This window comes from Bradyrhizobium sp. LA6.8 (genome assembly GCF_040547935.1).
GTDB lineage: Bacteria > Pseudomonadota > Alphaproteobacteria > Rhizobiales > Xanthobacteraceae > Bradyrhizobium > Bradyrhizobium barranii.
Window position 1 is genome coordinate 1,241,119 of record NZ_JBEPQQ010000002.1, and the last position, 57,671, is coordinate 1,298,789.

The 57,671-nt window shown below is 60.4% G+C and carries 45 protein-coding genes and 4 pseudogenes (2 of these 49 only partly in view); 36 read left to right on the forward strand and 13 right to left on the reverse strand.

Annotation, left to right across the window (positions count from 1 at the left end; genetic code table 11):
- Together ABIA90_RS12965 and ABIA90_RS12970 are read right to left on the reverse strand one after the other, a co-directional pair.
- Positions 1-968: the start of an NACHT domain-containing protein gene (locus tag ABIA90_RS12965; RefSeq protein ID WP_354120134.1), read on the reverse strand. Its footprint begins 4,264 nt before the window's first position; only the first 968 of its 5,232 coding nucleotides appear in the window; its start codon is at positions 966-968; the stop codon falls past the left edge of the window.
- A gap of 260 nt (positions 969-1,228) precedes the next feature.
- Complete coding sequence (locus ABIA90_RS12970) at positions 1,229-1,507, reverse strand: helix-turn-helix domain-containing protein (protein ID WP_354120135.1); 279 nt, start codon at positions 1,505-1,507, stop codon at positions 1,229-1,231.
- A gap of 265 nt (positions 1,508-1,772) precedes the next feature.
- Here ABIA90_RS12970 and ABIA90_RS12975 point away from each other — a divergent pair, with 265 nt between their 5' ends.
- The 7 genes from ABIA90_RS12975 to ABIA90_RS13005 all read left to right on the forward strand — a co-directional run bounded on the left by ABIA90_RS12975 (position 1,773) and on the right by ABIA90_RS13005 (position 6,615).
- A complete protein-coding gene (locus ABIA90_RS12975) occupies positions 1,773-2,261 on the forward strand; it encodes a hypothetical protein (protein ID WP_354120136.1) in 489 nt (162 codons plus the stop codon).
- Positions 2,262-2,378: 117 nt separating this feature from the next.
- A complete protein-coding gene (locus ABIA90_RS12980) occupies positions 2,379-2,693 on the forward strand; it encodes a hypothetical protein (RefSeq protein ID WP_354120137.1) in 315 nt (104 codons plus the stop codon).
- 3 nt (positions 2,694-2,696) lie between these two features.
- Positions 2,697-3,269 carry a hypothetical protein gene (locus ABIA90_RS12985; protein WP_354120138.1) on the forward strand — a complete coding sequence of 191 codons (573 nt, stop codon included), beginning with the start codon at positions 2,697-2,699 and terminating at the stop codon, positions 3,267-3,269.
- 182 nt (positions 3,270-3,451) lie between these two features.
- Positions 3,452-3,964 (forward strand): hypothetical protein, encoded by a 513-nt coding sequence (locus tag ABIA90_RS12990; RefSeq protein ID WP_354120139.1) that lies wholly within the window; start codon positions 3,452-3,454, stop codon positions 3,962-3,964.
- A complete protein-coding gene (locus ABIA90_RS12995; protein ID WP_354120140.1) occupies positions 3,961-4,761 on the forward strand; it encodes a metallophosphoesterase in 801 nt (266 codons plus the stop codon). Before ABIA90_RS12990 ends, ABIA90_RS12995 begins: the two co-directional genes overlap by 4 nt.
- Positions 4,762-4,813: 52 nt before the next feature.
- Positions 4,814-5,173, forward strand: coding sequence for a DUF6634 family protein (locus ABIA90_RS13000; RefSeq protein WP_354120141.1), 360 nt, complete (start codon positions 4,814-4,816; stop codon positions 5,171-5,173).
- 164 nt (positions 5,174-5,337) lie between these two features.
- Entirely contained in the window at positions 5,338-6,615 is a 1,278-nt protein-coding gene (locus ABIA90_RS13005) for a DUF2130 domain-containing protein (RefSeq protein WP_354120142.1), read from the forward strand.
- A gap of 231 nt (positions 6,616-6,846) precedes the next feature.
- On the opposite strand, the gene ABIA90_RS13010 is transcribed toward ABIA90_RS13005, so the two are convergent.
- From ABIA90_RS13010 to ABIA90_RS13020, 3 genes are read right to left on the reverse strand one after another with little or no spacing between them, the layout of a single operon-like run.
- Positions 6,847-7,821: an HlyD family secretion protein gene (locus ABIA90_RS13010; RefSeq protein WP_354120143.1), complete on the reverse strand. Its 975-nt coding sequence runs from the start codon at positions 7,819-7,821 to the stop codon at positions 6,847-6,849.
- Positions 7,808-10,138 carry an ABC transporter permease gene (locus tag ABIA90_RS13015; RefSeq protein ID WP_354120144.1) on the reverse strand — a complete coding sequence of 777 codons (2,331 nt, stop codon included), beginning with the start codon at positions 10,136-10,138 and terminating at the stop codon, positions 7,808-7,810. The genes ABIA90_RS13010 and ABIA90_RS13015 overlap by 14 nt, the downstream gene beginning before the upstream one ends.
- The gene (locus ABIA90_RS13020) at positions 10,135-11,196 is read right to left on the reverse strand and encodes an HlyD family secretion protein (RefSeq protein WP_354120145.1); all 1,062 of its coding nucleotides are present in this window, start codon (positions 11,194-11,196) and stop codon (positions 10,135-10,137) included. The genes ABIA90_RS13015 and ABIA90_RS13020 overlap by 4 nt, the downstream gene beginning before the upstream one ends.
- Positions 11,197-11,604: 408 nt before the next feature.
- Here ABIA90_RS13020 and ABIA90_RS13025 point away from each other — a divergent pair, with 408 nt between their 5' ends.
- The 7 genes from ABIA90_RS13025 to ABIA90_RS13055 all read left to right on the forward strand — a co-directional run bounded on the left by ABIA90_RS13025 (position 11,605) and on the right by ABIA90_RS13055 (position 18,310).
- The gene (locus ABIA90_RS13025) at positions 11,605-12,423 is read left to right on the forward strand and encodes a 3-hydroxyacyl-CoA dehydrogenase (protein ID WP_354120146.1); all 819 of its coding nucleotides are present in this window, start codon (positions 11,605-11,607) and stop codon (positions 12,421-12,423) included.
- Between the two features lie 22 nt (positions 12,424-12,445).
- Entirely contained in the window at positions 12,446-13,396 is a 951-nt protein-coding gene (locus tag ABIA90_RS13030; protein WP_354120147.1) for a 3-hydroxyacyl-CoA dehydrogenase NAD-binding domain-containing protein, read from the forward strand.
- 85 nt (positions 13,397-13,481) lie between these two features.
- The gene (locus tag ABIA90_RS13035; protein WP_354120148.1) at positions 13,482-14,702 is read left to right on the forward strand and encodes an acyl-CoA dehydrogenase family protein; all 1,221 of its coding nucleotides are present in this window, start codon (positions 13,482-13,484) and stop codon (positions 14,700-14,702) included.
- 160 nt (positions 14,703-14,862) lie between these two features.
- On the forward strand, positions 14,863-15,609 hold the full coding sequence (locus ABIA90_RS13040) for an enoyl-CoA hydratase-related protein (protein ID WP_354120149.1): 747 nt from the start codon (positions 14,863-14,865) through the stop codon (positions 15,607-15,609).
- A 39-nt stretch (positions 15,610-15,648) separates the two neighbouring features.
- On the forward strand, positions 15,649-16,875 hold the full coding sequence (locus ABIA90_RS13045; protein WP_354120150.1) for a CaiB/BaiF CoA transferase family protein: 1,227 nt from the start codon (positions 15,649-15,651) through the stop codon (positions 16,873-16,875).
- A gap of 83 nt (positions 16,876-16,958) precedes the next feature.
- Positions 16,959-17,744 carry an enoyl-CoA hydratase gene (locus tag ABIA90_RS13050; protein WP_354120151.1) on the forward strand — a complete coding sequence of 262 codons (786 nt, stop codon included), beginning with the start codon at positions 16,959-16,961 and terminating at the stop codon, positions 17,742-17,744.
- Positions 17,745-17,758: 14 nt separating this feature from the next.
- Positions 17,759-18,310 carry an NADPH-dependent FMN reductase gene (locus tag ABIA90_RS13055; RefSeq protein WP_354120152.1) on the forward strand — a complete coding sequence of 184 codons (552 nt, stop codon included), beginning with the start codon at positions 17,759-17,761 and terminating at the stop codon, positions 18,308-18,310.
- A 66-nt stretch (positions 18,311-18,376) separates the two neighbouring features.
- Here ABIA90_RS13055 and ABIA90_RS13060 read toward each other — a convergent pair whose 3' ends face one another.
- The 3 genes from ABIA90_RS13060 to ABIA90_RS13070 all read right to left on the reverse strand — a co-directional run bounded on the left by ABIA90_RS13060 (position 18,377) and on the right by ABIA90_RS13070 (position 21,826).
- The gene (locus ABIA90_RS13060; protein WP_354120153.1) at positions 18,377-18,826 is read right to left on the reverse strand and encodes a hypothetical protein; all 450 of its coding nucleotides are present in this window, start codon (positions 18,824-18,826) and stop codon (positions 18,377-18,379) included.
- Positions 18,827-18,882: 56 nt separating this feature from the next.
- Positions 18,883-20,214, reverse strand: coding sequence for an NAD(P)/FAD-dependent oxidoreductase (locus ABIA90_RS13065; protein WP_354122451.1), 1,332 nt, complete (start codon positions 20,212-20,214; stop codon positions 18,883-18,885).
- Positions 20,215-20,320: 106 nt separating this feature from the next.
- Positions 20,321-21,826: a threonine/serine exporter family protein gene (locus ABIA90_RS13070; protein ID WP_354120154.1), complete on the reverse strand. Its 1,506-nt coding sequence runs from the start codon at positions 21,824-21,826 to the stop codon at positions 20,321-20,323.
- Positions 21,827-22,281: 455 nt separating this feature from the next.
- Between ABIA90_RS13070 and ABIA90_RS13075 the strand changes: the two genes are divergently transcribed.
- Genes ABIA90_RS13075 through cyoD form a run of 5 tightly spaced genes read left to right on the forward strand, consistent with a single transcriptional unit; the run spans position 22,282 to position 27,214 of the window.
- Complete coding sequence (locus ABIA90_RS13075; RefSeq protein WP_354120155.1) at positions 22,282-23,325, forward strand: heme o synthase; 1,044 nt, start codon at positions 22,282-22,284, stop codon at positions 23,323-23,325.
- 1 nt (position 23,326) lies between these two features.
- Positions 23,327-24,208 (forward strand): ubiquinol oxidase subunit II, encoded by an 882-nt coding sequence (cyoA, locus tag ABIA90_RS13080; protein WP_354120156.1) that lies wholly within the window; start codon positions 23,327-23,329, stop codon positions 24,206-24,208.
- Positions 24,205-26,193: a cytochrome o ubiquinol oxidase subunit I gene (cyoB, locus tag ABIA90_RS13085; protein WP_354120157.1), complete on the forward strand. Its 1,989-nt coding sequence runs from the start codon at positions 24,205-24,207 to the stop codon at positions 26,191-26,193. The genes cyoA and cyoB overlap by 4 nt, the downstream gene beginning before the upstream one ends.
- Positions 26,190-26,822 (forward strand): cytochrome (ubi)quinol oxidase subunit III, encoded by a 633-nt coding sequence (locus tag ABIA90_RS13090; RefSeq protein WP_354120158.1) that lies wholly within the window; start codon positions 26,190-26,192, stop codon positions 26,820-26,822. Before cyoB ends, ABIA90_RS13090 begins: the two co-directional genes overlap by 4 nt.
- Positions 26,819-27,214 (forward strand): cytochrome o ubiquinol oxidase subunit IV, encoded by a 396-nt coding sequence (cyoD, locus tag ABIA90_RS13095; RefSeq protein WP_502916656.1) that lies wholly within the window; start codon positions 26,819-26,821, stop codon positions 27,212-27,214. The genes ABIA90_RS13090 and cyoD overlap by 4 nt, the downstream gene beginning before the upstream one ends.
- A 145-nt stretch (positions 27,215-27,359) precedes the next feature.
- Here the strand turns inward: cyoD and ABIA90_RS13100 are convergent, their stop codons facing one another.
- Positions 27,360-27,617 carry a hypothetical protein gene (locus ABIA90_RS13100; protein ID WP_354120159.1) on the reverse strand — a complete coding sequence of 86 codons (258 nt, stop codon included), beginning with the start codon at positions 27,615-27,617 and terminating at the stop codon, positions 27,360-27,362.
- A gap of 650 nt (positions 27,618-28,267) precedes the next feature.
- On the opposite strand from ABIA90_RS13100, the gene ABIA90_RS13105 reads away from it, so the two are divergent.
- From ABIA90_RS13105 to ABIA90_RS13125, 5 genes are all read left to right on the forward strand, one after another.
- Positions 28,268-29,068, forward strand: a complete 801-nt coding sequence (locus ABIA90_RS13105; protein WP_354120160.1) for an acetoacetate decarboxylase family protein — start codon at positions 28,268-28,270, stop codon at positions 29,066-29,068.
- Positions 29,069-29,198: 130 nt separating this feature from the next.
- A complete protein-coding gene (locus ABIA90_RS13110) occupies positions 29,199-30,008 on the forward strand; it encodes an acetoacetate decarboxylase family protein (protein ID WP_354120161.1) in 810 nt (269 codons plus the stop codon).
- A 340-nt stretch (positions 30,009-30,348) separates the two neighbouring features.
- Positions 30,349-30,906, forward strand: a complete 558-nt coding sequence (locus ABIA90_RS13115; protein WP_354120162.1) for a helix-turn-helix domain-containing protein — start codon at positions 30,349-30,351, stop codon at positions 30,904-30,906.
- A 25-nt stretch (positions 30,907-30,931) separates the two neighbouring features.
- The gene (locus ABIA90_RS13120) at positions 30,932-33,781 is read left to right on the forward strand and encodes an ATP-binding protein (protein ID WP_354120163.1); all 2,850 of its coding nucleotides are present in this window, start codon (positions 30,932-30,934) and stop codon (positions 33,779-33,781) included.
- A 113-nt stretch (positions 33,782-33,894) separates the two neighbouring features.
- Positions 33,895-36,780 (forward strand): ATP-binding protein, encoded by a 2,886-nt coding sequence (locus tag ABIA90_RS13125; RefSeq protein ID WP_354120164.1) that lies wholly within the window; start codon positions 33,895-33,897, stop codon positions 36,778-36,780.
- Positions 36,781-36,792: 12 nt separating this feature from the next.
- Here the strand turns inward: ABIA90_RS13125 and ABIA90_RS13130 are convergent, their stop codons facing one another.
- The gene (locus tag ABIA90_RS13130; RefSeq protein ID WP_354120165.1) at positions 36,793-39,543 is read right to left on the reverse strand and encodes a winged helix-turn-helix domain-containing protein; all 2,751 of its coding nucleotides are present in this window, start codon (positions 39,541-39,543) and stop codon (positions 36,793-36,795) included.
- 229 nt (positions 39,544-39,772) lie between these two features.
- On the opposite strand from ABIA90_RS13130, the gene ABIA90_RS13135 reads away from it, so the two are divergent.
- Entirely contained in the window at positions 39,773-41,290 is a 1,518-nt protein-coding gene (locus ABIA90_RS13135) for an ATP-binding protein (RefSeq protein ID WP_354120166.1), read from the forward strand.
- An 883-nt stretch (positions 41,291-42,173) separates the two neighbouring features.
- Here the strand turns inward: ABIA90_RS13135 and ABIA90_RS13140 are convergent.
- Complete coding sequence (locus ABIA90_RS13140) at positions 42,174-42,755, reverse strand: PepSY domain-containing protein (RefSeq protein WP_354120167.1); 582 nt, start codon at positions 42,753-42,755, stop codon at positions 42,174-42,176.
- 1,534 nt (positions 42,756-44,289) lie between these two features.
- Here ABIA90_RS13140 and ABIA90_RS45575 point away from each other — a divergent pair.
- The 3 pseudogenes from ABIA90_RS45575 to ABIA90_RS45585 form a co-directional block, all read left to right on the forward strand.
- Positions 44,290-44,709: pseudogene (locus ABIA90_RS45575) on the forward strand (GAF domain-containing protein); the annotation flags it as partial.
- Positions 44,710-44,790: 81 nt separating this feature from the next.
- Positions 44,791-45,921: pseudogene (locus tag ABIA90_RS45580) on the forward strand (PAS domain S-box protein); the annotation flags it as partial.
- A gap of 60 nt (positions 45,922-45,981) precedes the next feature.
- Positions 45,982-47,256, forward strand: a pseudogene (locus tag ABIA90_RS45585) (sensor histidine kinase); the annotation flags it as partial.
- On the opposite strand, the gene ABIA90_RS13150 reads toward ABIA90_RS45585, so the two are convergent.
- Complete coding sequence (locus tag ABIA90_RS13150) at positions 47,159-47,551, reverse strand: response regulator transcription factor (RefSeq protein WP_354120169.1); 393 nt, start codon at positions 47,549-47,551, stop codon at positions 47,159-47,161. The pseudogene ABIA90_RS45585 and the gene ABIA90_RS13150 sit on opposite strands and share 98 nt — an antisense overlap.
- 356 nt (positions 47,552-47,907) lie before the next feature.
- Here ABIA90_RS13150 and ABIA90_RS13155 point away from each other — a divergent pair, with 356 nt between their 5' ends.
- From ABIA90_RS13155 to ABIA90_RS13190, 8 genes and pseudogenes are all read left to right on the forward strand, one after another.
- Positions 47,908-48,543 carry a response regulator transcription factor gene (locus tag ABIA90_RS13155; protein WP_354120170.1) on the forward strand — a complete coding sequence of 212 codons (636 nt, stop codon included), beginning with the start codon at positions 47,908-47,910 and terminating at the stop codon, positions 48,541-48,543.
- A gap of 315 nt (positions 48,544-48,858) precedes the next feature.
- On the forward strand, positions 48,859-50,427 hold the full coding sequence (locus ABIA90_RS13160; protein ID WP_354122452.1) for an ATP-binding protein: 1,569 nt from the start codon (positions 48,859-48,861) through the stop codon (positions 50,425-50,427).
- A 1,470-nt stretch (positions 50,428-51,897) separates the two neighbouring features.
- Positions 51,898-53,052, forward strand: coding sequence for an OpgC domain-containing protein (locus ABIA90_RS13165; protein ID WP_354120172.1), 1,155 nt, complete (start codon positions 51,898-51,900; stop codon positions 53,050-53,052).
- A 255-nt stretch (positions 53,053-53,307) separates the two neighbouring features.
- Complete coding sequence (locus tag ABIA90_RS13170) at positions 53,308-53,604, forward strand: hypothetical protein (protein WP_354120173.1); 297 nt, start codon at positions 53,308-53,310, stop codon at positions 53,602-53,604.
- 246 nt (positions 53,605-53,850) lie between these two features.
- Positions 53,851-54,087, forward strand: a complete 237-nt coding sequence (locus ABIA90_RS13175; RefSeq protein ID WP_502916660.1) for an adenylate/guanylate cyclase domain-containing protein — start codon at positions 53,851-53,853, stop codon at positions 54,085-54,087.
- A gap of 927 nt (positions 54,088-55,014) precedes the next feature.
- Positions 55,015-55,221, forward strand: coding sequence for a hypothetical protein (locus tag ABIA90_RS13180; protein ID WP_354120174.1), 207 nt, complete (start codon positions 55,015-55,017; stop codon positions 55,219-55,221).
- 90 nt (positions 55,222-55,311) lie between these two features.
- Complete coding sequence (locus tag ABIA90_RS13185; RefSeq protein ID WP_354120175.1) at positions 55,312-55,503, forward strand: hypothetical protein; 192 nt, start codon at positions 55,312-55,314, stop codon at positions 55,501-55,503.
- A pseudogene (locus tag ABIA90_RS13190) lies at positions 55,500-55,707 on the forward strand (hypothetical protein). Before ABIA90_RS13185 ends, ABIA90_RS13190 begins: the two are co-directional and overlap by 4 nt.
- 194 nt (positions 55,708-55,901) lie before the next feature.
- Here ABIA90_RS13190 and ABIA90_RS13195 read toward each other — a convergent pair.
- Positions 55,902-57,671, reverse strand: the 3' end of a protein-coding gene (locus ABIA90_RS13195; protein WP_354120176.1) for an AAA family ATPase. The gene runs 4,119 nt beyond the window's last position; the window shows 1,770 of its 5,889 coding nt (coding positions 4,120-5,889); the start codon falls outside the window, past its right edge; the stop codon is at positions 55,902-55,904.

A 57,671-nucleotide genomic window follows, 5' to 3' on the forward strand; every position in this document is an offset into this window, starting at 1 on the left:
ATCACGGGATGCTGGTGGAGGACGTTGTACGCTTCATCGATCAGCCGGTTTCGCGCAAGGCGCACACCACCAACGGTTTCGTCGATTTCATCGAGCGCCTGCTCAGCGGCTTCCGTCAGGCGCTCATAGACAGGACGCACATAGGGATGCGCCGTAAAGCGAATTCCATGCCGCTGCTCGAGCGTCGTGACGATCGTAGGCCGATCCATTGCGCCGGCCGCGCGAGCGTTTGCGCCAACAAGATCGATGAGAACCGGCCAGAGGTCGTTGGCGCGGTCAGCCTGGTCGGGGGCGAGTATCCAACGCAAATGTTCGCGCGCCCGATGGTCGTAGTCCGAGCCGATTGACTCAAAATCAAAGACCAGAATCTGGAAGCGACGAAGCAGCCGCCAGACCGTCTCCTGGTCCGTCGGCGCGCCGGCCAGTGCGAGGTCGGCGCGAAAGACGTCGACGAAGCTGCGCATCGCGTCTGATGCGAAAGTCGGGCGGTTGATATGGGCGGCAAAGGTCGCGCCATCCGGTAATTGGCGGGCCCAGTGCAAGGCTTCCTGGCAGGCTTGCTCGATGCGCGTTGTCGTTCGCGCGATCGCGGCGGCCAGCTCGTATCGGCTGGTCGCGAAGTCAGGCTTCTGCGCCGCTTCCCAGATTTGTCCGACGACGTCGCGAAATTCGGTGTCGGAGGCGGTGAAGGTCAGGCTGCGTTTGACCTGGATCTCCAGCGTGGCCGGGGAGCCGTCGCGATTGACAGCCTTGACCACCACATCGTCGAGCGGGTGCTCCGCGACCCGTTGCTGAAAGGCGACGCTGCGGACGATTGCCCCGGGAAGGCCCCGCGGCTCGCCGCCCGACAGCAGCGGCAGAACGTAGAATGCACCAACCTTGGCCTCGAACTGAGGCCCAGCCCCGCCCGTCGCCGCCGGGGCTGCGATTTTGGCTGGTTGGTACGTCTCCTTAGACGAGAGGGACATTGCCAGATTTTAGAGTCAAAGCGGGAACACAACAACGGATGCCGCTAGTTTTCCTATGATATCCCAAGGGTGGTATGACGTTGGGAATTCGTCGCGCCTATGTTGCGCAAAAGCGACGAGCGACCGAATGAGAGCTCTGTACGAGCTACGTGTGTGACTTCCATACCTTCGATGGCGGGCCTTCGCGCCGATTGAGCGATTTCGCCGAAAGATTCCCGTGAGACTGAATGGCAGCACCACGTGAGGGGTGCCACAAGAACTCACTCCTCGGACGGTCCACGTATCCCCGCCGGACGCCCATTCTCGAAAATGAAATCGATCCCCCGAGCCCGCAGCGCGCGCTCGATGTCAGCCAGCGTGCGCGGCGTGACGCTCTGACCGGACTCGATCGTCGCGATCGTGCGCACGGCCACGTGCGAGTCCCGCGAAAGATCCTCCCTCGATAGGTTCAGCCACGCGCGAGCCGCGCGAATTTGCGAACCGTTAACCATTGATGGAGGAGCGGGCGTAGAAAGGGCTTGCAATTTTGCAGCTTTCATGCAATATTGCCTGAAACAAGCAAATCGAGTTGAGCATTGATGCCTGCCCCTGACGCGAAAAGCAACTCCTTTGAGGCCCAGCGCGGACTCAGTCGGCGCGCCGAGGTGGCGACCCCAGGTCTCACCCAGATCGGGATCGCACCTCGTCGCTGGACATCCCCGGACACGGGGTAAGTCGCCGCCACCCAGCGCGACCTAACGACACCACCCCAGATCAACCCGCCCCTACAGAGGACAGTCTTCCCGGAAGACTGAACGATCACCCATGCCTGCTCCGATCCACCTTTCTCCCGACGCCCATCCCGCCCGTGCCGACCGTCTCTGGCGCCGCAAGGACGCCGACGATTTCACCGATGCCGATCGCGAGGCGATCCACCACTTCCTCTCGCAGGCCGTCGTCGATGATCCGAGGTGGATCGCTGCGAGCACCGGCGACACCGCGGAAGCTACGGCGCTGGTCGTCGCAGCGTGGCCCGTCCAGCGCCTCAACGCGGAGCTCGATGCGCTGATGACCGCGTTGCTGAACTGCGCGCTGTCGAACGGCAACAATACCAAGGCTGCCGCGGTCATCCTGTTTCACACGCTCGCCCAGCTCGGCGTTCGCGGTCTGCGGTCGTGCAAGTCGCCGGCCGCTTCCTGGAACAGCAAGCTGCGCCGCGACGAGTACGAACAGGCGATCCGCCGCCCCGAGCCGGTGCGTAACATCCTCAAGCCGGCTGCTCCCCAGGAGGATGAGGCGGCGACGGCTGCCTGAACCCGAGTAAGCGCAATCCGGGTGGCTGCATGTCGCCCGAGATCGCAACTCGACGAGAGGGACGCGCGACCGGTGGACGCCGGTCGCGCCGAACCAAGCCCAAAGACCGGAGAATGGATGGAATACGCGGCCTACATCACGAGCCATCGCTGGCGAACCAACAGCGCACGTTTGCGCGAGCTCACGTTCGCGCAAGGCAAGTGCCGTCTCTGCGCGGAGCAGGGACCGCTTGAGGCGCATCATCGCGACTACGACAACCTCGGCGCCGAGCGCGACGGCGATCTGGTCGCGCTGTGCGGCAATTGCCATCGCGAGGTCACGTCCATCCTGCGCCGCCGCCGTTATCGCCGACGGACCCCGCTCCGCGCGGACGTGCCGCGCCTTCGCGATGTGCGCAGTTCCCTCGTCGATCCAACCCGCAAGGACATCTAGATCATGAAGGCAGAATCTATCCGCCTCCGGCTGGTGGGCACTAAGCGTCTCATCATGCATTCCGGGCGTTTGGCCGATCCGCTGGACCCCATCACCAAAGAATTGGCGCGCCTTACCTCCAAGAGGTCGAAAACCGAGGCCGATCACGAGGAGATCGCCCGCGTCGAATGGAACGGCGGTCTCTGGCTCGACGGCGGCCAGCCCTGCATTCCCTTGGACGCGCTCATGGCGACGTTCGTGCAGGCGGCGAAATCGCGCCGTCGCACGATGCAGGCTGAAGCTGGACTCGTCGTCGACCACAACGCAGCGCTCCGCTACGACGGAGCGCACGACATGGACGAGCTCTGGCGGGACAAGCGCTTTAAGTTGCGCCTCGGCGTGAACGTGCATGGTGCCCGCACGATGCGGACGCGCCCGGTCTTCAACGACTGGAGCGTGGAGTTCACCGCGCGCTACTTGCCGACCTTGATAGACCGCGACGAAGTCTACGACACCTACCTGCTCGCCGGGTTTACGCGCGGGCTTGGCGATTGGCGACCGCAGAACGGCACTTTCGAGGTGGAGATCATCGATTAGCAGGGATCCCACAGGCGGGGCGTGGCCCGGCGAGGCATCGCGTGGCCCGGCGTGGTGAGGCGAGGCGGAGAGCCCCTTTCGGGGGCTCTCCCGACCGTCCCAAGTCACAGAGTGACCTAGGGGGCGCAATCAAGGATTCAAATTTGAGCAAGGCGTGACGAATAGGTGAGGCAACAGTAACCATGAGAACCAAGCACAATCAGGCCGTCTTGCTCGCAAACAGGCCTTGGCCGTTCACCTCCCAGGACACGCTGCCGCTCTCATGGTGGCGGACCTTGCCGTCGGACAAGCTTCGGGACGCCGAGAAGCTGCTGTTGCACGCGACGCTGGAACGCATTGAGGTGCTGCGTGGTGGAGCCGAACTCCGAGCAGCTTTGCGGGGTGATGCTGCCGCGGCTATCGCGGTGACGTTCCTGGTGACACCAATCCAGGATTTCACGCTCGAGGTCGACATTGTAATGACGGCATTGCTTCGTTGCGCTGCCGACGGCGACTGCGCGGCCGCGCTGGTCTTGGCCAACGTTCTCGGCCGCACTGAGCTTGGTCACGCCCACGCGACCGAGCTTTCCGCCTCTTGGTTCGTCCAACATGTCAATCGCTCGCCGCACCGGCGTGCGTTCAGCACCGAGGAAGCTGCGCTGCTGGCCGCGTTGAGGGAACGCTACGCTGAGAATGGAGACGAAGGCCGCGCATGAAAGCTCAGATCTTTTCTGATCTCCACATCGACGTTCTGCCGATCAAGAAGATTACCGTCGCGGATGATGTCGACCTGGTCATCGTCGCGGGGGACACGTGTGAGGGGGCGCTCAAGGCGTTCGAACATTTGCGCCGGATCGTGCCCATGCACATCACTATCGTCATGGTGCTCGGCAACCACGAATACTACCGCCGCTTCGTCCACGACGAATTGGCGGCCGCTCGCGCGCATGCGCCCACATTTAACATCCACCTCCTGGAAAACGATACTCGAGTGCTGGGAGGCAGGTCGCGGGAATTGGGAGGCGGCGGCTCTGTCCGTATCGTTGGTGCAACGCTCTGGACCGATTACCGGGCCTTCGGCGAGGCGAGCCTGGGCCTGGTGATGAATGCGTGCGTCGACGGAATGAATGATCATCGGCGCATCGGTTGGCAGAAGCGACCCTGGCAGAGATTCAGGCCACGAGAAGCCGCGGCGATGCATCATCAGTCGAAGTCGTACATCGAGAGCGTCCTGGCAACCGCCTTCGACGGACCGACGCTGGTCGTCACGCATCACGCTGTCCACTGGTCGTCCATCGATCCAAAATTCCGCCGTGATCACATCACTGGAGCATTCGTGTCTGATCTGTCCGCACTGATCGAGACCTATCGGCCAACAATTTGGGTGCATGGTCACGTCCACAATTCGTCCGACTACCGTGTCGGTGCCACGCGGATCATTTGTAATCCCCACGGCTACGGGCCGGAGAACCCCAGATTCGACGGCGAGCTGACGTTGGACATCAGCGGGTGACGTCGGCCTTTCCACCGTATCGGCCAGCCCTGCATAGATTCGAGTTTCAATCATGTTGACGCACTTCTTTCGCTTTCTCGATCCCGCCCTTATCTCTCCGGACCTGGCGCTTCGCCTGCGTCGGCTTGCGGATGACTGTGAGCAGCTCAAAGTCCACTGTTCCGTCTCGTCGTGGCAGTTGCAGAACGCGCCGCTGCTTGAGAACTGGACTCCGACGTTAACGCCCGAAGGACTGCACCTTGTCGGACGGGTCTCCGGTCATCCCGTCCATGGCGATCGGACGATCATGACGACTCAACTTTGGTGGGCGGATCCGCAGGAAAGGTGGGTGAGAAGCCTCTCGCGCTTCTACCGGCTCGGTCGTCCAGTCAACCGAGACGACCTTCGCCGCTTGCACCCTGCGGTGCACTGATCATGGCTGAAAATCGGAAGGCAGACACATGACGAAACCGACAATACCGAGCGCTCTGGACGTTACCGCGCCGGCCGCAGCCGCCAGAGACTGCACGCGCTGTTGTCCCAACTAAGGGCGCTTCCCGCACCAGCCACGCAGCCGAACACCCAAGGACCGATGCCATGACCGAACCCAAAATCGTCTGTACCAATTGCGGAACCGAGATCAAGCTGACCGAATCGCTCGCGGCGCCGCTCGTCGCCGAAGTACAGCGTCAGTTCGAGCAAAAGCTTGTGGTGAAGGAGGCAGAGTTCGACTGCCGCGAGGCGCAGATCAGGCAAGCACAGGACGAGATCGCCAAGGCGAGGGAGGACGTCGACGCTCAAGTTGCCGCACGCCTTCGGACTGAGCAGGCCAGAATCACCGAAATGGAGGCCAGCCGAGCGCGCCAAGTCGTCGCAGAAGAACTGGATGACCGGGAACGGGAGCTTGGCGAGCTGCGGCAAATGCTCACGATCAACGCGGACAAGCTCGCGGTGGCGCAGATGGCGCATGCTGAGACCCTACGCAAGCAGCGCGAACTCGATGACGCCAAGCGCGAACTCGAACTGACGGTGGAGAGAAGAGTTCAGCAGGAGCTTGCCTCCGTGCACGAGAGGGCCAAGATCGAGGCCGAAGACGACCTCAAGGCCAAGGTCTCCGAGAAAGAGGCGCAGATCGCCGGCATGCAGCGCCGGATCGAAGATCTTCGTCGGAAGGCGGAGCAGGGCTCGCAGCAGCTCCAAGGAGAGGCGCAAGAGATCGAACTCGAATCGTTGCTCCGCGCTCGCTTTCCCGGAGACCTCATCGAGCCTGTGCCAAAGGGCGTGTTCGGCGGCGACATCCTGCATAGTGTGATCGGTTCCGCCGGTCAGGCCTGCGGCAGCATCCTTTGGGAGTCGAAGCGGACAAAGAGCTGGAGTGATGGCTGGCTCGCGAAGTTGCGCGACGACCAGCGGGCCGCCCAGGCGGATGTAGCTATCATCGTTTCGTCGGCCTTGCCCAAAGGGCTCGACACGTTCGATCTCGTCGACAACGTCTGGGTCGTTAAACCGCGCTTTGCGACGCCCGTTGCCGCAGCTTTAAGGCAAGCGCTCGTCGAGATCGATGGTGCGCGTTTGCGTCAGGAGGGACAACATACGAAGACAGAGCTCGTCTATGCCTACTTGACGGGGCCGCGCTTTCGGCATCGCGTCGAGGCCATCGTCGAGCGGTTCTCGGAGATGCAGGCCGATCTCGACCGTGAGCGCAAGGCGATGACGAGACTGTGGGCCAGGCGCGAGGAGCAACTCAGGGCCGTGTTGGAGGCCACGGTTGGCCTCTATGGCGATCTCGAGGGAATAGCCGGCCGTGCGATGCAGGAGATTGAGGGTTTGGATATCTTAGCGATTGCGCCGCTGCCTGAGCCCTCTGGCACGTGAGACGGAGGGCGGTCGCGGCTTGCGCGCCGGTGACGCGTAGCGGGGTCCTAGCTCAAAGCGACGGCACCGCAAGCATGCATGGTGATACCAAGTGTTGCCGTGAAGCGCTCCAGAACCACCTTGCGTGAAGGACGGACGCAACGATCGATCGCTTCAGACGAAGCAAAGCTTGGGCGAAACGAGCAGCGCTATGACGCATCCGCAATTCAAACGGAATTGGACGCTTCGGTGCTACTTCTCAATCCACACACTCATGCCCGGCTCAAAGTCCGTCGACTCTCCCTTGGGATCGAGGCGCAAGCGCAGCGTATTGCGGTCATGATCGCCAATCACCCGCTCGGCCTGCCAGGTGGCAAACACGCCGAGCGGCCGCAGCTCGGTGATGACCGCCTTGGTCGCGCCATTAGCGCCGTTCCGCATCACGTTCGCTGTTTCTCCCATCGCGAGACGATCGAGATGATCCTCGCGCACGTTGAACGAGAGCCATTGCTTGCCGGCCGCCTCGACCATCAGGATCGGCTGGCCGGCGCGAACATTCTCGCCGACCTCGGCGGCGATGACGCTGACCACGCCGTCGGCCGGGGCGCGCAGCACCATCTTGTCGAGACGGCGCTCGAGCACGGCGACGGCGGCGGCCGCGGCCTGCACCTGTGTATCGGCGATGGCGCGCTCCTCCTTGGTCGGCCCCGCCACCGCCGCATCGTAATTGGCCTGGGCCTCGGCAACGTCGGCCTGCGCGGCGGCTACGTCATTCACGGCCTGGTCGAGGTTCTGCTGCGATTCAAAATTCTGCCGTGCGAGCGTGCTGGTCCGGGTGAGCTGAGCCTGCACGTAGTCGAGGCGGGCGCCGGCCTTGGCGATGGCGGCTTTCAGCGAATCGACCTGTTCGCGGCGCACGCCGGCATAGACGTTGTTGCGGCTTGCGACGGCGGACGCGAGCGCGGCACGCGCCTGGTCCGCCTGCGCCGTCAACTCCACCGCCGAGAGCCGCGCCACGACGTCGCCGGCCTTCACAGAGGCACCCTTCTCGACCGCGATCGAGACCAGCTGGCCGTTGACCTCCGGCTCGACCCTGATCTCGGTCGCGCGCACGACGCCGACGATGGCTGCCGGCGGTGCCGAGTGGCGCATGACATAGAGCAGCGCGCCCGCCGCGATCAGCGCGAGCGGAATCGCGACGAAGGCGGCAGGTCTAAGGTTGGGCATGTCCCTGTCTCCTCCTGACGGCAAATGCCGAGATCACCGCGAGCGCGAAGTAGCCGAGCGCCAGGCACCACAATGCGAGCCAGTCATGCGCAACCTCCCAGATGCCGGCGCCGAGCTGGTTGACGCGCACAAGGCCGTCGATCGCGGAGTCGGCCGGGAACAACCGGCCGAACGCAAGGGCCACGTCCGGAATCGCTTCGCGCGGCCACGCGAAGCCGGCCATGAAGAACTGCGGCAGGCTCGTCGCCAGCAGCAGGATGGTTGCGTTCTCCGGTCGCGTGAACCAGGCCCCGACGGCCTGGCCCATGAAGCTCGTCGCCAGCAGAAAGACGCTCGCGAGCGCGAGGATCTGCGGAAGATGGCCGAGCGTCGAAAAACCGTAGATGCGGGGCAGCACGATGACGTAGAGCGCGAGCGCGGGAAGATAGACGGTCAGATGCGCGATGCCGCGGCCGAGCACGCCGGCAAAGGCCGCGCCGCCGCTCGCCAGCGCAGTGCCGGTCAACATCGCCGCGCCGATCAGCAGGGTCTGCTGCAGGATCAGGATGAACGCCGCCGGAACGACGTAGCTCGCATAACCGCCAACCGGGTTGAAGATCGGCTGCAGCAGCACATCGGCCGGGCTTGAGCTTGCGAGCTTCGCCTTGACGAGGCTGCCATCCGGGCGCGCGCCGCGCGAAACGAGCTCGGACGCCAACGTTCCGATGGCGGTGGCCAGCCCGCTGGCGCTCGTTCTGAAGATGAACAGATAGGTTGCGTCCGCATAGACCGGGATGTGGGCGGTGATGCCCTTGAGCACGTCGCGCTCGGTGTTGGGTGGAATCTCGACGACGGCAAAGGCCTGCCCGCGATCGATCGCGGAGCGCGCCTCGGCGAGCGTTCGGGCGCGAACCGTCACGCTTAATGCGCCGCTCGCATCCAGCGTCCCGACGATCTGCCGGCTGAGATCGCTGAGATCGTTGTCGACGACGGCGATCGGGAGCTTGCGCAGGATCTGATTCAGATAGGGCTGCGGATAGTAGATGCCGTAAATGAGGGGTGCGAGAAACAGCAGCGTGAAGGCGCTCCGCGTTCCCAGTACGCGCCGCCACTCGGCCTTGAAGGCACCGCCGACGCCCGAGGGTACTTCTTCCGTTTCGGACGGCTCGGCAGGTCGTACCGTTGCAAACCAGCCCTTGCGGGTTACGTTCACCATGCGCAACCATGCCAGGCCGGCAAAGAGCAGTGCGAGGCCCGCAAGCGCGGCGAAGGGAATGGCGGAATCGGCGACAGGCAATCCCCGTGCGGCCTGTCCGAGCAGGACGGTCATGTACCAGCGCAGCGGCAGGATCGCGCTCCAGGTCTGCGCAAAAGCGTTCATGCCGATGGTGGGAAAGCCGACGCCAGCATAGCCGAAGGCGGGCGAGGCGATCAGACCCGCGAGTCCGAGTCCCGTCGCGAGATCGCCGACCAGAAGCTGGAGCAGGGCGCCAAGCGACAGATAGGCGATGATCAGCAGCGAGGCCGCGGCGATCATCAACGGCAGGTCGCCCTTGAAGGGGATCGCCAGCGCGCCCTCCAGGAACAGCGGCTCGGCCAGCATGATCAGGAAGAAGATGCAGAACAGCGGCGCGAGCTTGCCGGCCAGCGCGACGAGCGGATCGCCACCTGCGCTTTCGAGCCAGGCCCGCGCGTCGCGGCGGCGGAATTCGGAGCCGACGGAATATCCGGCGGCAAGGGTCATCACCACATGGATGATAGTCGGCAGCAGCGCGCGCAGCAGAAACTGAGCGTAGTTCTTCTGCGGATTGACGAGCGCCATGGTCTCCGCCTTGAGCGCACCCAGGGACGTTGGCGCAGGTGCCGCGCGGCTGGCGGGAGCGGCCACCGCTGCCGCTGCGGAAAGTGAATCGCTGAGACCCGAGGAGGCGATGCCGGAGGGAGTCAAAAATTGCTGGTTATAGAAACCGACGATCTGGGGGCGGCGCGCGGCCTTCAGGTCGCGGTCGAAATCCGGCGGGATATAGACGGCCGAGAGCGACTTGCCGGAGCGTATGTCCCGCACGGCCGTGGACAGCGTGCCGGAGCGGTCGACGATCTTCAGGCTTGGCGACGCCGCAATGTATTCCACCAGGGCCCGCGAGGTGTCCGACTTGTCCTCGTCGACGACCGTCACCCCGAGCCCGCGAATGACCGGATGGCTGAAAACCGTCGTGAGGACCACGAAGGCGAACAGCGGCACGCCGAAGATTAGCAGCAGCGCCACGCGATCCCGAAGCAACCAGCGGCATTCGCGCCGCGCGACCAGCCAGAATCCGGGCTTTGAGGTCGCAATCATTGCCGGGATCGCCAGTCGAGGTAGGCGCTCATTCCCGGTCGCAACTCGGGGACGGGCTGGACGGGATAGGCACGGATAGAGAACGTGCGCAGATCGAAATCACCCGAAGCACGCGTGGCCCGCCAGCTTGCATATTCGCCCTTGGTCGCGATGAGCTTGACCTCGACCGTGACGGAGCGGTCGCTGAGGGCGGGGATGCGGACATCGAAGCGATCGCCGACCTTGAGGCCTTTGACGAGATCCTCGCGAAGATCGAAATGCACCCAGAGGTCGGCCAGATTAATCAAGGTAACAAGCGGGACGCCCGGCGACACGTATTCTCCAGGCTCCACATTGCGCTGATAGACCTGCGAGGCGACGGGCGCATAGACCACGAGCTGATCGATGGTCGATTGGACGCTCTGGATGTCGGCACTGGCCTTTTCGACGTTGGTCGCGGCGATGGCCCGCTCCTCCTTGGTGTAGCCGTTGACCGCCTGCTCATAGGCCGATTTGGCCTGGTCGACCGCACGCTCGCTTTCGCGCAATGCGTCGGTCGCCTGATCGAGGCGGGCCTGCGGCGCGTTACCCTGATCGGCCAAGGTGTGCGTGCGGTCAAAGGTCTTCTGCGCCAGCACGAGCGCAGCCTGCGCCCGCTCCATTTCCGCCTTCCGTGCCGCGATCACCTCCACCCGCGTTCCGACGAGCACGTTGGCAAGCTGGGCGTCCGCAACAGCCTTGGCCGCCTTCATCTGCTCGTGTTTGGCCAGTGTTTCGGGATTGTCGATCTGGACGAGCACTGCGCCCGCAGCAATGTTCTGGCCACGTTCGACGGGGATCTTGCCGACCCGTCCGTCGACACGCGCGGCGATATCGAGCCGCGTTGCATCGACCTCGCCCTGTACGAGCAGTGGTTCCGGCCGCAACAGATAGAAGACGGAAAGCCCGACGACGGCAGCCGCAACGATGCAGACGATAATGGCCGGAGCCCCCACCGTGTTGCGGGCGGCTTTCGCTTGATCGTCGCGCGGCGCGTCGGGTGTCTCTCGAATATCCTTGTCAGAGCTCGGCGCGTCCATGCCTGACTCCCTTTCCCGTGACCGGATCGCCATTCAGTATATTTGGCTGTCAGGCCCTGTCCAATCGCGATCTGCTGATTTTATGGGCCGCAAGTCTTGACCATGTGGCCTGTCCATTGCGCGTGCTTGGATGTTTGATGCCCGACTTGTTGAAAGCTGCTGCTCTCGCATTTCGTTGTCCCGATGCCCACAGAGGTTCGCAAGTGATCAAGCAGCAGACGCATCCCAACGATGACATTCCTGTCCAAGATGACCGTCGGCAATCAGGACATAGTCATGGCCACCTGACCCGGTCGGTGGTCGGGCCACGATGCAGGGTGCGCCATGGCAAAAGCCGTCACGAAATCTTCAAACTCCACAGTCCCTCGCTTGTTCGTTCTCGAGCTGAATGCAGGCTGCATTCACCTGATGAATGCGGATGGCTCCGATCGCACGACGATCGTGACGGGCTGTCACTTGCCGGACGGCATCGTCGTGGACGTCGAAGCGGGCCACATCTACTGGACCAACATGGGCGTCCCAAGCCTGAACGACGGATCGATCGAGCGGGCCGACGTCGACGGCAAGAACCGCAAGACCATCGTTCCGAAGGGAGAGACCCACACTCCGAAGCAGATCATTCTCGATAAGAAAGGTGACAAGCTCTACTGGTGCGATCGCGAAGGCATGCGCGTCATGCGCTGCAATCTCAATGGTTCGCAGTTGGAGACGCTCATCGAGGCCGGCCACAGTGAGGCCGATCGCAAGGACCAGACACGATGGTGCGTCGGGCTGGCGATCGACCCGAAATTCGGACGCATCTACTGGACGCAAAAGGGGCCCGACAATGCCGGGCTGGGCCGCATCTTCCGCGCCAATGTCGAAATCCCCGCCGGCCAGACCGCAGCCACCAGATCCGACATCGAGATATTCTACGATGGTCTGCCGGAGCCGATCGATCTGGAGATCGATCACAAGAGCCGCATTCTCTACTGGACCGACCGCGGCGACCCGCCGCGCGGCAATACGGTGAACCGCGCCTCGATCGACAACAAGCCTGCCGAGCCCGAGATCGTGGTGACACATCTCATGGAAGGGATCGGCATTGCGCTCGACGTCCCGAACGATCGCATGTTCGTGACCGATTTTGCCGGCTCGATCTACTCCGCACAGCTCGACGGATCCGGCGAGCGCAACTTCCTCTTCGCCCAGGGCAACCTCACCGGCATTGCCTATGCCGAAGTCTGACCAACGCATTGGAGAGAGTGACATGACCGAGACCAAGCCCATTCGCCGCATCGCCATCATCGGCACCGGCGTGATCGGCGCGAGCTGGAGCTCGCTGTTTCTCGCCAAAGGACTTCACGTCGTCGCAACGGACCCTGCACCGAACGCTGAAGCCGCGTTGAGGAAGTTTGTGGACACCGCCTGGCCGGCGCTGAAGCGATTGGGCCTGTCGCCCGGAGCGTCGCAGTCGAACCTGACGTTCACGGCCGATCTCCCCCAGGCACTCGCCGGTGCCGACCTCGTCCAGGAGAACGGGCCCGAACGGATCGAATTCAAGCAGAAGCTCTATGGCCAGCTCGACGAGCTGTTGCCCCCCGACGTGATCATCGCATCGAGCTCGTCGGGGCTCACCATGAGCGAAATCCAGAAGGGGGCTGCGTCCCACCCAGAGCGCTGCGTCATCGGTCACCCGTTCAATCCACCGCACTTGATCCCGCTGGTCGAGATCGTGGGTGGGGCGAAGACCTCGGCAGCGACAATCCAGCGCGCGGATGAATTCTATACTTCGATCGGGCAACGGACGGTGCGCGTCAACAAGGAAATGCCGGGGCATGTCGCCAACCGGCTCCAGGCGGCGCTGAGCCGCGAAATCTATTACCTCGTCGCCGAGGGTGTGGTGAGCGCCGCTGACGTCGACACCGCCCTGTCCTGGGGGCCAGGCCTGCGCTGGGGCGTCATGGGCGGCCTGATGCTCAACCATCTCGGTGGCGGTCCGGGCGGCATCGAGCACTTCTTCCGGCAGTTCACCGGCCCGATGACTGCCTGGTGGAAGACCCTCGGCTCGCCGGTACTGACGCCGGACGTGCAAAAGAAGCTGATCGACAGCGTCCATGCCGAAGCCGGCTCGCGCACCATCGCGGAGTTGGAGGCGGAGCGCGACGAAGTTCTGCTCGGCTTGATTGAGCTGCGCAAGAAAGCTGCCAGGCCGAGCTAACGAAATCGGCGACGCTGTCGAGATCAATCATACGTTCAACCCGTCACTTTTCAGGCTTCCGAGCCGCAGCGAGGAGATATCGCAAATGCCCACCGCAAGCACAGCAAGCAAGAGCGCCGCGCCGAAGCCGGTGCCCGCGCCCAATGGAGACTTCTATCAGCTGGTCGATCTTCTCACCGCTGAGGAGAGAGCGGTCGTCCATAAGGTGCGGTCATATATGGAGACCAAGGTCCAGCCGGTCATCAACAAATACTGGTCCGAGGACGCGTTTCCGTTCGAGCTGCTGCCGTCGTTCAAGGAGCTTGGCCTCGGTGGGCTCGGCTTCGAGGGCTATGGTTGCGCGGGCGGCAGCCAGAAGCTGTTCGGCTTCGTCGCGATGGAGCTGGCGCGCACTGACGCCTCGTTCTGCACGTTCTTCGGCGTGCACAGCGGCCTCGCCATGGGCTCGATCTATCTCGATGGCTCCGAGGAGCAGAAGCAGAAATGGCTGCCGGCGATGGCGCGCTGGGAGAAGATCGGCTGCTTCGGCCTCACCGAGCCGCTGGTCGGTTCCGGAACGAGCGGCGGCCTGACCACGACCGCCAAGCGTGAAGGCGATACCTGGATTCTCAACGGACAGAAGCGGTGGATCGGCAATGCGCCGTGGTGCGACATCTCCATCATCTGGGCACGCGACCTAGCCGACAATCAGGTCAAGGGCTTCATCGTCGAGAACAAGTCGACGCCCGGGTTCAGCGTCGAGAAGATCGAGCACAAGATCGCGCTCAAGGTGGTCCAGAACGGCCAGATCACGCTGAAGGACGTGCGGGTGCCTGAAGCGAACCGCCTCCAGGGCGGCAATTCGTTCCGTGATACCGCGCGCGTGCTGCGGATGACGCGGTACATGGTGGGCTGGGCGTCGACCGGCATCCAGATGGGCGCATACGAGGCCACCCTCAAATACGCCCAGGAGCGACTGCAATTCGGCAAGCCGATCGCTTCGTTCCAGCTGATCCAGGATCTGCTCGCCAAGATGCTTGGCAATCTGACCGCGTGCCAGTGCCTGATGCTCCGCCTCGCGCAGCTCGATGACGAAGGCAAGCTTGGCGACCATCACGCCGCGCTGGCGAAAGCGTTCTGTACCTCGAAATCGCGCGAGACGGTTTCCTGGGGCCGCGAGGTGCTGGGCGGCAACGGCATCGTCGCCGACTACAACGTCGCGCGCTTCTTCGCCGATGCCGAGGCGCTCTACTCCTACGAAGGTACGTACCAGATGCAGAATCTGATCGTGGGCAAGGCCATCACCGGTCACGGCGCCTTCCTCTGACTTCTCAGCGGCGCCGGTGCACCAGCGCCGGCGGCCCTACCCAGGAGACATGACTATGGTTTCGGGAACTGCACCGTTCACCCCTTCACCCGCAACAGCACCAAGCTCCGTACCCAGAGCGGCGCTGGCCCTTGCGAACGTCCAGTACGAGAAAAAGGGTGTGATCGCCTACGTTACGGTCAATCGGCCGAAGGTACTCAACGCGCTCAATACGCCGACCTGGACCGATCTGCACGCCGCATTCGAAGACGCCAAGGCGGACGCGTCCGTGCGCGGCGTCATCCTCACCGGCGCGGGCGACAAGGCGTTCATCGCCGGCGCCGATATCAGTGAACTTGCACATGTCGACGCCTACGATGCCGAGGAGTCCAGCCGGTTCGGGCAGGGCGTGCTGGACCTCATTGAAAATCTCGGCAAGCCGGTGATTGCGGCGATCAACGGCTTTGCCCTTGGCGGCGGCTGCGAGACCGCGATGGCCTGCACCATCAGGATCGCAGCCGAGCACGCCAAATTCGGGCAACCCGAGGTCAAGCTCGGTCTGCTGCCTGGCGGTGGTGGAACGCAACGCCTGCCGCGCCTGGTCGGAAAGGGCCGTGCGTTGCAGCTGATCCTCACGGGCGAGACGATTTCGGCGCAGGAAGCCTATCGCATCGGCCTCGTCAACGAAGTCGTTCCCGCGGCCGGCCTGATCGATCGTGCCGAGACAATCCTGAAGCAGATCATGGCCAACGCGCCGATCGCCGTGAAGTTCTCGCTGGAAGCCGCCAACAAGGGGATGGAGACGAGCCAAAGCGAAGGCCTTGTGCTGGAAGCATCCTTCTTCGGCATTTGCGCCGCCACCGAAGACAAGAAGGAAGGCACCGCCGCCTTCCTCGAGAAACGTGCGCCGCAGTTTCGCGGCCGCTGAAACAACGCCGCTGTCTACGAGGATCTGGAAAGGACGCCCATGGCAAACGACAACATTTTCTCCGGACTAAAGGTGGTGGACCTCGCGAGCTTCATCGCGGGTCCCAGCGCCGCCGTGATCTTGTCCGATTTCGGTGCCGACGTGATCAAGGTCGAGCCGCCGAGCGGCGAGCTGTGGCGACACGCGAATCATATGCCGCCGCAGCCGGTCGCTGACGATGCCTATCCCTGGCATCTGGCCAATCGCAACAAGCGTGGCATGGCAATTGATCTGAAATCTCCGAGTGCCCATCAGATTCTCGAAAAGCTGGTCAAATGGGCCGACGTTCTCGTCGTCAACACGCCGCATCCGGCGCGGAAGAAATTGAAGCTCGAATATGACGATGTGGTGGGGTGGAACCCGCGGCTGATCTACGCAGACCTCACGGGCTTCGGCGACAAGGGACCGGATGCGGATCTCCCCGGCTTCGACATCACGTCGTACTGGGCGCGCAGCGGCTTGCTGTCGATGACGCGCGACGCCGGCGCGCCGCCGACCTGGCCGGTGGCCGGCAGCGGCGACAACGCCACCGCCGTCGGGCTCTATTCGGCGATCGTCACCGCCCTGTATCGTCGCGAGCGCACGGGGCAGGGGGCGCACGTCACGACCTCGCTGCTCGCCGAGGGCGTGTGGTCCGCGAGCGTCTCGATCCAGGCAGCACTCTGCGATGCGAAATTCTTCGGGCTGCATGATCGCATGCACCCCGCAAATGCCGCCATGAACGTGTATCGCGCCAAGGATGATACCTGGTTCGTTCTCATCATCACGCCCGACAAGGTAGAGGCCGTGGCGAAGGCGATCGGCCGCCCCGATCTCCTGACTGATCCGCGCTTCTCCGACCCGGCCAAGCTGATGGCGAACATGACGGAACTCACGGCGATTCTCGACCAGACCTTCTGTTCCGAGCCGATGGCACATTGGTACGAGGTGTTCAACGGCGCCCACGTGACGTTCGGTGCGGTGCGCGGGCCGCAGGAGGTGATCAACGATCCCCAGCTCCGGGCCAATGACATCATCGTTCCGCTCGAGGGCGCCGGCGGCAAGCTGACGTCCACGATCTCCAGCCCGCTTCAGGTGCACGGTGTCGCCAAGGTGTCGGCAAAGCGCGCCCCGAAGATCGGAGAACACAACGACGAGGTTCTCCAGCAACTGGGATTCAGTGCGGCCGAGATCGATGGTCTGCGTGCGAGCGGTGCCATTCCGAAGCCAAAGGAACGCGCGGCCTAGCGCGATGGCATGATCGGGGCGGCGCAAGCCGCCGCGACCCTGCGTTTGCACTGAAATTCACCAAAGGGATCAGGAGTTCGACAATGGATGAGATCGTTACCGAACAGGCCGCAGGCATCCTGCGCATCCAGTTGAACCGTCCGACAAAACGGAACGCGATGACGTCGGCCATGTACGTGGCTCTCGCGGACATCTTCAACGCGGCGTCGAAGGACGAGAGCACACGCGTCGTCCTCTGGCATGGTGCGGGAGATTCGTTCTGCGCCGGCAACGACATCGACGATTTTCTCAAGAACCCTCCGGGGCCGGGCGAATCGCCTCAGGCTGGCCTCATGAAGGCGTTGGTCGACTTCGACAAGCCATTGGTCGCGGCCGTCCACGGCGCCGCCATCGGCGGCGGCACCACGATGCTGACGCACTGCGATTTCATCTACGCCGGGGAGAGCACAAAATTCCAGATGCCCTTCATCAATCTGGCTGTCGTGCCTGAGTTCGGATCGAGCTGCTCGGTGCCGACGCGGATCGGTCACCTCCGCGCGGCCGAGCTGATCTTGCTGGGGGCTCCCTTCGATGCCAGGCGCGCGGTGGAGCTGGGTCTGGCGACTGAAGTCGTTCCCGACAACGATCTCCGGGCGAAGGCAACCGACACGGCCCGGAAGCTGGCAGCGAAGCCCGCGGCTGCGTTACAGGCCAGCAAGTGGCTCATGAAGCAGCCATTTCGCGAGCAGATCAAGGCCGCGATGAAGGCCGAGAACGAAGAGTTCAGCACGCAGGTCCGCTCCGAAGACGCAAGGGAGGCGTTCACGGCTTTCGTGGAAAAGCGCAAGCCCGACTTCACGCGAAACATCAAGTCTCAAGCGACTGTATGACCAAGGAAAAGCCGATGAACGTATGCGTATTGGTTGGAAGCCTGCGGAAGGCTTCGTTCAACGGGATGCTGGCGAATGCACTGATCTCGCTGGCACCGTCCTCGATGAGGCTCGACATCGTCGACATCGGAGGATTGCCATTTTACAATGAAGATCTCGAGACCGCAGCTCCGCCCGCGCAATGGACCGCGTTCCGCCAGCGCATCAAGGCCGCCGACGCCGTTCTGTTCGTCACGCCGGAATATAACCGGTCAGTGCCTGCCGTGCTCAAGAACGCGCTGGATGTCGGCTCCAGACCGTATGGACGCAGCGTCTGGGACCGCAAGCCGGGTGCGATCGTCAGCGGCTCGCCCGGGGCGATCGGAGGCTTCGGCGCCAATCATCATCTCAGGCAATCGCTCGTGTTCCTGAACGTGCCGACCCTGCAGCAGCCTGAGGCCTATCTCGGCCATGTCGACAAGCTGTTCGATGAGCACGGCAAGCTCGCCGGCGACGGCACCAGCAAATTCCTCCAGGCGTTCATGCAGGCGTTCGTCAATTGGGCCGAGACGGTTGGGCCCAAATGATCCGATCTCAGGGGCAGCGCGTCTGCCCCCTCGCGACAAGAGCGGGCTGAAATCGCAGCGTCACGCTCAAAAATGGATCGGCCGCATTTGCTCGAATTCGTCGCGGCACGCGCGGCTGAAGTCATGCAGCAGATCGATCGTGCCATCGATGGCCATTTCGCGCAGTTGGACAAAGCTCTTGTCCGGCTCCAGATAGGTGTCCAGGATTTTTCGGGTGACGTCTTCGGCATGACGGACCACCGGCTTTGAAGATATCGCCCGCATCGCGCTCATCTTGGCGTAAAGGCTGACCAGGCTCGGAATGTCGGCTTTATCGTGCTGGAGCGCATCGATGTAACATTTGGCGGCGTCCTCGATGAAATCCCTGTACAGGGTCTGCCGGCGAGTCTCCTCGTGAAGAACCCACTGGGCGCGGACCTGGCTTCGCTGGCTCCGCCAATTGGCTATTCCGCTTGTCAGACCGCCGACGGCTGCACCGGTAAGAGCGGCCAGCGCGGATATGATGGAAGCGTCCACAGGTGGAGTCCTTAACGAATTTCCGGGAATGGTTGCCAGGTCTTGATTGGACGCAACTATGACGAGGACGACCGCCGGTCCTCGGAAATCAGCCGTGAGCTCCTTTGCCCCGACAGATACGACCAGAACCACTGGGTCTGGACTCGAAACCTGTTCTGGAGCTGCGGCAGGGCGAGCACATGCAGCGCTGCCCACACCCACCAGGTCACAAAGCCGCTGCTGCGCAAATGGCCGGACTCGAGAATGGCAAAATTCTTGCCGACCACCGCCATGTTGCCCTTGTCGCGATACCGAAACGGTCGGCCATCCTTGTGTCCCTTGACGCGGCTGGCGATGACCTGCCCGACAAATCGTCCCTGTTGAATGGCTGCCTGTGCAACCCCGGGGACGGGGTGACCATCCTGGGTCATCGTGGCAGCATCTCCTGCAACAAAGACATTGGGCGCCTCGGGAATGTCCATGAAAGGGCCAACGAACGCGCGCCCGGCGCGGTCTGTCTGGGTCCCGAGCATTCTCACGACCGGGGAGGCGCTGACGCCTGCAGTCCAAAGCACGGTGGCGCTGGGAATGCGGACGCCGGCGGCGATCACGCCCTGGTCGTCGACCTTCTCGACTTTTACCCCCGTCGACACCTCGACGCCGAGTTTCGTAAGTCGCTTGGCTGCCTTTCGCGACAGCGATTCCGCAAAGGTCGGCAGGATGCGAGTGCCGCCATCCAGTAGAACAATCCGGCTCTTGGCAGGGTCGATCTTGCGGAAATTGTTGCGCAGGGTTACCGAGACCAGTTGAGCGATCGAAGCTGCAAGCTCCACACCGGTCGGGCCGGCGCCCACCAGAACGAACGTGGTTTGGCGAGCGCGTTCCTTCTCGTCATCGGTCGATTCCGCTAATTCAAACGCACTCAGGATCTTGGTCCGGATCATTTCGGCGTCGCTCAGGCTCTTGAGGCCCGGTGCGAACCGCGCGAACTCGTCATGACCGAAATAGCTCGGACGCATTCCGGTCGCGATCACCAGGAAATCGTATTCGAGCTTTCGACTGCCGATCTCCGGGCAGGTGGCCTCGACGGTACGTGCTCCCAGGTTGACGCCCTTGACCTCGGCCAGCATGACGCTGAGATTTTTCTGCTTTGCCTCGAGTTGCCGGATCGGTGCCGCGATCTCGGATGGCGCCAGAACAGCGGTGGCGACCTGGTACAGGAGCGGCTGAAAGATATGGTGATTGCGGCGGTCGACCAGCGTGATCTCGACATCGGCTCGCTTCAGAGCCCGTGCCGCCGCGATACCGGCAAAGCCACCGCCGACGATCAGGACGCGATTTTTGCCTGGGGCCGCCTTTGTCGACGGCGGCGTTTCTTGCGGGAACGATTTGGTGAGAATTGTCGTCATGGGTACACCGACTCTCCAGGGCCAGCCGCCCCCGTCAGGGTCAGATACAGCGGAGCTAAGGATTAATCTTGGATGGCGCTGCGGTGCATTGAACGACCGTGCCTGATCATCCGGGGAAGGGTCTGAGCCGCTCGTACAGCATACGCGGGAGGATCAGCCCGAAGGCCATCGCCGTGATGATCAAAAGCGCCGTGGCACTGCTCGCAGCGATACTGGTGACCAGAGCCGCCGGTGCGCCTGGGCCGATTGAGACCAGTTCGACGAGGCCCGTCGCAGTGTTGAACAGGAAGAAACCAGGCATCAACGAGACAACGGCGGAGAAGGCGACCGCCGCGAAGGGCAGATGCAGGCGATCGACCACGGGAGCCGTGAGGGCGCTGGCAAACATGCAGGCGACGAGTGTTCCGGCCGGAGCACTTCCGCCGGCGGAGATCACCGCCCAGTGCGCGGCATGTGCAAGCATGCCGACCGCAATCGGGAAAGGCAGCAGACGCCATGGCATCGAGAAGAAAGTACCGAACGCGGCGACTGCGCATCCTGCTGCAATTACATCGATGATCAACGACAGGGGCAGAGATGGACCAGCTATCGCGAGTTGCCCGCCGGCGGCAGTGAACCCGAACAGACCGCCGGCGCAGATCATCAGCACGATGATGCCGGCATAGGCCAGGCGCGTTATGCCCAGTGCGATGCGCGTGCGAGCGAGGTCCACGGCACCGTTGAGGATATGCGGACCGGGGACAAGCACCATGCAGGGACAGAAGGCGACCAGCGCTATTGCACCCGATAGTCGAAAACGGCTGGCAACAGCAGCCACGACACCGGCGACGAGCGCGGCGCAAAGCGGCTGGAGCAGCGGGTTATGGCTGAAGCCGGACAGCCCGCGCCTGACCAGCGCACCGGTGGCTGCGCTCATTGCGATCAGGAACAGGCTCATCGCATCGAGCGCGCCGAAGATTACGCCAAGCGAGGCCGCACCAAGGGCCGCGAACAAGGTGAAGCGTGGCGTGGAAACGGACGGTAGACGGCCGGCCGACTCAAGTGCGGATTGCGCGGCACCTGCCGGCAATGTTCCGTCGCAGATCTGATCTATCACCGTCGTAACGGCGAGTACCCTGCCCATGTCGACACCGAGCGGCCTGGCGGGCGCAGCTCGTGAAACGCGCGAGCCGTCCAATTCGACGATCAGCTCGTCCCATTGCGGGAGCACCTTCACCGCGACGCCGAGCGCGCGCCCAAGGCGCGTGGCAGCGACAACCGTCCGTTCCGTGGTCTGACCGTGAGCAAACAGAAGAGCGGCCGCCAGCACGGTCGTGCTCAGCGCCGTCTCGCAAGACGGCGGTTCGGCGCGCGAGCTCTCCTGTTTTGGCTCGATCAATTGCGTTGCGCGGTCCAGTAGCCCGAGCATCGTGAACTTCCCGAATAGCCGCTCCACCTTCCGCGACCCGAGCTCCCGGAGAGCCTGCCCGTGCCGGATGCGAACTTGTCGTGAACCGTAACCGAAGCGCGGACCGAACCGGATCTCGCGACATAGCCCCTGAATTTCACGAGATTGGGATGCGTGACGACCCCGTCGGAGATATTGACGGTGAAGTTGTAGCTGGGATCGCATGCGCCGCCTTGCGTCACGAAGACGAGATCCCAGGAGCCGTCATAGGTGGATCGCGCCTGCGCGGCTGGGGCCACCAGGCAAAGAGCTGCAATCGTCCAGAGCAAATGCGTCTTCATTGATAGTTCTCCGTAGGCTCGGCGACCGTTTCCGCACAAACGGAACGAATTTCGCCGACGTCCAAACCAGGGATCCAAACGTCACAGATGATGATCTGCTCTAGGAAAAGGTAGCGCAAAGCGCTTGTTGAAAAGTGCTCAGATCGCTTTGAATCGTGCGTTCACGAAAGATGCTGGCGTGACCAGACGCTTCAGCCAATTGTTTTGAGCAGGATTGGCCCCAATCGAGCAGCCATATTCAATCGCGGCCACCGCTGGGCAGACATACTGAAAGCACGCATTGTCGCTGTTCGAACGGAACACGACAGGTCGCATTCAGAATGAACCGGGAGCCGCGAGATGAACGTCAAGTCCATTGCTGGCCAGCTTGGGGAAAGACGTGCTCGCACCCCTCATTCGCTGGCTGACCATTGGAATGTGTCTGACCTCGTCGCCCTCACAAAGCCACGCGTGATGATGCTCGCGGTCTTCACCGCGCTCGTCGGATTGAGCTCCGCTCCGGTTCGACTTGATCCGCTAACAACCCTTGCGGCAGTTCTTGCCATTGCAGCGGGGGCTGGAGCCGCCGGTGTGCTCAACATGTGGTACGACGCCGATATCGATGCGATCATGAGCCGCACTGCCATGCGGCCTATTCCACTCGGCAAGGTCTCCCGGTTCGACGCGCTTGTCCTTGGAACCGTTCTTGGCGGCCTTGCTGTGGTGGCTCTCGCTATGGCGGCGAACCTCATGGCGGCCGCATTGTTGGCCGGCACGATACTCTTTTATGTTGTCGTGTACACGGCGTGGCTGAAGCGGTCCACGCGGCAGAACATCGTCATCGGCGGCGCCGCCGGCGCGTTGCCGCCCGTGATCGGATGGGCCGCGGCAACAGGGGACGTCGGGCTGGAGCCGCTTGCGCTGTTCATCATCATCTTTCTTTGGACACCGCCCCATTTCTGGGCGCTGGCGCTCAACCGCACCGATGATTATGCCCGTGCGGGCGTACCGATGTTGCCGGTCGTCGCGGGACGCGCGGCAACAACGCGGCAGATACTGATCTATAGCGGCCTACTGACCCTCGCCTCGGAGCTGCCTTGGGCACTGGGGTTTGCGGGTGTGATCTATGGCGTGACGGTTGCGATCTGCAGCGCGCTCTTCCTGATACTTGCGTTCCTGCTGGACAGAACCATCGGGCCCGATCGCCGACCCGCTCACAGGCTGTTCGTGTTTTCCATCTGCTACTTGTTCGCGCTGTTCGCGGCGTTCCTGGTCGACCATGGCGGCAATTCATCCTCCCGCATGCGTGCCTCGCATGCGGGCCTCGGTATCTCGGTGCATGCCGAGATCCTACCGGAGGTCGCCCGCACCGTATGGCCCAGCATCAACCTCAGCGAGGTCTAACATGCGATACGGTTTACCGGCTGTCCTCCTGATCGGGGCCATGACGCTTGGCGGGTGCACTGAAGGTGTGCTCGATCCCAAAGGGCCGATCGCGTTGGCCGAGCGGCAAATTCTGATCAACGCGCTTGGCATCATGCTGGCGATCGTGATCCCAGTGATCCTTGCGACACTTGGCTTCGCTTTCTGGTTTCGCGCATCGAACGAGCGTGCGAGCTATCGGCCGGATTTCACATATTCCGGGCGTCTCGAGCTGCTGGTCTGGTCCATCCCCGCGATGACGGTGCTCCTGGTCGGCGGCGTCGCATGGATCGGCGCGCACGACCTCGATCCGGGCAGGCCAATCAGCTCGACGGTCAAGCCTGTCAACGTTCAGGTCGTCTCGCTCGATTGGAAATGGCTCTTCATTTATCCGGACGAGGGGATCGCGAGCATCAACAAGCTGGTTGTGCCGGTCGGGACGCCGATCAGCTTCGAACTGACATCGTCGAGCGTCATGAACAGCTTCTTCGTGCCTCAGCTCGGCAGCCAGATCTACACCATGTCGGGAATGGCGACCCGCCTCCACCTGCAGGCGGACCATCTCGGAACCTATCCCGGGATCTCCGCCATGTTCAGCGGCGACGGCTTTCCCGACATGCACTTCACCGTCGATGCGGTGACAGACGCCAGATTTGCGCAATGGGTTCGGCAGACCCGCGAAACCGGTTCGGTTCTCGATAAGCAAGCTTACGCCGACCTGGTCAAGCCGAGCAAGGCGGTCGCGCCGTTCACCTATCGTGGCGTCGCCCCCGATCTGTTCGGTAGCATCGTAAACGCCGGCATGGACGCGCATCAAGACGCTTCTCTATCAGTTTGTTCAACCTCGCAGAGGGCCGAGCGATGAATCTACTTGGAAAGCTCGATTGGAACGCGATTCCCCTCCATGAGCCGATCATCATGGGTGCAACGGGCTTCATGGTTTTGGTCGTGCTGGTTGTTCTCGGGTTCGTCACGGCGAAGGGAGCCTGGCCCTATCTATGGCGCGAGTGGCTCACCTCGGTCGATCACAAGCGGATAGGCGCCATGTATTGCATCCTGGCGCTCGTCATGATGCTCCGTGGCTTCAGCGATGCGATCATGATCCGTGCCCAGCAGGCGCTCGCAGCCGGCGGTGCCCAAGGCTATCTGCCGCCCGAGCATTTCAATCAGATATTCTCGGCGCACGGCACGATCATGATCCTGTTCATGGCAATGCCGTTCGTGGTCGGGCTCATGAACTTCGCAGTGCCGCTGCAACTTGGTGTTCGCGACGTCGCGTTCCCCACGCTCAATTCCGTCAGCTTCTGGCTGACCGCATCGGGTGCGTTGTTGGTCAACATTTCGTTGGCGATCGGCGAGTTCTCAAAAGCCGGCTGGTGGGGTTATCCGCCACTGAGCGAATTGCAATACTCGCCCGGCGTCGGCGTCGACTACTATCTCTGGTCGCTGCAGATCTCCGGTATCGGCACCTTGCTGGCGGGAATAAATTTCGTCACGACCATCCTCAAGCTGCGGGCACCGGGAATGAGCTATATGCGCATGCCGGTCTTCTGCTGGACGGCGCTTGCCGCCAACCTGCTCATTGTCGCTGCTTTCCCGGTCCTGACCGCGACGCTCGCGATGCTGGCGCTGGATCGCTATCTCGGCTTTCACTTCTTCACGCTCGAAGGCCAAGGCAATCAGATGCTGTACTCCAACCTGTTCTGGGTATGGGGGCATCCCGAAGTCTACATCCTGATCCTGCCGGCGTTCGGCGTATTCTCGGAGGTGATGGCGACGTTCTCCGGCAAGCCGTTGTTTGGCTATCGCTCTATGGTCGCCGCGACGATGGCCATCTGTGTCCTCTCCTTCCTGGTCTGGCTGCACCACTTCTTCACAATGGGGGCCAGCGCAAACGTCAACGGCTTCTTCGGCGTCATGAGCATGATCATCGCCTTGCCGACGGGTGCGAAGGTCTTCAATTGGCTGTTCACAATGTACGGCGGCCGGGTTCGGTTCTCGGTGCCGGTGCTGTGGTCGATTGGCTTCATGGTGACTTTCGTCATCGGCGGCATGACCGGCGTGCTCATGGCGGTGCCCCCGGCCGACTTCCAACTGCACAACAGCGTGTTCCTGGTCGCGCACTTCCACAATGTCGCCATCGGCGGCGTCGTGTTCGGCGTGATGGCGGGGTACAATTACTGGTTCCCCAAGGCGTTCGGGTTCAAGCTCGACGAACGCTGGGGCAGAGCGTCGTTCTGGTGCTGGCTCGTCGGCTTCTATGTCGCCTTCATGCCGCTCTACGTGCTGGGCCTGATGGGCATGACCCGGCGCATGCAGCATTATGACAATTTGTCCTGGCAGCCGTGGTTGATTGCGGCGGCGTTCGGCACCGCCATCATCCTGGTCGGCGTCGTTTGCCAGATCGTGCAACTCGTGGTGTCGATCCGTAATCGCGAAGAGTTGCGCGACGTGACCGGCGATCCCTGGAATGGCCGCACGCTCGAATGGGCGACGGCGTCGCCGCCGCCGGCATGGAACTTTGCGTTCCAACCCAAGGTCGCCGGACTGGACGCGTTCTGGAGCAGCAAGAACCGCGCGCAAGCGACTAGGGAGGAGCCGACGTCGACGCGGGAGTACGAGCCCGTCGAAATGCCGAAGAACAGCGCCACCGGCTTTGTTACGGCGTTCTTCGCCGTCGTCATCGGCTTTGCACTGATCTGGCACATTTGGTGGTTGGCCGGCGTCGGAGTGTTCGGCGCATTCATGACGTTGCTTGCCTTCTCATTCCGCCGTCACAACGAAATCGAGGTGCCAGCCGCGGAGATCGCCCGGTTCGTGCGGGCCCACCAGGCAGGAGTTGCAGCATGAATATCGCAGTCGCAATTGATCAGATTCCGCAAGACGCACTGCCGATTGCGAGTGAAGCGGGACCTGCTCCAAAGCGGATCGTGGTCACCTATGGCTTCTGGATCTTCCTGCTGAGTGACATCGTCATGTTTGCCGCGCTGTTCGCGAGCTACGCAGTCCTCGTGCGCTCCACGGCCGGCGGACCGACCGGCGCCCAGCTGTTCAATCAGACGACGGTCGCGATCGAAACTGCTTGCCTTCTCGTCTCGAGCTACACTTGCGGACTGATGTCCTTGGCCGTCAATTCGCGCCGCTATCTCAGGACCTATCTGGGGGCTCTCATCACCCTCGCACTCGGAGCCATTTTTCTTGGTCTCGAGCTCCGCGAATTCCTGGGCATGATCGCCATCGGCGCGACGCCGCAGCGGAGTGCTTTTCTGTCAGCATTCTTCACGCTTGTCGGATGCCACGGGCTGCACGTTGCGCTCGGATTGATCTGGCTGATCGTGATGATGGTGCAGGTGGCGGTATTCGGGTTCGCTGCGAGGGTGCAGCATCGTCTGCTCTGCTTCTCCTTGTTCTGGCACGCGCTCGACATCGTTTGGGTCGGGGTATTGACGGTGGTCTATCTGATGGGAGTGAGTTCATGACCGAAGCTCGACATGAGCGCGCACCCGGAGACAGGCCGAGCCGCGAGATGGATGCATCGGCTCCATCCGAGTTTATCGTCTACACGATTGGCCTGTTTGTGGCGGTTCTTCTCACGGCCACGTCGTTCTGGGCTGCAAACACGACGCTGCTCTGGCCGGGCGGCGTATTTCTCGGGCTCGCTGTGCTCGCTATTGCCCAGATGGGTATTCACCTGGTGTTTTTCCTGCACATCAGCAGCGGGCCGGAAAGCACCAACAACGTGCTCGCGCTCGCCTTCGGCGCTCTCATCGTATTCGTCGTGATCGCCGGCACGATGTGGATCGTGGCGGATATGAACACGAACATGATGATGCCGTCGGGCGCGCCGATGAGCATGAGGATGCAACATTGAAGAGTGCCGCTGGGTTAGCTGCCGGCCATCGAGCATGCAGTCCGTGCACTGTCTTCCTTGGGTTCGAGGGGCTACGTCGATCGGGGCCGGGTTGCGCCCGGCGGCGCGACCGCCGTTTCAAGGCAGATGGAATGCTTCTCAAGCGTCAGACGCCATCCTTGCCCCACGCGCTGTCGAACAGCGCTGAGGCGACGTTGACGGTCAACGTTGGCCAGGCGATCGCGAGCGCGTAGAGGTCCATTGCAACGGCCAATCCGACGAAGCTGGTCGTCATCATCTGTCTGGGGTAGCACGCGATCCCGCAATAGCGCTTCGAGCTGGAAAGGTCCCGCAAGTAGCCCGGTTCCAGCGGTTGCGAACACGTTGCGCAGACGGCGGAACCGCGCGGCACCGTGTTGTTCACCACTACAAACTTCATTGCGGAAATGGGCATCCTCGATCCGTCTATCGTGTGGTGCGTTTGCGAGTGCTGTTGCTGTCTCTGGCGCTGGGTATTTGCGAGATGCCCACCTGGATTACCTGCCTGCAAGCATCGCTGAGTTCGGAGCTGCGCTCTCTGAGACAAGCCGTTATGTCATCCGCATTGGGGATGAACGCACTGCAAAGTCTGAACACGTCGGGCGTGCACGCGAGGCGCTGTTCCGGTGTCCCCTGCGAGTACGAAGGGGCAGGCCAGGCCGTTGCGAGCAGCAAGCACAGGGACACGCACGACTGCGCCAGGGATCTCGGCCGCCGCGGTTTCCGTCTGCTTTGGCTTTTCGTTTTCATCAACAGTCTCGCAATATTCGAAGCCGATACTCGACCTCATCAAGGAAAAATTGATACGCTCTTGCCGGGGCTCGGGCTTGTCGCAAGACGTCAGCGTTTGAAGCTTTCGATCCCGCTGCGGCCCTCCGCCTCCTGGAAGGGACTTGCGGACTGCTTTGTAGCGACATCGGGTACGCAGGAATCATCAAGCCATCACACGATTGTCCAAGCGTTGAGGTCGACACAAACGCTAACGTTGTATGCTGAAATGATACGCTTAATGCGGATTGCTGGCGGGGCGAAGACATGCTCAAGGGATTCACGGCTCCTCGGTCCCCTCTGGGCGCTGCTGCATTGGTCCCGTCGCCCCCCTGGCATTTCGCTGGTGACGTTCTGGCGGTGGAGTTTTGGAATGATCCCGATGTATCGGTCCAGATCCTTCCAACAGGTGTCCAGCTCGACGAGAGATGTCCAGGTCACTCCGTTGCGCTCTTCACGGACTACCAGTTCACCGCGCAGAATGATGAATATCTGGATCCGGCTAGATACCAGTGTCGCGGATTCAGCGTTCTTCTCGACGCGATGTGGAAGGGGACACGAATAGCGTGGTGTCCATACTGCTATGTCGACAACGACGCTGCCTTGATGAGAGGTTGGATCCAGGGATATCCAAGAAAACACGGCGCCGTACACCAGACCCGAACGTTTCCCACGACGAGCGTAGCGTCGGCGCCACTCGCGCACGATGGCAGGCTCTCGGCTTGTATGTCCGCTCATGGTCGGTTGTTAGTGCAAGCCCGTATCACTTTGCGTGAAAGAGCAGAACGTCTTGTTGGCTTGCTCGATCGAAGGATCGTCGGACGACGATATTTTCCGCGGGTCTCCGCAGGCATGCATGATAGGCCAGCCGTCGATGAACTTGTTCACTGCGTTTCCGACCGCCTCCTGATCACAAACATCTGGATTGGTGAGGGTGAGCTCAATTTCCCGGAAGCGTATGGTGAGGAATTGGATGTGCTGGGGCCGATTAAGGTGGGGCGCGGATATCGGTTCTCGTTTTCCTATTCCGTCACCGATATCGAGATCCTCGCGGATCTAACCCACTAGCGATCGCACTCGTGCCGACAAGGTGCCTTCGGGAATGCGGCAGGAATGAACAAGTCGACGCACTTCAATCAAATCAATTGTGGCTGATTTCGGTAGACTCTGTGCCGAAAGTGACGCACAGGACACGGGAATGCTCAAGGGCTTTACAGTTCCGAAGTCGCCATTCGGCCAAGCCGCTCTAACTCCGCCACCACCCTGGCACTATGCCGGCGATGCCGTTGGTGTCGAGTTCTGGACGGACGCTGACGCGACGGCAGCGACCTTGCCGAATGGTCTCTCCCCCGATCCGAACTCAAATGGACACGCCATTATGATGTTCCTGGATTGGCAATTCACCGCCCAGGACGACGAGTATCTTGAACCGGCTCGTTATCAATATCGGGAGGCGTTTGTTTTGGTTGACGCCATGTATCGCGACGTGCCGGTGATGTGGTGCCCATACATTTATGTCGACAATGACGCTGCGCTGGCGCGCGGTTGGACGCAGGGCTTTCCAAAGAAGATGGGTAGTATTTTTCAGACGCGCTCCTTTGCGGCCTCAGGCCCTGCCGCGGCCCCTGTCGCATCGGGCAGCCGGTTTGGGGCCAGCCTCTCGGCGCACGGCGAACGTCTTGCGGAGGCCTGCGTCACCTTGGACAAGCCGGTCGAAAACGGGCTGTCTCTCCTCCGTCGGCCCACGGTGCTGTTGCGATACTTCCCGAGACTGGCGGCAGGCTACCAGGACAAGCCTGCGGTCAACGAGCTGGCGATGTCGATCACCGACAATCTCTCCGTTGCCGACGCTTGGACCGGGAAGGGCGAACTTAACTTTCCGGAAGCGAATGGCGAAGAACTCGACGCGCTCGCCCCGAAAAGGATCGAGTCCGGGTTCCGTTACTCACTTTCTTACTCTGTTAGCGATCTGGAGATCCTAGAGGACCGTGGGCTCGTAGGTGACTGAAGTCCTTCCGGCTGTAACTGCGAAGCGTCAAATCCCTCGCTCCCGGGAGGGCTGCGGCACGCCCTTGCGCGGAGATCCTTGGCCGGGCGTCCTTGCGACCGATGAGGAAAGTTGTCTTTGCGTCCTCTACAACATTTTGGATCGGAGCAGCTTCCGGGGTGTTGTGAACGTTGCGAACCTCGATTCTGTTGGGGGTAAGATGCTGAATTGTAATTCAAAAAGCGTTTCGTGACGCGAGGCAACATTAACCTTCCATAACGCTGATTAACGAGCCAAGAGGCGCGCCTTGCTGCACTCTTCCCGTCGATCCGAAGCCGCGGATAGATGTCGAGGAGTGTCCATGGAAGGACTTCAAACCGCCGCAACAGAGTCTTCCTTTGCAGACGAGCAGCAATTCCACGTTATTGCGAACAGCGTGGCCAAGCTGCTTGAAACTGCAAGGAGAGAGTTAGGGCGCGATCAGGAGGCTGCCGAGGCGTCGCTGGCCACAGCATCGCACATCCTGCAAGCAGAGATCGAACGTTGTTCGGGCGCTAACAGCCCCACCAGGGGCGGGCTGGCGGCTTGGCAGATCGTTCGAGTGCGAGCTTACATTGACAGTAACTTGCACCGTACGATTCACATCGGGGATCTCAGTGGGATCGCGCGTCGAAGCAAGGCTCACTTCTCTCGAAAATTCAAACTGGCAGTCGGCGAGTCGCCACATGCCTACGTGGTAAGAAGGCGTCTGGAACGGGCTTGCCATCTGATGGTGACCAGTGCGGCATCACTGAGTGAAATAGCGTTGAGCGTAGGATTTTCGGATCAGGCACATCTGTGCAGGCTCTTCAGACAGGCTTTTGGTCAAAGTCCAGCTAACTGGCGGCGCGAGCGCAGCGTTCCTGGCGAGGCAGCTTAAGAACCGGTTTGGAAGGGAATATCGCATGAGCGATCAGCGCGGCAAAGTGCTGAGCTTCGGCCCTTTCGAACTGTCGATAGGGGGCAGGCTTCTGACTAATGGCGCAAATGTCGTTCCGCTCGGAGCGCGCGCCATGGATCTCCTTATTGTCCTGGTGGAGCAAGCAAACAAGGTCGTCGGCAGGAGAACTCTGATCGAGCGGGTTTGGCCGAAGAGCGGAGTTGAACAAGTCAGCCTGCGCGTTCATATTTCGGCGCTACGCAAGGCTCTCAATCAGAGCGACCCCGGCAGGCGCTACATCACGAACGTGCCAGGACGGGGATACAGCTTCGTCGCACCGGTAACAACACTTTCCTCGGCGGTGTCCGGGGATCTCAATCCATCTTCGAGGTCGCGACTGCCTGCGCGCCTGGTGCGGATGCTCGGACGAAGAGAGGCGCTCGCCGTGATCCAGATGAAGCTGGCCGAACAAAAATTTGTGACGGTCGTCGGTCCTGGTGGGATAGGCAAGACCACGGTAGCGGTGGCGGTCGCACATGAGATGAGCGCCACTTTCAATAACCAGATCTATTTTGTCGACCTAAGTGCGCTCGGTGGCACTTCGCTCGTTGCTCCAGCAATTGCCGCGGTACTAGGCGTCTCGGTACAAACAGACAACGTCGTACCGGCCTTGATCGATCGGTTGCAGGGAAGGCCAACGCTCATCATTCTCGACTGTTGCGAACACCTTATCGATGAAGCGTCGGCTGTGGCGGAAGGACTGATTTGCCGCGTCCCGACATTGCATTTGCTGGCAACTAGCCGGGAGGCGATGCGGGTTGAAGGTGAACATGTTTATGAACTCTGCGCGCTCGCTTGCCCTCGAGAAGACCGCATCCTGTCGGCACACGACGTCATGCAATATCCCGCCGTGCAACTATTGGTCGATCGCGCGCGGGCCGTACGTGGTGACTTCGAGCTAACAGATACGGATGCGCCGGTTGCCGCAAGAATCTGCCGGCGGCTTGATGGAATTCCATTGGCAATCGAACTCGCAGCCGGCAGAGTTGACATATTTGGCCTGGGTAAGACCGCAAGCTTGCTCGACGACCGACTAAACCTGTCATGGGTGGGGCGTAGAACGGCGTCGCCTAAGCACCAGACCTTAAACGCCGCGCTGGAATGGAGCTATGACCTGCTTGGCTTGGCAGAGAAGCGCATACTGAGCCGGCTCAGTGTTTTCGCCGGCGGATTTACGTTCGAAGCAGCGGTCGCTGTTGTCGCTGACGAGACGATAGATGAAACAATCGTCTCGGATTGCATTTGGGAGCTCCGCTCGAAATCGATGATCGCCGCTCAAGGACAGGGCACGCGGCTGCGCTTGCTCGACACTACTCATGCCTTTGCGTCGGAACGACTCGCCGAAAGTGCCGAGGAGGTTGGTTGGCGCCGGCGCCACGCCCTCTACTTCGGCGAATTGTTCAAACAGGGCGCTTCATTGGACATTCCTGAAAGGCTTCAGGCGCTCGGGGATGAGGTCGGCAATGTTAGAGCAGCCCTGAACTGGGCTTTCTCGGTCGAGGGTGATACGAAAATTGGCGTTGAACTTGCCGCCGCCTCGGCAGGCACCTGGATGGCAATGGCCCTGCTTACCGAATGTCGGGAGTGGATGACGAAAGCCATTAACCGGCTCGACACTGCGAGTGCCGGCTCGCGTCAAGAGATGATCATTCAGTCTGCGCTCGCTAGTTGCATGATGTTCACGGATGGTATGACCGAAGAGTCGTACGCAAGCTGGGAAAAAGCGCGCCTTCTTGCCGAGTGCCTCAACGACACCGAATGTCAGCTCGATTCTCTGCTCGTTCTTTGGGCCCACCAGATACGGCTTCCAAGTTATGCCGAGGCAACGGAATTGGCCGATCAATGCGGCGATGTTGCCGATGTGAGCAACAATCGTGGCGCGGTCGCTACAGCCAATTACATGCGCGGCGTAACGTACCATCACATTGGACGAATTCTGCAGGCTGAGGCATATTTCGAATTGTCCCTGCATCGCGATGATGAAGCGTCCCGACGATCCCTCATCATGCGGTTTGGTTACGATAGAAAAGTCGACGCCCTGGCCGTATTGTCTAATCTGGCCTGGCTCCGGGGCTGTCCCGATCAGGCGCGGCACCTCAAGCTGACCTCGATCGCTGAAGCACGCCAACTAGATCACGCGGTACCGCTCTGCGTGGCGTTGGCGTGGGCCAGCTTCAACACGTATCTGACAAGTCCGGACGATCCCGAGACTGAATCGCTTGCCAACGAACTTGTCGACCACGCCGGAAAATACGCTGTGGAGAGCTATCACGGCTTCGGCCTCAGCATGCAGGCTCTCTGCGGCGTCAGGCGGGGTGAGGGCGATACAGCTTCTGCAACGCTCTACCGCGGTTTGGAGAAGTTGTCTGCGGCGCGATATGGAGTCTTCAATTGGTTCCTGCAAGCGGAGTTCGCGAGATGCACTGCCGTCGCGGGTCGCGCACGGCAGGGACTTGCTGTCTTCGAACGGGCAAAGATCAATCTTGACGAGACCCAATGGTACGCCGCGGAATTGCGTCGCATCAGGGGCGAACTGGCCCTGTGCAACGACGAGGGGCTTGGAGCTGCTAGACATTACTTTGTGTCTGCGCTCGAACTATCCGCCAGCCAAGCCAGCTTGTCGTGGGAGCTCAGGGCCGCGACCAGCCTAGCTATGGCGGAAAAATCGGCCGGGCAAAGGGAGCGCGGGTGGCAGGCCTTGCAACTCACCCACGCAAAATTCCGAGAAGGCCTTGAGACGGTCGATCTACAGTTGGCCAAGCAGGTATTGGCCGTTCCGCATTCGCACGACGGCGCCACCAACTCGATGCACTGAGGCTTGTTGCTGGAGGAGGTTTCGGGTAACCCTATCTGGGCGGGGTGTATTTGCTAAAGACCAACGACGAACGGTGCAACGACCGAACGTCGAGGCTCTTGGCGGAATAGGTTATGTCGGTCCAACAAAATCGCTCACCGGATGCAATCCGGCTTCGGTTTGATTCATTCGAGCTGAATGTCGCCGAGCGCTCTCTCAGTAAGGCGAACCAGGTCATTCCCCTGGGTGGCAGAGCCTACGACATCCTGATAGCTCTGCTCGAACGCGCCGGCGAGGTGGTGTCGAAGTCCGAATTGATTGCGAGGGCATGGCCTGATGTAACGGTCGACGAAGGCAGCCTTCGCGTTCATCTGGCGGCATTGCGCAAGACGCTGCGCGACGGTCAGTTCGGTGACAAGTACATCGCGAACATCCAGGGCCGCGGCTATAGCTTTATCGCACCGGTCAAGCGCCTTCCGGCGGACCCTGGCGGAGGTAAGGCATATTCGGGTTTGTCCGGCCTGCCTCTGCCGCCCGCGCTGAGCCGCATGGTCGGCCGTGAAAATGTTGTTCGTGAGATTCGCGGTTGGCTCCAAACGGACCAGCGCCTGATCACAATTTTGGGTGCCGGCGGTACAGGCAAGACAACGGTTGCTCTGGCAGTTGGACACGGGGCGTTGGCCGATTTCCTCGACGCCGTATTCTTTATCGATCTTGCGACAGTAAGCGACAAGCAGCATGTCATTGGCGCAATCGCTTCCGCGGTCGGGCTCGATTCGCAGTTGGTCGATCCAAAGGAGGCGTTGGTTGCTTTTCTGCGCCCTCGCAGAATGCTTATCATTCTTGACAGTTGCGAGCATCTGATCGGGAAAGCTGCGGAGATATCGGACCATATTCTTCAGAATACCCGCGACATCCACATACTCGCGACCAGCAGGGAGGCTTTGCGTGCCTCTGGCGAACGCGTACTTCGCCTTTGGCCACTCGAGTGTCCACCAGAACGGCCGGGACTGACTGCATCGGAAGTGCTTGCCTATCCGGCAGCACGATTGTTCGCCGAGCGCGTCAGTGCTCGCCGCGGCAACTTTACACTCAGTGACGATGAAGCCCCCATGGTTGCCGAGATTTGCCGCAAGCTCGACGGGATTGCGCTCGCCATCGAGCTCGCCGCCGGTAGAGCGGCCGTGTTTGGCGTCGGGAATACCGTGGCAAGGTTGGGTTCGCGTCTCGATCTTCTGAAATTCGGCCGCCGAACGGCGAATCCACGGCATCAGACACTCAAAGCGACGCTGGACTGGAGCCACGATCACCTGTCTGAGGCCGAGCGAGTTGTACTGCGACGCGTCGCGATTTTTGTCGGACACTTTTCATTGGAAGCGTTGCTTGCGGTTGCGGAGCAAGGAGGAATTGACAGGTCCGAGATTGCGAGCGCGGTGGAAAATCTTATCAACAAATCGCTCATAGTGGCGTGGCCCAGCTACGGGCGGATGCTCTACCGATTGCTCGACACGACGCGCTCCTACGCATTGGAGAAACTCACTGCGAGCGGCGAACATAATTCCATAGCGGCGCGTCACGCGAGCTATTTGAGCCGGTCATTAGAAGACAACCGGGGCAATTTTTTCGATCTGGGGCCCGGGCACCCCCCGGCAGGCGCGATACAGCTCTATCTTGGAGATATCCGTGCTGCGCTTGAATGGAGCTTTGGCCCCGATGGGAACGATAGCGCGGCTATTCGAATGGCGGCGGCGGCCGCGCAGTCGTTTCTGGCCAGGTCGCTTTTCGTGGAGTGCCGGGATTGGATGGAGAAGGCGCTCGGTAGGATTGCTGCGGACTGCGACCCGCGGGACCAGATGGAAATCCACGCTTCGCTTGCCTTGTCGCTCATGTTCACTGCAGGGAACAGTGAAAGGGTTCGCGATGCCTTCAACAAGGCGCTGACGTTCGCAGAGCTGCGCGAGGATGCCTATCAGCAACTACGTCTTCTCAGCGGGCTGTCGATGTATCTCCATCGTACGATCGACGCGGCGGGCAGTCTTGAAGTTGCGCTACGCGCGGAGTCTGTTGCGAACAAGACCGGAAATCCGGAAGATGCGGCGCTTGTGGATTCGATGCTGGGAGCAGCGTACTATATGCTTGCAGATCACGTCCGCGCGCCAAAATACCTTGAGCGGGCTCTGCAGGGGGCGCCGGCTCCCCGACGGTTCAACGCAACTCAGTATCTGTTTGATCTTCGAACCACATCGCTATTCAATCTAACCCGATCGCATTGGTTTGCCGGAAATCTCGATAGGGCCGTTGGTTATGCGGAAAGAACCATCGAGGAAGCAGAGAGGGCAGATCATCCGATCGCTCTGTGTCGAGCCCTGATTCTGACGATGCCTCTCCATTTCTGGATCGACGATCTAAGTCGGGTCGAGCAGGACCTCTCCGCGCTTGAGCTCATCGCCGAGAAGTATTCGTTGGTGCCATTTCGTGCTGTCGCCGTGGGACTTCGGGGGCGCTATCTGGTCCGCGTCGGCCAGACGGACGACGGCATGTGTCATCTGCGGGACAGCTTGGAAAGGCTGAAGATCCTACGATACGAGATGCTTGTAACGGATTTTGTCGCCGAATTGGCGGTCGGCCTGGCTAAACAAAACAAGGGCGCGGAAGCGCTGGCTCTCATCGATGGTTCGATCGCCACGCAGCTTGGATCGAAGAGGCCTCTTCACCTTCCGGCCCTCTTTTTGGCGAAAGGCTTGGCGCTGGTGTACGGAGAGCTCCAACGGCGCGATCTGGCTGTGGAGTGTTTCGAGGAAGCAATGACGCTGGCAGCGCAACAGTCGGCGCTTTCGTTCGAACTGCGGGCGGGATTGGAGCTTGCGCGGCTTTGGATCGATCGGGGTCAAGTCCGAAGAGCTCATGATCTCATCGGACCCATTTACGGCCGGTTTACCGAAGGTTTCGACACGCCGGATCTCACGTTGACGAGGCGAATGCTCGAACAGACGAGCGTTCGCGCCCGGCAAGCCGGATAAGAGGACGAATCGTCATCGCGTGGGGACAATACCAAGGGTCTGTGCGCGTGATACAGCCTGCGCGCGCCTTTCCACGCCCAGCTTGGCGAAAACGCTCTTGAGGTGCGACTTCACGGTCTCAGGACCGATATCGAGGCTTCGGGCGATTTCCTTGTTTGACAAACCATCCGCGATCCGCGCGAGAATGTCGGTCTCGCGACGGCTCAATGCGCTGAGAGTACGTGCGCTTGAGCTCGGCGCCGAACGATCTTGCCGCGCTCCTTGCAGGCCCGCCGCGAGCCGATCAAGGAAGGGGATCAAATCTGTTTTGACGTTTCCTCCCTCCTGGGTTGCCCGGACAAGCTCGGAAATGACCGGCCCCTCGTCCAGGACGCTCTGATAATGGCCGGCCGCCGCACACGCGGCAAGCACGCGGCTAAAGCGGCTCATCGCCTCCGCAGCCTTGCCCGCGCTGAGCTGAACTGCCGACAAGCGGATCGCAATGCTGATCAAGAATTGACGGTGCTGCATTGCTTCGGCTTCGTGTTGCAACTGTTGCAGGATTGAAATGGCCTCGTTGGGACGAGCTTGCTGGCCCAGCAAATGAGCGCTCGCCAACTTGTGGTACCACTCGATCTCCGACCAGGTGCCCGGCTTCGGCGCGGGGTATTTCCGCGCAAGGTGCTCCAGGCGATCGACACATGCGGCGGCTTCATCCAGCCGGCCATCGTTCAGATAGAGCCGTGCCTGCTCCGCGATCACGCCTGCTGAGAGCCTCCCCCAATCACGCGCAGCACCCAGATTTTCAGCTCGCTCCAGAAGAGTGCGGGCCCGCTCGAAGTTCATCCGCGCAGCGGCGACCCTGGACATCACGAAATAGGCGCTCCACACGCAGTCGAGCATTGTCCCTGAGTTGATCAGCGGGACGCGATCGATGACCCAGGCTTCCGCCTCATCGAGCTGGCCTTGCTCGTATTTAACTCGCGCGATCAGACTTGCCGGCAAGGCCGCTGCAATCGAATTCGGTCCGACATTCTGCTCGGCAATCCGCAACCCCTCGCGGTAGTGCTCGTCCGCCGCCGCGAGACGTATCTGCCGTTCTTCTGCGAGCCCGTTGAGGCAGTGTCGATACACCGAGGCAAATACGTTCCTGCGATCCTCCTCGACTGAATAGGGAATCCATGGCGTCGCATGGAATTGCTTGAGGTTGCCGGCCTTCATATGGCTGAAGCGAACGACGTTTGAGGCAACGTTCGCAGTCCAGGGATCGGATGAACGGTTCACACAATCCTGTGCCAGAGGTAGTGCGCTTTCGCTGTCGTCTTTCAGCGCGATGGCAACCGAGCGGATCGCCTGGCATTCGCACAGCAGGTTGCTGTCCGGCAGAGGCGTTGCAGCGATATCGCCCGCTATGTCGGTTGCGAGCTTCAGGGCCTCATCAAAACGAAGCGCGAGCGCCAATCCCCAGGCGATCGCCAATCGGACCTCGCACTGGCCTCGCATGAGTTCGTCGGGGAACTGGCGCTGCCATTCCAGCAGGGTGAAGAGATCGCCTCTCTTGATCAAAGTCATCGCGCAATTGTTGATCCAGCCGATCGCACGATCGGAAGCGCCGGCCGCAATCGCGTGTTGGACCGCCTCGGTCCACAATTCGTGGGAAGCGTACCAAAGAGCTGCACGCCCGTGCAGCTCAGGAACTTCAATGCCGCGATCCGCCTCCAGCCGCTGTCTCAGATACTCGGCAAGCAGCGTGTGATAGCGAAACCAGACGCCATCATTGTCGATCGGCGTAAGCAGCATTTGGCGCTGGGCAAGCGATGCCAGGATCGTGCGGCTCGAGCTCAAACCTGTGACGGCTTCGCATAGGGGACCGGAGAGCCGATCAAGAATAGCCGTTCGCAGCATGAAGTCGACCAATTCGACCGGAAGCCCATCCAGCATCTCCGTCAGGTAGGCGGCAATTGGACGCTGTGAACCTGAGAGATTGTGGACATATTCCTTCAAGCCGGATCCGGCCTGCGAAGGCATGGATGAGATAATTCGCAACGCAGCGGGCCACCCCTCGGTCTTGCGCTGCAGGAGTTGGACGTCGGGGAATTCCAGCATTCCGGGTTTGGTGCCGTCCAGAAACGCTTGTGTCTCCAGCATGTCGAACCGCAATGCTTCGGCATCGATCTCGATCAGCTGGTTCTGGGCTCGCAAGGTCGCGAGCGGCAGGGGAGGTTCGGTACGCGTCGTCAGCACCACATGACAATGGGACGGTGCGTGCTTTAGAAAATATGCAACAGTTTGATGGATGCGAGAAGCGCTGACCCAGTGATAGTCCTCGAGAAACAGGTAAACATCATCCTCCATCTCCGCAAGATCGTTGATCAGGCTCGACAGGATCGCCGTCGGGTCGAGCAGGTTGTTCTCAAGGATCAACCCGATCGCGCCGGCGCCAACGTCCGGACAGGCCTGGTGCAGGGCTTGAACGACGTAAAACAGAAACCGCGTGGCCTCGTCGTCGTCAGAATCGATTGTCAGCCACCCAACGGCATTGCCGTCTTGCTCGAGCGTCTCGGCCCAAGTGGCCGCCAGTGAGCTCTTGCCGAAGCCCGCCGGCGCCTTGATGACACCAAGTCGCTTGGTCGGGAGTTCAGACAAGATGGCGAGCAGCCGGGGACGTGCGACCAGCCCGCCGAATCGCGCCGGCAAGATTTTGGTTGCGAGGAACGGCAGCTGTCCTCCGCCGGGCAAGGCGCCCGTTCGATATGTCAGATGGCTGGAGTGCGGCTGGATCAAGGGCTCCCCCTAACCAGGTCGGTTCTTCCCCCCATTCGGGGGATGCAAACAATGGTGAAAGTGTACGATCTCTGTCAGCGAGAGGGAAGCGCTGGGCATCGTCGGCTGTATGCAGCTCGCTGCGCGCTGAAAGCCGAAAGCAAGCTGATGTCTATCAAGAACGCACGCTTGGGTTTCGCGCACGTCATTCAGCATCCAGGGAAGGCACCCCAAGCCTGCGCCAAAAGCCATGGCTGACGATGAGCTTCGTGGAAGTCTGCTGTTTGGCCCCTTTGAGCTTTCGAGCAGGGAGAGGGTGCTTCGGCGCAACGGCGTGGTGCTGCCCCTCGGCAGCAGGGCCCTCGACATCCTGATCTACCTTGTCGAGCGCCCAGGTGAGGTCATCGCGAAGCAGGAGCTGATCTATCAGGTCTGGCCGGACGTAACGGTCGAGGATGGGAGCATCCGGGTTCACGTGGCCGCGATCCGCAAGGCGCTCGGTGACGGCCAATTCGGCAACCGATACATCACGAACGTCAAGGGACGGGGCTACTCGTTCGTCGGCGCGGTGGTCGCCCTCGAAGGCGCCAGGGAAAGCCGGAATGCCGTGTCCCGGCACCAAGGCAGGCTTCCGGTGCGAACGATCATGATGATTGGGCGCGAAATCGTGGTCAGCGAGGTTAGCAACAAGCTTCGAAATGAGCGTTTCGTAACTTTGCTCGGGCCCGGCGGCATCGGTAAGACGGCGGTTGCCTTGGCTGTCGGCCGCGCCGTCGCGGGAGAATTTGGCAGCGAGATCTATTTCGTTGATCTGGGAAGCCTTACCGATCCGCACCGTGTTGCGGGGGCTGTCGCGACATCTCTGGGTGTCTCACTTAAATCGAAAGATCCCAGCCTGGAACTGGTCGATCTCGTTCGGTCGCGAAAGCTTCTTCTCATTCTCGATAGCTGTGAGCACGTGATCGAGGCGGTCGCCTTGATGGCCGAACAGCTCTACCAGCAAACAGAGCAGGTCTATCTTCTGACCACGAGTCGCGAATTACTGAAAGTCGAGGGCGAACATTGTTGCCGGGTGCTTCCCCTCGATTTTCCAGACGACCCAGAGCAAACGGCAAATGCCGCGCTTCGGTATCCGGCAGTGCAGTTGTTTGTACGGCGCGTGGCGGCGAGGGCAGGAAGCGTCGTTCTCACCGACGAGGAGGCGCCGCTTGTCGCAGAAATGTGCCGAAAGCTGGATGGCTTGCCGTTGGCAATTGAGTTGGCAGCGGGTCAGGTGGCCGCACTCGGCCTCAGGGACACCGTCTCCTGCCTGGTGTCTCAGCCGGAATTGCTGAAACTAAGCCATCGGACGGCAGTTCCTAGGCATCGGACCCTCAAGGCGACATTGGATTGGAGCTACAATCTGCTGTCCGACGCAGAGAGGATTGTCTTTCGACGCATTGCACCGTTCGTCGGCCATTTCACTCTGGAGGGCGCCCGGCACGTCGCAGGCGAATCCGGCGAAGACACCGGCGAAATTTTTGACGCAATCGCCGGTCTGGTCGAGAAGTCCTTGATCGCAACTCGGGTCGACGAAGCGCAGGCACATTACCGGCTGTTAAACACGACGCGGGCGTATGCGCTTGAAAAATTAGAGGAGCATGCTGAGGTCAACGTGATCTTCCGCCGGCTTGCGGAATACGTTGCCGGATATCTGGCGGCGCCTGATCGCGCCCGGGCTAAGCGAATGCTCGATCTGGTAAGCGCTCCGGCGCGACAAGGTGGATGAGAGGCGCAATAGTGAAGCAAGGAGGAAGCTCCGTGAAGTCACAACTCTAGCGATAGCAACCATAGCGACTTGCAGCCTCCACTGCCAAAGAAAAGCAGGGGCTGATCACAACGAGCCTCGGGGTCTGCGCCAGCGATGGGCCTGCGGTCTCCTGGAGACAATTGCGGATCCGATGTCGCTTGAGACACGACGGCTGGGGCGTGGATTGAATCTGTGCTGGCGCGGAATTGCTGCGGACGTGGCGTGATTCACAAAAAGAAAGGCCGCCTGCGTTGCCACAAGCGGCCCAAGTCTAGGGAGGAAACGCCCAAGGAGGGCAGCGATAGCGGGAGCGCTACCGCACACCATAGCTAAGACGATTGCGATCAGCGGCTCAATTGGCCGTAGGTAACAGTCGAGCATCCAAATGGATCATGGAACGATACGAAGGTTTATGGCATTCGTTATTACAGCCGATCACTTCCGCAGTAAGTAGACGAAAGCCCGGTACAAAGGGCTGGCTGGTCGTCCTCAATGGCTGTGTCGAATTCAGCGGCGATGCGTTGAGGACGCGAACCGCCTGTTTGCGCTGGTGTTTGGAGATGCGAGCGTTATCAGTCGCTTCTTTCCGGGCAAGGAGGGTGTCCTCCTTATGCTGTTGTGGCCTTTTCCATCGAACTGCTTGAGCACTCGCTCCTGCCGCGAACCGGCGAGCTTGAACGCAATCAGCGAGTTGTCGATCCACATCGTGTGCAGCTCATTTGCTCCCCTTTTTGATCGTCCACAGCCGGCAAGACTTGGCGTGTAAGGAGCGTAGGAGCCCCACGCTGATAAGCAGCCGAAGGTACGGGATGGCGAGCATTCAGTATAAATTGTCGGTACTCAGATAGATCGGCCGCGGCGGTCATCGGTCTCGAACTCGAGGCGGCTCTAGAAGCACCTGCTTTAGACCCTCGGCGGTATCCACAACAATTACAAAACACAGTGTCCCATCCTCATCTATCAAACCTCCGCTAATTGCTTTTCCGCGCGCCGATCGTTCCGCGACCACGACGGCATCCGACAGGTTTTGCCGAACGGATTTCAACGCCAATAAGTTGCGCCGATCCCGTGGTTCAAGGCCTTCAACCGACAGCGCCTGTTTGGCACCTGAAATGCTGCTCCCTGTTTTTGCGTCAATAGAAATCTCCCAAATTTGCTCTCTTTGAATGTTCTTCACTCTATAGATCGGCGGGTTCGACGCGCCATCGAAGCTGATGTCAACAACTCTCGATCCGGTGTGTAATCTCTCGGCAATCAGCAATGCCTGCTGCAGGGATACTTGCACGTTGCGGAACATCTCCAGCTCACGATCAACAGTCCCTTCAAGCTCGGAATTCTGTCCGTCTAGCGCGTGCGGAGTTTCATTCGGTTTAGCGGTCGCGTCCGGCGAAGCGAATACCAAGGTCGACAAAATCACAGACGCGGTGAGTCCCGTTTTCAACATCAGCCAGCTCCCGCGGAAGTCAACTTTCGCAATTTCATAGTAGTGCCTACGGTTCAGTCGAACGCCATCCACGACGGCGGGTGTTGTTTCTGCCGCACGCGGTGATACATCGGCCCTTTCCCACGTGGAACGACAATGGCTTAGGAGGCTGGCTCATATTGCGAGCCTTAACATGGGCTCCCTATGCCACGAGGGCACTGGCCGACTATCCAGTCACGGAAGGCGAATTACCGGTGACGAGCAACCCGCTTCCCGTGCGGAACCAGCGCCTTGCAGAGGTCATTGCTTTCATCGGATCTATGGAAGGTTTCAGATCAGAGCGCTTGTCGAAATGTGCTCTGAGCGGCATGATTCCTGCGAATTTCCCGTGTGATCTACATCTCGACCTCGATCACCAATAACCTCGCGCAATAACAAGTAACGTCGACCGCGAAGTCGGATCGATCGTCCAGGAACACTCGCGGAAGGTGTTGCCGGTTTGATCTGCTAGTTCCTGGTGGTTCCGGCGGCATCTGTCGCGCATCAGATACATCCAAACCAGAACAGCCGCGTACAAGAGCGAGTCTGGTCGAAGACGCATAGTGGGATGCGCTAACGAACTCTGAAGTCCGCTGCTTGAAACTATGCCGTGCGCCAGCGTGAGAGGACCGAAGGGCTCGAACGGGTAAGTGCGATAGCCACTAGTCAGTTCTTCCGAAGCAAGGGATCGCGTCATCATGTCGGTGAACGTCTCGCAGCGACGTTTACGAGCTGATCGCCGCCTCATATTCGTGAAATGAGACCGCAGACACGCCCTACAACAAGCGGTTCGTATTGTAGCGAGAGCAGCCGGGTGAAGGAATTTGCTAGTCTCGGTTTGGTTGTGGTCTGGGCCCTATTGTTCCTGGCGTTCTTAACGGCCTTAAGACCGAGCGTGATCGTGGCGGTGCAGGGTGACAAGGTGATAGACGTCGTCTCACGAGTAGGGACCTCGAATAGCCCGGACTGAATGGACAGCTGAAATAAGTGTATGCCCTAAGCGCGTCGACGACCAAACGTCGAAACAGAACGATCTTCCTTATCAGATAAAAGCAGCCTCCGTTGGAGGGCGAACCGCTCACGGCCATCCGTGACGGTCAGCCAGTGTTCCCTGGCGAGCAGCAGCGCGCCACTGGCCGCCATCTGGTAAGCCGCAACTATTGTGCGGCCAGCGCGGTTCGATCGAACTAATGACGCGGCGCAGCTCTCGGCTCTGGCGATCCTACAACTAGGCGTCCAGGTAAAGGCCGCCGCAGTTGGCGGCCTCGTTGAATTCGAGTGAGCACAAAGCGTCAGTTATTGCGGTGTAGCAACATGTTTGGGGTCGCGCATATACCGGAAGTGATCGGCACAGAGCCAAACTGTCGGTTTCGACCCACAGCGGGCGTTGGATGTTTGGCCGCATCCTTGCTTTGGACGGACAAGAGAGCTGTCGCGAACTGCGGCAGTAGCTGTTATGCTGCCTCACCGTCTAAGCCCAGGAACGCTCCGCATGACCGGGAGTTTTCAGCGAGGGATGGCTTCCGAGCCGCAAGATCGCAGTTCCAGCGTGGCACATTCGATCGCAGTGCCACCTGAAATTGTCCGAAAATGGCAAGAGTTTGTGGATCTCCTTGCCGAGATCATGCATGTGCCTTCTGCCTCCATAATGCGGGTCGATCCCCCCCACATCAAAGTTTTCGTCTCAAGTACGTCCAAAGGAAATCCTTGCGAACCGGGCGCTCTTGATACGGGACCTTATTGTGAGACCGTTATGAAGACCGGTCAGCCGCTGCTCGTCCCTGACGCTCGCGAGAACGAAGCATGGAAAGTGAACCCGCATGTCAGGCAGGGGATGATCTCTTACCTGGGTGTCCCGATCGCTTGGCCTGATGGCCGCTTGTTCGGCACAATTTGCGTTCGCGACAATAAAAGGAACGAATATAGTGCCGCTTATCTCAAGCTCGTGCTGCACTTCCGGGACATGTTGCAGGCTGACTTGAAGTCATTCGCAACACTGCAGGGCCAGCTCGAACAGCACGAGGTAAAGATCCGGCGCCTGATGGACGCGAACATCATCGGAATCATCATCTGGGATCTCGAAGGTCGCATTCTTGAGGCTAACGACGCGTTTCTCCGCATGGGGGGATACAATCGAGAGGATCTTATCTCGGGCCGCCTGAACCGAACGGACCTGACGCCGCCGGAATGGCGGGAGCGCGACGTGCGGACTGATACAGAGCTGAAAATGAATGGGGCAGTCCAGCCATTCGAGAAAGAGTACTTTCGGAAAGATGGGGGCCGCGTGCCCGTGTTGATCGGTTTGGCTGCCTTCGGCGAACAACGAGACCAGGGCGTCGCATTCGTGCTCGATCTGACGGAGCGCAAGCGGGCCGAGGGAGCATTGCGGGAGCGCGAGGCGAAGATTCGGCGCCTGGTCGACGCAAACATCATTGGAATTTTCATCACGGGCTTGGAAGGTCGGGTTCTTGAGGCTAATGACGCGTTTCTTCGTCTCGTAGGACATGACCGGGAGGATCTTATTTCGGGTCGCGTACGCTGGACGGACCTGACCCCACCGGAATGGCGGGAGCACGACAAGCGCGCCCTGCGGGAGCTATATTTCAATACGGTTGCTCAGCCCTATGAGAAAGAGTTTTTCCGAAAAGACGGCAGCCGCGTACCCGTGCTGATTGGAGGCGCGCTGTTCGAAAAGGGCGGCGACGAGGGCGTCGCGTTCGTCCTCGATTTGACGGAGCGCAAGCGCGGGGAAGATGCGCTGCGTGAGAGAGAGGTTCAACTCGCCGAGGCGCGGCGAGAACTGCGGCAGATGATCGATACCATCCCAATCCCGGTGGCGAGCTATTCGGCAGATGCCAGGCGCGACTTCGTCAACGCAGCCTGGAAAAAATACACGGGCCTTTCTGACGAGGCTGCACTCGGCACGGAATGGTCCGTCGTAGCGCATCCCGACGACATCGTGACCGGTGAGAAAATGTGGCGTGACGCCCTTGCCACCGGCGAGCCGTGGCATGCGGAGGAGCGCGTCCGGCGTGCTGACGGACAGTATCGCTGGTTCGCCATCGACCGTGTCACTGCGCGGGACGAAAACGGCAAGATTATCAAGTGGTACGGTACCGCCTACGACATCGAGGATCGCAAGCGCGCCGAGGAACGCCTCCGCGTGCAGCACACAGTCGCGCAGATTTTGGCGGAGGCGGCCACGATCGAAGAGGCCACGCCGAGAATATTGTGGGCTATGGGCGAGTGCCTGGGATGGGACGTGGGCGCGCTTTGGCGCGTGAACCGTGAGGCCGAGGCGCTGCGCTGTGTCGAGCTCTGGCATAAAGCCACGATAGAAGTTCCGGAGTTTGAAAGAGTCAGCCGGGAATTCACTTTCCTGCCGGGCTTGGGACTACCGGGCCGAGTGTGGTCCAGCCGTCAGCCCGAATACGTTCCCGATGTCGTCCTTGATGAGAACTTTCCGCGCGGGCCCATAGCCGAACGAGAAGGGCTGCATGCAGCCTTCGGCTTTCCGATCTTGCTCGGGGGCGAGGCCCTGGGCGTGATCGAGTTCTTCAGTCGCGAGATCAGGCAGCCCGATCAGGAATTGCTCAATATGCTGGCTACCATCGGCAGTCAGATCGGTCAGTTTATCGAGCGTAAGGGCGCCGAAGAGGCCTTCCGCAAGGTGCAGATGGAGCTGGCGCACGCCAACCGCGTCGACACCATGGGACAGCTCACGGCTTCGATCGCTCACGAAGTCAAGCAACCGATCGCTACGGCGCGAAACAACGCCCGTGCGGCCCTGAATTTTTTGGACAAGCAGCCGCCAGATCTGGGCGAGGTCAGGGAAGCCCTGGGCTGCATCGTAGGCGATGCCGATCGAGCCGGAGACATCATCGACCGCATCAGAGATCACATCAAGAAAGCGCCGCCACGCAACGATTGCTTTGATCTCAATAGGGCTATCGACGAGGTCATTGAACTAGCCCAAAGCGCAATCACCGAAACAGGCGTCTCCGTCCAGACTCGCCTAACAGAAAGGATGGATCCCGTTCAAGGTGATCGCATTCAAGTGCAGCAGGTCGTCCTGAACTTGATCTTGAACGCGATCGAAGCCATGGGTTCGGTCGAGGCGGGAGCGCGAGAGTTGTTGATCAGTACCGACCAAAATCGGACAAATGACATTATCGTCGCAGTACAGGATACTGGGCCTGGCATTGACCCAGAATGTGTCGATCGCGTTTTCGAGGCCTTCTACACCACGAAGTCAGGCGGAATGGGAATGGGGTTGTCGATCTGCCAATCCATCATCGACGCCCACGGGGGCCGGCTGTGGGCAGAAGCGAACGAACCCAGAGGCACCGTATTTCAGTTTACCGTTCCCAGCCCGGTAGAAGAATTCATGAATTATCCTCAGTCGGCTCCCGAGACTGGAGAGCCGCATGAAGACACGCCAGTAGGCGCTTCTCGTCGATCGGCTTCGGAAGGTAGCAAATGACCCCATCCTTCAAAGCGCGAGACCGGATTTGATCATCGGCATAGGCCGTCACGAGGATCGTCGGAATCTCATACCCTGAAGCGATGAGATGTCGGTAAAGGTCAGGTCCGGTCATCGCAGGCATATGAACGTCTGCGATCAAGCAAGCGGTTTCGCTGAGATAAGGAGACGCGAGGAAATCGGCTGCCGACGGGAACGCTTCGACGCGGTAGCCCCGCGATCTCATAAGCCTCCTCATGGAGTCGAGAAAGAAACGGTCATCCTCGACGACCACGACCAAAGTCGGTTTCGGCATACGGTTTCCAATTCTTCGATCGAACCCGCGATACGTGTGGCACTACTAGCAGTCGTATCCACGGGTGAAGTCGATAAACGCAACCTGCGCCCAAGAGTGCTACTGGGCAATGCTAACGCCCCATAAATTTTGGTTTAGCCGCCGCCCTCGCGAATTCTGTAACAGCGCACGAGGGATGCAGCCGAATCGCGGCGAAGTGCGTGTAAGCTTTGGTGTATACCGCCCAAGTCCCATGGCGTAAAACAGTGCTATTCACGCCCACAGATTGGGATTACGCTGCGAACCGCACGGCCACTCCGAACCGGCGAACGGCGACAAAGGATCGTTTCCGTGGTCTTTAATCGTGAGCAGCTGCCATGCAGGAGAAAACGTCCACCGTTTTGGTCATAGAGGACGATGTCGAGCTTCGCAATTCGCTCGGGCGACTGTTGCGCTCGGTCGGCCTTAATGCCCAGCTATTTGGGTCCGTTTCCGATTTTCTTAAATCCGATTCTCCGGATGGTCCGGCCTGCTTGGTGCTCGACGTGAGATTGCCGGGGCAAAGCGGTCTGAATTTTCAGCGTGAGCTCGCCGCGGCGAATAGGGAAATTCCAATCGTCTTCATCACGGCGCACGGCGACATCCGGATGTCGGTGCAGGCGATGAAGGATGGCGCAATTGAATTTCTTACCAAGCCGCTCCGTGATGAAGAACTGCTCGACGCTATTCATCTCGGTCTGGCTCGCGATCGTGCTCGCAGGGAGGATGAAATGGCTCTGGCCGCGCTCAGGGAGCGGTTCGGATCGCTCAGCCCCAGGGAGCGTGAGATCATGATTCACGTCGCACGGGGGCGCCTTAGCAAACAGATTGCTTGCGATATCGGCATCAGCGAGCCGACGGTGAAAGTGCACCGCAGCCACGCAATGCGGAAGCTGAACGCCCGTTCGCTTCCCGAGTTCGGCAGAATGGCGGCCAAGCTCGGCTTGGTACCCGAGAAGTCGCAAGAATCTTAAGCTGACGTATCGTCGTCCCGCCATCCGGCAGGATTCAATCCGCTGGCGTGCGGTTAGCGGCAAACAACCTCCATCTCTTCGGGTCTGCTCCCTTGTTAAAGTGAAAGGTGCAGCTTAGCGCGTGAAAGTCCTTCCCTGAGCGGCTTCTAAACCAAGGCTTAGGCAACGCGACTACATGCGTAACTTGCATTACTCGCGTGCAATAGATCGCTCGACCGAAAGCCAGCCAAGATGCTGGCTGCGCTCAACAGCAGTACGCACAAGCGCGGCATTTGCCGGCATGCGGGCAGGGAAAATCCGTCATTTGGCTGACATATGTCTGGCACCGTAGTTCATAGGAAGCTGAGGTTTGGCCCTTTCGAGCTTTCGATTGGTGAGAGGGTGCTCCGGCGCGACGGTCAGGTGCTTCCCCTCGGGGATCGTGCGCTGGATATCTTGATCTACCTTGCCGACCGCCCGGGGGAGCTCATCGCGAAGCAGGAGCTGATTGATCGCGTTTGGTCAGACGTCACCGTGGAGGAGGGGAACCTCCGGGTTCACGTGGCCGCGATCCGCAAGGCGCTTGGTGACGGCCAATTCGGCAACCGCTACATCACAAATATCAAGGGACGGGGCTACTCGTTCGTCGGCACAGTGGTCTCCCTCGGAGACGCCAGGGAATGCCGGAATGTCGAGTCCCGGCGCCAAGGCAGGCTTCCGGTGCGCCCGATCATGATGATCGGGCGCGAGACGGTTGCCAGAGAGGTCAGCGACAAGCTTCGAAATGATCGGTTTGTGACGCTGCTCGGTCCCGGCGGCATCGGCAAGACGACGATTGCCTTGGCCGTTGGCCGCGCTGTCACGGGGGAATTTGGCAGCGAGATCTATTTCGTTGATCTGGAAAGCCTCACCGATCCGCACCAGGTTGCGGGGGCTGTCGCGACGTCTCTGGGACTTTCACTTAAATCGAAAGATCCCGGCCTGGAGCTGGTCGACCTCGTTCGGTCGCGAAAGCTTCTTATCATTCTCGATAGCTGTGAGCATGTGATCGAGGCGGTCGCCTTGATTGCCGAACAGCTCTACCAAGAAACGGAGCAGGTCTATCTTCTGACCACAAGTCGCGAATTGCTGAAAGTCGAGGGCGAACATTGTTGCCGGGTGCTTCCCCTTGATTTTCCAACAGGCGGCTCAGAGCAAACGGCAAATGCCGTGCTTCGATATCCGGCAGTGCAGTTGTTTGTACGGCGGGTGGCGGCAAGGGCAGGAGGCGCCGTTCTCACCGACGAAGAGGCACCGCTTGTTGCAGAAATGTGCCGAAAGCTGGATGGCATACCGTTGGCAATTGAGTTGGCGGCGGGTCAGGTGGCCGCAATCGGCCTCAAGAACACCGTTTCCCGCCTGGTGTCTCATCCGGAATTGCTGAAACTAAGCCATCGGACGGCGGTTCTCAGGCATCGGACCCTTAAGGCGACACTGGATTGGAGCTACGATCTGCTGTCCGACGCAGAGAGGATTGTCTTTCGACGCATTGCTCCTTTCGTCGGCCATTTCACCCTGGAAGGCGCGCGGCACGTCGCAGGCGATCCCGGCGAAGACACCGGAGAGATTTTTGACGCAATCGCTGGCTTGGTCGAGAAGTCCTTGATAGCAACTCGGGTCGACGAAACGCAGGCGCACTATCGGTTGTTGGACACGACCCGGGCGTATGCCCTCGAAAAACTAGAGGAGCATGCCGAGGTCAACGTGGTCTTCCGCCGGCTTGCGGACTACGTCGCCGGATACCTTGAATCGGAAAGAGTAACGCTGTTGGCACTCGTAAACGCCGACACAAGAGCAGCCCGTCCCGGTCCATCGGGAAACACTCGCCCGGCGCCGGCGCTGGGCTATGGGCCGCGTCGGCAATAGCTAGATTGCGACGGCACCTTCAACCATTCAGCGCATTCCAGCCTATTGGGTAACATCCGCGCGGCCGTGGAATAGAGATTCGGGCCAAATGGTGACGATGAGATCGCGACGCGGCGCAGCTGTTCCTCGAACTGTCCCTGTGGATCGAATGCCGAGGCCGGGCGGAGCGAGTGATCGCCCGTCTCGGCGCAGCACAAGAATTCTCGCCGGGAGATGCTAGGCCAAACGCCAATCCGCCACCCTGTTCGAATTGACGGCTACGACCGACCTTGCCGAGTTGCTTCCGAGACAGGACTGCAAGCCGGAAGCTCGCGAATATCTCGGCGCCAGTCTTGATCCGATTGCTGTCGGGAATTTCATCTCCTGCTCGCAGACGCTTGTTCGACCAGCTCCAATCGGGAACCAGCGGCGGCTAAAGGGTGTGGCATGCGCTGTTTGCGCAGGTGGGTTCAAGTCCTCGCATTCTGATACAAGCCCAAGAGTGCAGTTGGATGCATGCTGTTGAAGGGATGGTCGCAGCATGAGTCGATCGAGATCGCTCAGATCGCCTGAGCTAACGACCTTGCCTGTGGCAAGGTATTTTGCGGTTGTCGGGAGCACACTCGCCGTTCTTCTGCTGATAGCCGGCTGGTCGTTGCCGGAGCTCCCGGACCGGTTTCCTGATCGACCGGGGATCATTGATGGCGCGACCATCCGGATCGAATCCGCCCGCAAGTGGCCGGAGAAGGTCGTTCTGGATACCAACCTGTCGACACTCTTGCCACCATCCGTTGACGTGGCGCCGGCCCGGGATCTGGTCGAGCGTCCGCCCGATGAAATGACGGATCGAACGAGCATCAACTCCGTGGCCAACGCTGTGGTGAAGCCAGGACCGGATGCTCGGCCGATCGTTGCCTATCATCCGCCCGTGCGAGCCAAGCATAGGAGGGCCCGGTCGGTTCCGCCGACTCGTGAGGCAAGAGCCCGGGGTCCCAACGAGCTCCAGCGATCGCTCGAGGATTGCTGTTGGTTTGAGTCGATGGATAGGCGCGCGACGTCGAGACCTACCTCGCGCAATCGCGTCGCGCGTCGTGACTTATGGATAGGCTGGCATTTCCCGGAGACAGATTGAAACCACGCCGCTCCTGTCGGTGTCATGCTGCCCCAATTCTACTTCCCGTGCGACGAGTGCGGCATCGCGATGCCGGCGAGTTCGTCTGGTGACGGATATCGGCAAGGGCCATGTGGCTCTTATCTCGAGCTGACTAGGGTATCGCCCATACCCCGCAAGCTCCAACGCCACAGCTTCATTGAATGAGAGCTAATCCAGCATGCGCACGATTGTACAATACGAGTAGTAATAGGGCAGCGATGCTCGGAGCGATCACGTCGAAATGCCGGAGCAGGCCCTAGACTCCGTGAGCGCGGGCGCTGCGCAGGCAAGCAATCGGTGGACGAGATGCCGCGCGTTGAAGCTTCGGTGCATTGACGATGAAGATTCTCGCTACGCTCCCGACGAAAGGCCGTGATCTCCGGCTGGACCTGTTCCGAGGTGTGGCAAACTGGGGAATCTTCCTCGATCATATCCCCAACAACATCGTGAACTGGGTGACAACGCGGAACTACGGCTTCAGCGATGCTGCGGATCTCTTCATCTTCATTTCCGGTTACACCGTCGCCTTTGTCTTCGCGCGGATGATGCTCGAACGCGGGTTTATCATCGGCGCATCGAGGCTTCTAAAGCGTGTCTGGCAGATCTACGTCGCTCACGTCTTCCTTTTCGTGCTCTATCTCGCCGAAATCGGATATGTCGCGCAGAACTATGGTAACTCCAGTTTTACCGATGACTTCAACATACGGGGTTTCCTAGCGAACCCCGCGCAGTTCCTGTTCGAGGGATTGGTACTTCGCTTCAAGCCGGTGAACATGGATGTGCTGCCGCTTTACATCGTTCTGATGGGCGTTTTCCCGCCGATACTATGGCTGATGCTGCGCAGACCCAATATGACGCTGGTTGCTTCGGCTTTGCTCTATTTGACCGCCAGGCACTTGGGATGGAACGTTCCGGCCTATCCAACTGGCGTCTGGTATTTCAATCCATTCGCATGGCAGTTTCTGTTTACGTTCGGGGCTTGGTTCGCGCTTGGTGGATCGGCACAGGCGATGCCGTTCATCCGGTCGCGTACCGCGTTGGTGCTCGGCATCGGCTATCTTCTGTTCGCTCTGGTGATGACAATGGCGGCCCGGTCTGACGAACTGCACGCACTGATCCCGCCGGAGATTTACGATGCCTTCAATCCGAACGACAAGACCAACCTCGCGCCTTATCGCCTGCTGCACTTCGTTGTGTTCGCGTTCTTTGTCGTTCGTCTCCTGCCACGCGATTGGTCGGGGCTGGAATGGGCGATCTTTCGGCCCGCGCTCAAATGCGGTCAGCAGTCGCTTGAAGTATTTTGCGCCGGGATATTCCTGTCCTTTGCCGCACACGTCGTGTTGGTCGAGGTGTCCGGCGCGATCTGGATGCAGATCGTGGTCAGCATTGTCGGGATCCTGATGATGACCGCGCTGGCGTACTACCGGTCCTGGTCGAAGAACGCGGATAAAGCACCGGCGAAGATTAAGCCGATCGTCGCAGTGGCCGGCTGATAGTTGCCTAGGCGGCGTTGGGAAGCACTATACTCGGGCGGACGGCATTGGTTCTAAGTCTCGTCCGATCGGCGAACGGCATGGGGATGGGCGCCAATGAGCCATGCGCGCCTCGACGGTCCGAGTTCTTGCCTTAGCGTACAACTCCGACGCCGTGCTGTCACTTCGGAGGCTGGCGGCGGCCGTTAGCCGATCCGTCGAAGGGAAAGCGATGATTCGACGCTGCGTTGTCTTGCCGGACTCCGTTCTCTTTCCGTGGCGGCCGCGCTCGCGGCTGGCATTTTTCTTATCGATACGCTGACGTCCCTCCACTTTGCCGTGGCGTCCCTCTACGTGATCGTTGTCTTGATTTCCGCTCATGACCTACATCGCCGCGGCATCGTGACCACGGGCGTCACCTGTGCACTCCTTACGGTCCTCAGCTACGCGCTTATGCGCGGATTTGAGGCGGATGGAGCCGCCCCGTTGCGGTTTGCCGTGAGCCTGATTTCGATCCTGATTGCCACCATCCTGGTGCTCCGGAACGTCTCGGCAAATCTGCGCGTCAAGTAAGTTGAGCGGTAGCGAGCAAATCTCGCTCGTTTCTTCTCGCCGAAGATTGTCGACCAGCTTGTCGGCATTCGTACTCCATTTTCCTTCGCACGGCGCCAACCAGCCACGGTTCTTTTTGCCGATATGATAGATTTTACCGCCCATTCGTCGGGAAAGTCTCCAGACGTCGTCATCAGCATGCTGCGCGATCTGCTTTAGTTTCTGAGCGAGGCAGTTTTTTCAAATCACGGATCGGTCGACAAATATCTGGGCGACGGGCTGATGGCATTTTTTGGCCCGCCCCTGACGAGCCGGCGAGATGCGACAAACGCGGCTTTGTGTGCTCTGGAAATCGTGAACTCGATCGAATGCTGGAACCAGCAGCGCTTCCGCTGCAACGAGGCGGCTCTCCGCATCGCCATCGGCATTCACTGCGGCGAGGTCGTCCAGGGAGATGTCGGCAGCGAAAGGCGGCTCGAGCTCACCTTGTCGGCGACACCGTGAATATCGCGAGCCGCCTTGAAGCCTATTGCCGAATTCTCGATGCTCCGGTGCTGGTTACCGGAAAGTTCGTGGAGGCGTTGTTGGTAGAGGGTAGTCTGGAGATTGCAAAAGCATTTGTCGACGTGGGTGTCCACGAATTGCGCGGTTGCAAGGAGCCAATCCGTCTCTTCAGCATGAGACAAAAGCCAAGGTCTGCCCAGCGACCCGGCGATTGGTTAGTCCGCAGCCGTCCTGCGGACGAAGTCGGGTAAATGGACGCGCGGACTACGAGCAGCTGGCTGCGTAAGGAAATGCGTTCCTCCGGAGCTAACGCCGTAGCGAGCGTTCGCTCAATTGCTGCGATCCCGGAGAATGGCGGACGATATGACTTGCCTCTCTCGAGGGGGAAGAGCGAAGCCACATTGTCCCTCTAAACGGGTCACGAATGTCAAGTGTCCCTGGGTGTGTACGATACCCTAGAGACCGCGAGAGGAGCATGATCGCCCATAGCGCCGGGCAAATCGAAGTGCCGCATCGAGAGATGTGACCGGCCTAAGCCTAAGTATCGTCCGGAGATGACTTTGGCTGCACGACGAGTACCCACGTTCAATTGAATCGTGGCTCGCGATCATCTTAAGTGGGCGTTGTAAAAGCGCATAGCGAATGAGGTGCGGCGGTGAAAGAAGGATGATCGACGAACAAACGATAACGCCAAGAGGAGTCTACAATGCCGAACCGCTCCGACAGTCTCAGATGTGGCAGAGCCGCGCGATGCGCGGTTTGTGACGGCAAGTTTGGTCTCGTCCGGTACTACTCGTGGCGAGCCCCTCTTTGTTCCAAGAAGTGCGTCGATCGATTCAGAGATCGCCGGGCAAGCGACCGGAGTTGGTTGCCTTGGCTCCAACCCACTTCAGACCAAGCGGCACAGAACCGTGCGAGGGCTCTGTGATGATTCAGCAGATCTCGCAACGAAGCAAGGAATACCTGAAAACAGCAGAGACTTTGCTTCGCGCTGCCCAAGCCATGACCGACCGAGCGATTGCGGGTCAGCTTAAGGGACTTGCCGACGACTACCAGCGGCGAGCTGAGAAAGCCTCCCGTGTTGATGCGGCCAAAGTAGCCGCTCGATCGGCTGCTAACGCTGAAGAGGAGTGATGTAGGTAGCCTGATCGGCGGCATCACGGCTAATTTGCGACAGAAATGTTGAACTGCGGACTGCTTGTCTAACCGGTGTGTGGAGCGGATATGGGCGAGATTGTTCGATTTGTCCCGAAGTCTGAGCGCGAGCACGCTCGTCTCATTCGAGAGGCCCGCGCGATATATGACAGCATATTGCCGCCAATTGATTTGTTCAACGAACAGCAGGACAAGGCACCGGTCAATCATACGGTCAGCGACGCCAACGCCCATCGTAGCAACGGGGGTCTCCGGTCGTGATCAAGATCATCGCAGTGCTTTGCAGTCTCTCTTCGCCGACAAAATGCTACGAGAAGACCGTCACCAACTCGGACTGCTAACGTGTCGATGCAGTCGTGCCTGATGGGCGCGCCGCAACTCGCCGAGTGGATGACGCAACACCCCGGCGAGCGCCTGGCAGCATGGCGATGTGTGATTGGCAAGCCGGATAGCAGGGGCGCTTAGGGGGACGCCGCAACCAGCGTAGCATCGTTCGAGGCTCCCGTCTGGTCGCTTGAAACAAGTCCAAACCGACGCCCTCAACCGGCAAAACCGTAGAACCAGTACTTCCGAGATTACCCCGTAAGGGGACCTATCTCGGACTGCCAAAATCGACACGAATGACCGACAGCAGAACTCGCGGCCGGGTTGCCTGTTCCTTAGGACGGCTCACGAGTGCAGCATCTCGACGCGGTGTCTGCGATCGCTGGCAGGGCGAATTGAAAACTGGCGCCGCGGGGCAGGTTCGCGCTCGCCCACAATCGGCCGCCGTGCGCTTCGATGATCGAACGACAGATCGACAGGCCCATCCCCAAACCGCCAGGCTTCGTCGTGTAGAAGGCGTTGAAAACGTGCTCGAGAGTCTCCGGCGCCAGTCCCGGACCCGAATCTCGCACCCCTACGAGCACGCCGCCCGGGTCAGCCTTCCGGCTGCTGACGAGCAACTCTCGCGTCCCGTCGCCGGCGTCGCTCATAGCCTCGACGGCATTCACGATCAAACTGAGGATCACCTGTTGCAGCTGTACCTGGTCGCCCTCAATGAGCGGCAAGCCGTCCGCGAGGTCTGCCTGCATTGAGATGCCGTGTTTCACCCATTCGTCGCGCGTGAGTTCAATCATCTCGCGGATACCCGCGTTGATGTCCAAGCACTCTCTCCGGGGCGGCGCCTTCTCGATGTGATCTCGGATCCGGTCGATGATGTCTCCCGCTCGATCGGCATCGTCCACAACACAGCCGAGCGCTTCCCTGACCTCGCCCAGGTCTGCCGGATTGTTGTCCATAAAGTTCAGGGCGGCACGCGCGTTGTTACGTGCTGCGCCGATCGGCTGTTTCACTTCATGGGTGATCGAGGCCAAGAGCTGACCCATGGTGGCGACGCGGTTCGCGTGCGCCAGCTTCATCTGCATGTCCCGCAGCGCCTCTTCTGCTCGTTTGCGCTCGGTGATGTGCCGCGCGACGCCGCGGTAGCCGATGAAGCGCTCCGCCTTATCAAACACCGGCAGGCCCGAAACGGATATGTAGCGCTTGCCGCCGTCGGCGGCGGGTCGCGCGAGCTCAAAGTCACGGAAAGGCAGGTGGGCCTCGAGGGTCTCCCGGTGCTTGCGCCAGGCCTCCGCGTCAGGCTCCAAGTAGGGCACTTCCCACCTTGTCTTGCCGATTTCAGAGCCCGGCGCCGGCGGGTCTGCAAGGCCTTCGGCGAGATCCTGACGGATGAAGCGATGCTGCGCATCGGATTCCCAGTACACGTCGAAGGAGAATTGTACGAGCGTGCGAAAGCGCTCCTCGCTCTCCCGCAGACCTAGTTCAGCCTGCTTGCGGTCCGTAAGATCAAGGACGAAAGAAACTCCTTGATCCTTACTTTCTTCGAAGTTCGCGACACCGACCAGCACGGGCACACGGCTGCCATCTTTCCGGAGGTACTCCTTCTCGAACGGCCGCCCGCTCCCCATCATCTTTTGCTCCGGGATCCACCATCGCTCATGGCGGTCGAGCCATTCCGACGGTGTGAAGTCGGTCCAGCGCAGGCGGCGTGAAACGAGATCCGCCCGGTCGTATCCCACGATGCGGAGAAACGCGTCATTGGCCTCCAGAATCCGGCCTCCACGCTCCCAGATGATGATCCCGATGATGTTGGCGTCGACCAGGCGTCGGATCTTCGCTTCGCGTTCGCTGAGATCGCGGTACAAACTCGCATTTTCCAGCGCGATGGCCGCCTGCGAGGCGAGCAGCTTCAGTACCGCGATCCGGGCTGGCGCGAAGACTCTGGGTGCCAGGTTGTTCTCAAGGTAGAGCAGGCCGATGAGATTGCTCTGATTGATTAGAGGAAAGCAGAGAATGGACCGGCATTGGCGCTGCCGAATATAGGGATCGGCGGCAAAGGCGGGTTCAACTGCGGCATCGTCTAGTATCAAGGCCTCCCGCGTGCGAAG

Bases quoted from the DNA above. Each gene is read 5' to 3' on its own strand.
- ABIA90_RS13045 (WP_354120150.1), top strand. From the start codon at position 15,649: ATGGCAAACGACAACATTTTCTCCGGACTAAAGGTGGTGGACCTCGCG.
- cyoA (WP_354120156.1), top strand. From the start codon at position 23,327: ATGCGATACGGTTTACCGGCTGTCCTCCTGATCGGGGCCATGACGCTT.
- ABIA90_RS13020 (WP_354120145.1), bottom strand. From the start codon at position 11,196: ATGGACGCGCCGAGCTCTGACAAGGATATTCGAGAGACACCCGACGCG.
- ABIA90_RS13125 (WP_354120164.1), top strand. From the start codon at position 33,895: ATGTCGGTCCAACAAAATCGCTCACCGGATGCAATCCGGCTTCGGTTT.
- ABIA90_RS13090 (WP_354120158.1), top strand. From the start codon at position 26,190: ATGAATATCGCAGTCGCAATTGATCAGATTCCGCAAGACGCACTGCCG.
- ABIA90_RS13000 (WP_354120141.1), top strand. From the start codon at position 4,814: ATGTTGACGCACTTCTTTCGCTTTCTCGATCCCGCCCTTATCTCTCCG.
- ABIA90_RS13030 (WP_354120147.1), top strand. From the start codon at position 12,446: ATGACCGAGACCAAGCCCATTCGCCGCATCGCCATCATCGGCACCGGC.
- ABIA90_RS13065 (WP_354122451.1), bottom strand. From the start codon at position 20,214: ATGACGACAATTCTCACCAAATCGTTCCCGCAAGAAACGCCGCCGTCG.
- ABIA90_RS13005 (WP_354120142.1), top strand. From the start codon at position 5,338: ATGACCGAACCCAAAATCGTCTGTACCAATTGCGGAACCGAGATCAAG.
- ABIA90_RS13160 (WP_354122452.1), top strand. From the start codon at position 48,859: ATGTCTGGCACCGTAGTTCATAGGAAGCTGAGGTTTGGCCCTTTCGAG.
- ABIA90_RS13185 (WP_354120175.1), top strand. From the start codon at position 55,312: ATGGGCGAGATTGTTCGATTTGTCCCGAAGTCTGAGCGCGAGCACGCT.
- ABIA90_RS12995 (WP_354120140.1), top strand. From the start codon at position 3,961: ATGAAAGCTCAGATCTTTTCTGATCTCCACATCGACGTTCTGCCGATC.
- ABIA90_RS12985 (WP_354120138.1), top strand. From the start codon at position 2,697: ATGAAGGCAGAATCTATCCGCCTCCGGCTGGTGGGCACTAAGCGTCTC.
- ABIA90_RS13110 (WP_354120161.1), top strand. From the start codon at position 29,199: ATGCTCAAGGGCTTTACAGTTCCGAAGTCGCCATTCGGCCAAGCCGCT.
- ABIA90_RS13165 (WP_354120172.1), top strand. From the start codon at position 51,898: ATGAAGATTCTCGCTACGCTCCCGACGAAAGGCCGTGATCTCCGGCTG.
- ABIA90_RS13135 (WP_354120166.1), top strand. From the start codon at position 39,773: ATGGCTGACGATGAGCTTCGTGGAAGTCTGCTGTTTGGCCCCTTTGAG.
- ABIA90_RS13050 (WP_354120151.1), top strand. From the start codon at position 16,959: ATGGATGAGATCGTTACCGAACAGGCCGCAGGCATCCTGCGCATCCAG.
- ABIA90_RS13150 (WP_354120169.1), bottom strand. From the start codon at position 47,551: ATGCCGAAACCGACTTTGGTCGTGGTCGTCGAGGATGACCGTTTCTTT.
- ABIA90_RS12975 (WP_354120136.1), top strand. From the start codon at position 1,773: ATGCCTGCTCCGATCCACCTTTCTCCCGACGCCCATCCCGCCCGTGCC.
- cyoD (WP_502916656.1), top strand. From the start codon at position 26,819: ATGACCGAAGCTCGACATGAGCGCGCACCCGGAGACAGGCCGAGCCGC.
- ABIA90_RS13105 (WP_354120160.1), top strand. From the start codon at position 28,268: ATGCTCAAGGGATTCACGGCTCCTCGGTCCCCTCTGGGCGCTGCTGCA.
- ABIA90_RS12990 (WP_354120139.1), top strand. From the start codon at position 3,452: ATGAGAACCAAGCACAATCAGGCCGTCTTGCTCGCAAACAGGCCTTGG.
- ABIA90_RS13180 (WP_354120174.1), top strand. From the start codon at position 55,015: ATGATTCAGCAGATCTCGCAACGAAGCAAGGAATACCTGAAAACAGCA.
- cyoB (WP_354120157.1), top strand. From the start codon at position 24,205: ATGAATCTACTTGGAAAGCTCGATTGGAACGCGATTCCCCTCCATGAG.
- ABIA90_RS13140 (WP_354120167.1), bottom strand. From the start codon at position 42,755: ATGTTGAAAACGGGACTCACCGCGTCTGTGATTTTGTCGACCTTGGTA.
- ABIA90_RS13115 (WP_354120162.1), top strand. From the start codon at position 30,349: ATGGAAGGACTTCAAACCGCCGCAACAGAGTCTTCCTTTGCAGACGAG.
- ABIA90_RS13075 (WP_354120155.1), top strand. From the start codon at position 22,282: ATGAACGTCAAGTCCATTGCTGGCCAGCTTGGGGAAAGACGTGCTCGC.
- ABIA90_RS13070 (WP_354120154.1), bottom strand. From the start codon at position 21,826: ATGCGATCCCAGCTACAACTTCACCGTCAATATCTCCGACGGGGTCGT.
- ABIA90_RS13010 (WP_354120143.1), bottom strand. From the start codon at position 7,821: ATGCCCAACCTTAGACCTGCCGCCTTCGTCGCGATTCCGCTCGCGCTG.
- ABIA90_RS13120 (WP_354120163.1), top strand. From the start codon at position 30,932: ATGAGCGATCAGCGCGGCAAAGTGCTGAGCTTCGGCCCTTTCGAACTG.
- ABIA90_RS13015 (WP_354120144.1), bottom strand. From the start codon at position 10,138: ATGATTGCGACCTCAAAGCCCGGATTCTGGCTGGTCGCGCGGCGCGAA.
- ABIA90_RS12980 (WP_354120137.1), top strand. From the start codon at position 2,379: ATGGAATACGCGGCCTACATCACGAGCCATCGCTGGCGAACCAACAGC.
- ABIA90_RS13035 (WP_354120148.1), top strand. From the start codon at position 13,482: ATGCCCACCGCAAGCACAGCAAGCAAGAGCGCCGCGCCGAAGCCGGTG.
- ABIA90_RS12970 (WP_354120135.1), bottom strand. From the start codon at position 1,507: ATGAAAGCTGCAAAATTGCAAGCCCTTTCTACGCCCGCTCCTCCATCA.
- ABIA90_RS13055 (WP_354120152.1), top strand. From the start codon at position 17,759: ATGAACGTATGCGTATTGGTTGGAAGCCTGCGGAAGGCTTCGTTCAAC.
- ABIA90_RS13155 (WP_354120170.1), top strand. From the start codon at position 47,908: ATGCAGGAGAAAACGTCCACCGTTTTGGTCATAGAGGACGATGTCGAG.
- ABIA90_RS13025 (WP_354120146.1), top strand. From the start codon at position 11,605: ATGAATGCGGATGGCTCCGATCGCACGACGATCGTGACGGGCTGTCAC.